The following is a 57,671-nucleotide window of genomic DNA, read 5'->3' on the forward strand; positions in this document are numbered from 1 at the left end:
TCCCGTAGGAGTCTGGGCCGTGTCTCAGTCCCAGTGTGGCCGATCACCCTCTCAGGTCGGCTACGCATCGTCGCCTTGGTGAGCCATTACCTCACCAACTAGCTAATGCGCCGCGGGTCCATCTACAAGTGACAGATTGCTCCGTCTTTCCCGTTTCGATCATGCGATCAAAACGCGTATCCGGTATTAGCATCCGTTTCCGAATGTTATCCCAGGCTTGTAGGCAGGTTACCCACGTGTTACTCACCCGTCCGCCGCTGAGTTTGAAAGAAGCAAGCTTCTTCCAAACTCCGCTCGACTTGCATGTATTAGGCACGCCGCCAGCGTTCGTCCTGAGCCAGGATCAAACTCTCCATTAAGGTGTTTGACTTGCTCAATTTGTTTCGCTTGTTATTAACAATTTCACGGGGTGAAATTGTTAATGGCAGTTCTTACTCGTTGTTCAGTTTTCAAAGATCAAAGAAGTTTTTCGATGAGCTTGTGCTCGGAAATTCTTCAAGGAAGGTATGCAATGAACTTGCGTTCATGTTATCTTCGTGTTAGAAATTCAAGTGAGTTTCTCATTACATTATGTAAGTTTGAAGCTCGTCTTGTTTTCTTCGTGTGTCTCGCAATCTCTCGCGGCGACAAGAAATAATATACCATAGAACGTAAAGCTATTGCAAGCTTTTTGTCGATAATTATTATAGTTTTTTGTCGAATAAATAAAAACCTCAACATCTAGTTGTTGTTCATTAAACAACGCTAGATGTTGAGGTTTTTTCTATTTTAATACTTCTAATATATATAGATTTCTTTTAACTGTTAAGTTCACAATATCATTATTAATAGATACCCACGGTCTTGTTGGATAGTCTCTTTCGAAAAATACAATCTCGCCAATCCGATTATCACTTAGTTTTACTTTTGTTCCTGTATTGAACTTTGCGACCTTCTCAATAAAGATACGAACATATACAGGATCTAATTTACCAAATGCATCACTTTGGATTTGGTCCATAACTAAGTATGGCGAGATTGGCTCACGATATGCTTTGTTAAGCGTCATAGCATGATATATATCAGCTACTGCAACGATTTTAGAATATGGATGTAACTGCGCCCCATCAAAACCATTCGGATATCCAGAACCATCCACACGCTCATGATGCTGCAAGGCAGCTAACTTAACTCCCTCATTCAATGCTGTAATGTTACGAAGAAGTTGATAGCCAATAATCGTATGCTTCTTCATATCATCCTTTTCAGAATTAGTTAGCTTACCTGACTTAGATAGAATACTTATATCAATTTTTACATTACCGATATCTATCAAAAGGCCAGCTAATGCAATTTGCATCCAATCCTTTTGTGGAAATCCTACCCATTGAGCCAATAAATATGAGGTTAGTGAAGTTAATACGCTTTTGTGCATCATATAATCAATATTGTTACTATATGCTGGTGCAAATGTAATCAGATTATATTCGCGAATATGCTCAAAGATATTACCTAATTGGTTGCGAATATCCATAAGCGGAATTGGCTGATTGGCTAAGATGAGATGTGGAACATTACGGAGCATCTCGACCATTCTATCGTACTCTTTAATAAATGGACTTACTGGAGCTATAACTTTAGCTCCAGCTTTGCCCTCGACTACGTCTTTCTTCTTAACTGGTTCCTCAGCCGTATTCACTGAAATCTGAACTTTACTAACCATAAAGGCTGCTAAAATATCCAAATCTCGTTCTGAGATTACTCTATCTTTAACAAATAAAGTACTTCCTAGTGGAGTGAGGACATCTTCGATCAATTTATCACCCGTCTTAAGCTGATTAATTTTGATAGATGCCATGGGTCCTCTTCCTTTCTAGTTATAGATCTGTATTATGATTGGGTATCTGTAGATTCATCTGAAACTTCCGCTGTTGTGTCCGAATCTTCACTATTAATACCAGTCTCATCATTTTCATCAAATTCTTCATCTTCTGTCTTATCTACACGAGCTACCGTTGCTACTGTATCCTCGTCACGTGTATTAATAAGCTTAACGCCCATTGTATCACGCTTCATAGACTTGATACCGTCCATACTTGTACGAATAAGCGTACCAGAAGCTGTAATGATCATTAGATCCTCTGAATCGTCGACTACCTTCAATGCGACAACTAAACCACGTTCATCCGTTTGATTAATTGTTTTAATACCGATACCACCACGATTTTGCGGACGGTATTCACTTTCAGGTGTACGTTTACCATATCCATTAGAAGTAACAACAAGAATTTCACGATCTGGAACAATAATATCCATATCAATAACTTTATCTTCTTTTACTAATTGAATACCTTTAACACCTGTTGCCGAACGTCCCATAGAACGAACATCTTTTTCATGGAAGCGGATTGACATACCATAACTTGTTCCTAGCATTACATTCTGATTGCCATCCGTAAGCTTAACTCCTATTAGATCATCGTCTTCACGAAGAGATATAGCTATCAATCCAACTTTACGAATATTTACATAATCGCTCAGCGGCGTTTTCTTAACAACACCAAGTCTCGTTGCAAAGAATAGATATTGCTCATCGTTGAATTCAACTACTGGAATAACAGCATTAATAGTTTCACCTTGTTCAATCTGAATAAGATTAATAATTGGTGTTCCTCTAGCTGTACGGCTTAGATCTGGGATCTCATAAGCTTTCATCTTATAAACTTTACCTTTGTTCGTGAAGAACAGTAAGTAATGATGCGAATTGGTTACGAATAAATGCTCTACGAAGTCATTTTCTTTCGTATCCATCCCAACAACACCACGACCACCACGCTTCTGACTACGATATGTAGTTACCGGTAAACGTTTAATATAGCCTGAATGAGTAATTGAAATAAGCACATCTTCTCTAGGAATTAAGTCTTCATCCAATATTTCCTCATCACTAGCTGTAATTTCAGTGCGTCTTTCATCACCGAAGCGAGTTTTAATTTCTTCTAACTCTTCATAAATGATATCTAACACTAGCTGTTCGTCAGCTAAAATAGCTTTAAACTCAGCAATTTTGCGTTGAAGTTCTTCGTATTCAGCTTCAATCTTGTCACGCTCTAGTCCTGTTAGACGCTGTAAGCGCATATCCAAAATTGCTTGCGCTTGTTCAATCGTTAAGGAGAATCTAGAGATTAAGCCTTCACGTGCCTCATCGGCCGTTTGAGAAGCTCTAATTAATTTGATAACTTCGTCTAAATTATCTAATGCTATGCGTAAACCTTCTAGTATATGAGCTCTAGCTTCAGCTTTTTTCAATTCGAATTGTGTACGGCGACGAATAACTTCGATTTGATGCTGTAAGTAATGATAAAGCATATCATGAAGATTTAATGTCTTAGGTTCACCGTTAACAAGAGCAAGCATATTAAAACCAAAGTTAGATTGTAACTGAGTATGCTTGTACAAGTTATTAAGTGTTACGCTCGGATTAACATCACGACGAAGCTCAATAACGATTCTCATACCATTACGATCTGATTCATCTCGTAAATCCGTAATTCCTTCTATCTTTTTCTCACGAACAAGTTCAGCAATTTTTTCAATTAGACGAGCTTTGTTCACTTGATAAGGTATCTCATTAACAATAATACGAGATTTACCATTGTTTTCTTCTATTTCAGCACGAGCTCGCATCGTAACAGATCCACGACCTGTTAGATAAGCTTGACGTATACCTGCGCGCCCCATAACAAACCCTGCGGTAGGGAAGTCAGGGCCTTTAATATATTCCATCAAATCAAGCGGTGTTAATTCAGGATTACGAATAAGCGCTTGAGCACCATTAATAACTTCTATAAGGTTATGAGGTGGAATATTCGTTGCCATACCTACTGCGATACCAGTTACCCCATTTACAAGCAAGTTAGGGAATCTTGCTGGAAGTACGACAGGTTCTCTTTCTTCACCATCATAGTTATCTATGAAATCAACGGTATCCTTATTAAGATCACGCAATAGTTCCATTGCTATTTTTGATAATCTAGCCTCTGTATAACGCATGGCTGCAGCCATATCTCCATCGACAGATCCAAAGTTACCATGGCCTTCAACGAGCATATAACGCATGGAGAAGTCCTGTGCCATACGAACCATTGATTCATATACAGCTGTATCACCATGAGGGTGATACTTACCGATTACTTCACCAACGATTCTAGCTGATTTTTTGAAAGGTTTATCAGGCGACATGCCTAGATCTGCCATCGCATATAAAATACGGCGATGAACGGGCTTAAGTCCATCTCTTACATCAGGCAATGCGCGGCTTACGATAATGCTCATTGCATAATCTAAAAATGATTCACGCATCTCCGTACCAATATCACGATTCACAATTGACGATCTTTGTTCCTCAGCCATGCTTTACCTCCTTGACGTCATATAAATCTTATTCATATAATCCCCAATATTCAACGATAGCAAACAGGAAGATCGAAATTGAATGACGTTCATAATCTATAAGTATCCTGCCGGATAACAATAGTTTTAATTGAAATAACAAACTTTATTATACCATTTATTGTGGTGAGTGTCTTGATGGAAATCTATTGTATTGCACAAAAAAGATGCTATTCAGATTAACTCTATAATTTGAATAACATCTTTGAATGTTAGAAATCTAAATTGTTTACGTATTTCGCATTTTCTTCTATAAATTCTCTACGAGGCTCGACATGATCACCCATCAGTGTATCAAATATTGCATCTGCTTCCATTGCATCTTTAATTGTAACTTGAAGCATTGCTCGACTTTCTGGATCCATCGTCGTTTCCCATAATTGAATGGCATCCATCTCACCAAGACCTTTATAACGTTGAATGTTGATTTTTACACCTTCACCGAATTCTTCTAAAATAACATCTCTTTCTTGCTCGGTTAATGCGTAACGTACAGTTTTACCACGTTCGATCTTGAATAGAGGGGGTTGTGCAATATAGATAAATCCTGCTTCAACAACTTGACGCAAATAGCGATAGAAAAATGTTAATAGCAATGTACGTATATGTGCACCATCGACATCGGCATCCGTCATAATGATCACTTTATGATATCTAGCCTTTTCAATATCGAAATCATCGCCAATGCCAGCACCCAAAGCTGTAATCATTGCTCTGATCTCAGCATTTCCTAGAATACGATCAAGACGAGCCTTTTCTACGTTCAAAATTTTACCTCGCAATGGCAAAATAGCTTGGAAGTGACGATCACGACCTTGTTTGGCAGAACCACCTGCAGAGTCACCCTCTACGATATACAATTCACTAATTGAAGCATCCTTTGAAGAACAATCGGCTAGTTTACCAGGTAATGAACCAACTTCTAGTACGCTTTTACGTCTAGTTAATTCTCTAGCTTTACGAGCTGCTTCTCTAGCTCTTGCTGCTTGTAAACCTTTTTCAATAACTTTTTTCGCTACACTCGGATATTCATTCAAAAAATCTTGGAGCTTCTCAGAGAATAGAGATTCTACAATACCACGAACTTCACTATTACCTAGTTTCGTTTTTGTTTGACCTTCAAACTGAGGTTCCGGAATTTTAACAGAAATAATCGCTATTAATCCTTCACGAACATCGTCTCCAGTGAAGTTAGTATCATTCTCTTTTAACATATTATTTTTACGAGCGTAATCGTTAACGATTCTTGTTAGAGCTGACTTAAAGCCAGACTCATGAGTACCGCCCTCATGCGTATTAATATTGTTAGCAAAGGAATAGATATATTCAGAGTAGCTGGCATTGTATTGCAATGAAACTTCAACATGAATATTATCGCGATTACCTTCAACATAAATTGGTTCTTCATGAATAACTTCACGATGGCGACTTAAATATTTAACAAACTCTATAATACCGCCCTCATAGTAAAATTCTTCCTCTTGGTCATTACGTTCATCTTTAAGCACCAAACGAATACCTTTATTCAAAAATGCTAGCTCACGAATACGAGTTTGTAGTACTTCATATTCGAACTCAACCGTTTCTGTAAATATTTCACGGTCTGGTCTAAACGTAACCGTCGTACCCGTCTCATCTGTGTCACCAACAACTTTAATATCATATTGCGCGGCACCACGCTTATATTCTTGTTGATAGATATGTCCGTCACGCTTTACTTGAACCTTCACATGCTCAGATAGGGCATTTACAACGGAAATACCAACACCATGCAGACCACCAGAAACTTTGTAGCCTTCTCCGCCAAATTTACCACCCGCATGGAGTACCGTCATAACGACCTCAAGCGTAGACTTTTGGAGTTTAGTATTCATACCAACGGGAATACCACGCCCATTATCATTTACGGTAATACTATTATCAGCGTGGATGATAACTTCAATTTGCGTACAGTAACCTGCTAATGCTTCATCGATACTGTTATCAACGGCTTCCCACACTAGATGATGTAAACCTTTTCCGCTTGTAGAACCAATATACATACCAGGACGCTTACGAACTGCTTCTAGCCCCTCTAATACTTGTATCTGGCTCTCGTCATACGAATTTTGTTCCAAAGACATGTACGTTCACTGCTCCTCTCAACTGCTAATGCATCTTAAATCTATTGTTTTTCTATATTATAACGCTGCAAAATGGTGAGCTCTTTTCTTCAAAGTAGACGATGAAATCGGAGAATAAATAACTTTATTCGATGTGACAACGATGCTTTTCGCTTCTTCTTCACCAATGACTTCGACTTCCTTACGATTACGAGCACCCATCACAAACTGCTTAGAAAGCTTGGATGAACTTTCGATCGTAATATCGAAAATAGCTACTACTTCAGATGTTCTCACAATTTTTTCTCCACCTACATGAATATACATGGATGGCTTTCACCTCATTCACGGAGATAAACTCACTTTGCCTTCTTGCACATAATAAATACCCGCATCTTGCAGCTTCTCCATATCAATACTCTCAAGTCCAGTAGTTGTTATGAATGTTTGCACTTTGCTTTGGAAGGTTTCTATTAGCTGTGTTTGCCGATTACGATCGAGTTCAGACAACACATCATCCAAAAGTAATATCGGGTATTCACCGATTTCCTCATGGATAAGTTCGAGTTCTGCAAGCTTTATAGATAACGCAGTTGTCCGCTGCTGTCCTTGTGAACCGAATGTTTGAGCTTCTTTGTCGTTAATATAAAATCCGATATCATCGCGATGAGGTCCAACTAAGGTTACACCTCTCCGAAATTCCTGTTCTTTGACCTGTGTTAACTTTACCATAAATTGATCAAATAACATAGTTTCATCTCCGGAAGCATCGCAATCAAACGAAGGACGATATTCTAACAGAAGCTCTTCTTTGTCATTCGTAATTTCTGCATGAATTTGCTGTGCATAAATTTGTAGCTTATTAATAAAGTGTTGCCTTTTAATCATAATTTTAACACCTAACTGTGCTAGCTGTATGTTCCACACTTCCAGCATAGTCAGATCAGAACGGGCATTACCATTTTTCAATATATTATTACGCTGCTGTAGCACTTTATGATATTGCTGAAGCCAATACAGATAGCCAGGCTGTACTTGACCGATTTCCATATCGAGAAATCGTCTCCGTACCCCTGGCGTTCCCTTCACTATTTCAAGATCTTCAGGTGCAAACATCACAACATTCAAAGCGCCAACATAATCACTTAGTTTCCGTTGTTCAAGCCCATTCAACTTTGCCTTCTTGCCTTTATGACTGTAGCTTAATTCAAGCTTAACTGACCCGTATTTTTTATCAACTTGACCGGTTATATGAGCTGACTCTTCATTCCAGCCAATCAGTTCTTTGTCCTTCGTTGTACGATGTGATTTAGACAAGGCAAGCACGAATATTGCTTCTAGTAAATTCGTTTTCCCTTGTGCATTGGGCCCAAGAAACACATTTACCATATGCGGTGTTGCCAAATCTAAAGATTCATAATTACGATAATTTTGTAACTTAATACTGTTTAGTAGCACCTTTTAACCTCCTGGACTACCTTATCCCTATGAACCTACTATAACAAATTTACCGTGTCCTTCAACCTCTACTTTATCCCCAACGTAAATTTTACGTCCTCTGCGTTGATCCACTTCACCATTTATCAACACTTTTGTCTCAAGTAAGAAAAATTTAGCTTGTCCACCTGTGGATATACAATCAGACAGCTTCAAAAATGGTCCTAAGGCAATATATTCTGTGGATATCTGTACTTCTGTCATCTTATTCACTCCTTAAACTTTTCATAACTTCTTGCTAAAGCTTCCTTGCAATGAAAAGTACTTCGTAAGCACATACTTTTCTTAGCCTGTTGTACGGTAAGGCAATATAACGTAAATGCTGTAATCATGATCGAGTGGACGAATAATGATTGGACGCATCGCACCAGTAAACCCGATCACAATCTTCTCACTATCAATAACTTTTAATACATCCAGCATATATTTTGAGTTAAAGGCAATACGTAATGCTTCGCCTTTATAATCAATAGCCTCAATTTGTTCAATAACACGTCCTAGTTCAGTTGAACTTGAAGAAACCTCTATCATACCATTATCAATTGTCGTTAGCCGAACAATATTTGTTTTTTCTTCGCGTGACATTAGATATGCACGATCCATCGCATCCGCTAAGTTTTTTGTATTCAATACGATTTCAGTTTCAAAAACAGATGGAATGATTTTGGATGTATCAGGATATATACCATCCAAAATACGAGTATAGAACATAATATGATCTAACTTGAATAACACTTGGTTATCTGCAACGACAATATCAATATTAGTATTGTTATCAGGAATAAGCTTAGAAAGCTCATTTAATGTTTTTGCAGCGATAACGATGTTGCCGAATTTATAATCTTCACCAGCATTAACCGTTGTTTTACGACTAGCTAGACGATGACGATCTGTTGCAATAAATTTCAATTCTCCTTGGAATAAATTCCATAGAACCCCTGTAAGAATAGGTGTTTGTTCACTTGTTGAAGCAGCGAGAACCGTTTGTCTAATCATTGACTTAATTAGATCACCGGGCACCTGTAATACATAGTTTTGTTCGATATTCGGTAGAACTGGGAAATCTTCAGGATCAAGACCAACCATTTGAATTTCAGTTGAACCAGATCTAATCAACGTTTGATATTGATTAGATACCTCGATAGATACTTGCTCTGAAGGTAGCTTTTTGACGATTTCTACGACAAACTTTGCAGGTAATACGACACTACCTGGTTTTTCAATTTCAGCGATAATTTGTCCGTTTTGTTCTACGGGGATATAACTTTGAATAGAAATATCAGTATCACTTGCTGTTAATGTGACCGCTTGATGTGTAACGTCGATTTTAATACCACCTAGAATGGGTATGGTTGGTCTTGCTGCAATTGCTTTTGCTACGTTTTGAATGGCTTGATTTAATTCAGTTTTGGCAATGGTTAATTTCATTTGAAAAGTCCTCATTTCGGCGTTTTATATAGATGATATTTATTTAAAATATTAGTAGTAGTAGCAGTAGGGGCACTGAATATGTGGATAACCCCTTGTAATGCGGATAAAACAAGCCTATCCACATGTGCATATCTTGTGCATAGGCTTGTTCAGTTGTTCACAGTTAATTTTTGATTTTTTCAGTAAGGTTTTGAATAATTTTATATAGCTCTTGATCAACTTTTATAAGCTGTGTAATCTTCTCATGTGCATGGATAACTGTCGTATGATCTCGTCCTCCGAAAGCTTCTCCAATCTTAGGTAAAGAATAATCAGTTAGCTCACGAGAGAGGTACATCGCAATTTGTCTTGGAAATGCGATAGCCTTTGTTCTTTTACGAGCTTTGAAATCTTCCATCCGTAGACCGTAAAATTCGCCAACTTTAGCTTGAATATCGTTCATTGTAATCATCCTAGGACGAGAAGAAGGAATAATATCTTTCAAGGCCTCAGCTGCAAGATGCGATGTAATATCTGCATTAATTAGCGATGAATAAGCGACAACGCGAATGAGTGCACCTTCTAGTTCACGAATGTTCGTATCAATCTGATTAGCAATATAGTTCATTGCTTCATTCGGAATGTCTAGATTTTCAGCGCGTGCCTTTTTGCGAAGAATCGCAATGCGCGTTTCCAGATCTGGCGGTTGAATGTCGGTAATAAGTCCCCATTCAAAGCGCGAGCGCAGTCGTTCTTCCAAAGTTGGAATTTCTTTGGGCGGTCGGTCACTGGAAATAATAATTTGCTTACGTTCTTCATGCAATGCATTAAATGTATGGAAAAACTCCTCTTGAGTTTGTTCTTTTCCAGCAATAAATTGAATATCATCGATTAATAGAACGTCGATATTACGGTATTTTGTGCGGAAACTTTCACCTTGACTATCGCGAATCGCGTTAATGAATTCATTGGTGAATTTTTCTGAGGAAATGTAGAGCACCCGCGTATTGGGATTGTGTTCCATAATGTAATGACCGATCGCATGCATTAAATGGGTTTTGCCTAACCCTACGCCACCATATAAAAATAATGGATTGTAGGCTTTTGCTGGAGCTTCAGCTACTGCTAGTGAAGCTGCATGCGCAAAACGGTTGTTTGTCCCAATAACGAATGAATCGAATGTATATTTCGGATTTAACATATTAGGTAGTGTTTGTTCAGCCAAAACGATTGGTGTAGGCTGTCTAGATGGAAAAACAACGGATTGTTCTGCTGATTTAGGTTCACCAATTGAATATTTTATACTGATATTTTGTCCTAAATAGTCATAAAGAGTACTTTTTATTAAATTTGTATATTTGTTTTCTAACCATTCGGCAGCAAATGTTGTTGGTGCGATAATTTCTAGTAATGAATCATCAATAAAGTTAGCTTTAGTGGCCTTAAACCATGTGTCATAACTTGGTTTACTAAGCTTCGTTTGGATGATTGACAATACTTGCTGCCATAAATCTTGAGTATGGCTATCCACAGCTTGTCACTCCTTATCAATAAAAATGCGAATTTAGGAATAGATTGGGTTTATGTCGAAATTGACATTATAAAAGAGAAAGTTGTCCACAATATGCAGAATTTCTACAATAGGAGTTATTAAGAATGGAATATGTTGTACACAATATTATCCACAGGCTGTTAATAACATTGATTAACTTTTAAACAATCCACAACGAAAACATATCTATCATAGCAAAAGATGTGCGGTATTTCAACGAATTTAAGTAAATTATCCACAATGTCAATAGGTTGTGTATAAAACTTATCTACAACACAAGATATTGTTTGTAACATGTGTAAAGTTCGACAGTTATCGCAAAACGCTAAATTTAGTATCCACAGGTTGTTAAAAACATTAAATAGATTACACTACTTAGTTATCCACAATAGTAACGAAAGCTATTCACTAGAAAATCAGAATAGGAAACGGTTACCTGTCGTCATTTTATTGACTTTTATGTCGTGACATGGTTTAATAGTAAAAGCGTATTTTTTGATAACTATTGGACGTATATCTTCTAGGAGATCACTACGTTTGAATAAGAATCTCATAGGAGGTGCAGCATAATGGGTCCTACATTTAAACCGAATGTAAGCAAACGTGCTAAAGTACATGGTTTCCGTAAACGTATGAGCAGTAAAAATGGTCGTAAAATTTTGGCTACTCGTCGTCAAAGAGGAAGAAAAGTGCTAAGCGCATAATTCAAAAGACCACAATTAGGTGGTCTTTTTTTTATGCTTTTGTATGCTGAATTGCAGAAAAATTGGAAATACTGATATTGGAATTTAGAGAAACGGTGGCGATGGAAGATGCGCAGAAAGTTGCGTCTACGTAATCGTGAGGATTTCGGTCGCGTATATCGTGGAGGAAAATCATTTGCTAATGGTCAATTCGTTGTATATTGGTCGCGGCAGCCTATAGCAGAACCATTCCGGCTAGGGATATCTGCAAGTAAGAAAATAGGTAATGCTGTTATTCGTAATCGCATGAGGCGTATTATTAAGGAAATTGTTCGTCATAGGGAGCAAGAAATTGCTCAAAATGTTGATTTCATTATAATAGTAAGAAAGCCAGCCGTTAGCATGTCCTATTCCGAGCTTGATCGGTCAATCCACCATGTGCTACGTAAAGGTGGATTGCTTAAAAACAGCAAGCCTAATTCCCCAAAACGTACTACGATATCAAAGAAAAGTTGAAGCTTTCTTCATTTGGACATAAACTTGCCCAATATTGCATTTCCATTATAGTTAACTCGTATTTATTTGTGGAATAAATTATGGTATAGTCTAATTTGAGGTAAATGTACTAGCTCTCAGAGAGGAGATTTCATCTTGTTTCGTAACAATCGGAAATGGATTTTAATTGTAGGTTTATTGCTTTCGATAAGCTTACTATCAGGTTGTATGCCTGAGGTTGATAATACGAAAACTACTGAGGACTTGGTTCACGGTAATTTTTGGGAGAAGAATGTTGTTTATTACTTCGCTTTAACCTTGGATGCTTTCGCAAAATGGTTTGGCGGTAGTTATGTGCTTGCAATTTTGTTACTTACTATTATTGTGCGTACAATAATTTTACCATTAACATTAAAGCAGTATCGTAGCTCCAAAGCAATGCAGGCGTTACAGCCACAATTAGCGGAATTAAAAACTAAGTACAAAGACAATCCTCAAAAGCAACAAGAGGAAATGATGAAATTGTACCAAATTAACGGAGTTAATCCATTGGCGGGTTGTTTGCCGCTGATCGTGCAAATGCCAATCTTTATTGCTTTGTATAATTCGATCTATTGGAATCCGGAACTTCGTGAGACGGCATTGTTTGGTTTGTCTTTGAATGAGCCAAGCCCATGGTACTTCTTGCCGCTATTAGCAGCATTAACAACATTTATTCAAACGAAGATGATGCAAAAAACACAGCAACAGCAAATGCCAGGCATGTCTATTTTGCTAGCTGTCTTCCCGGTTATGATTTTCGTAATGTCATTGTCTTTCCCAATGGCACTACCATTATATTGGGTATTCAGTAACTGTTATACAATTGTTCAAAATTACTTCTTATATGTACTTCCAGCCCGTAAGGGGAATGACAAGAACGGGAATGGTAAGAAGGAGGTTCTTGCGAAATGACAAAAATTCTTGCATCAGGCAAGACGATAGACGATGCGGTGAAAAACGGTTTAGCGCAAATGCAAGTTACAGAAGATCGTGTGAAAGTTGTTATCGTTGAACAACCTTCAAGAGGCTTTTTAGGATTGATTGGTTCAAAGGAAGCTAAAGTCGAGCTTGAATTAATTCCAGATTCTAAAGAAGAAGCGGAAATCTTTATTCGAGATGTTGCGAAAGCGATGGGACTTGATGTTCAATTGACTTGGCAACAATCGAAAGATGGAAAACTACTTTCTATTGCTTGTGATGGGGACGTCGGTATGATAATCGGAAAACGTGGACAAACGTTGGATGCATTGCAATATCTGGTCACTATTGTAGCGAATCGTTATTCGGATAACCACATTAGAATCGTTTTAGATGCACAGAATTTTCGAGAAGGTCGTCGCAAGAGACTAGAAAGTCTTTCTGATCGATTGGCAGGTACTGTTATTCGTACGAGAAAAGAAATTGTTCTCGAACCAATGGTATCGCATGAACGAAAAATTATTCATTCACATCTTCAAGGCCATGCGAAAGTTAGAACTTTCAGCAAAGGGGACGAGCCAAATCGTCGCATTGTCATCGCTTTGAAATGATCTGCTCGTAAGTATATAGGTAAGATAGAATAGAGGTGCAGCAATGACTCCAAGAGGTCATTGCTGTTTTCCGTTTATGAGAGGTGTAACTAATGATTGAACAAGATACTATTGCAGCAATTGCTACCGCTGTCGGAGAAGGCGGGATAGCTATTATTCGTGTAAGTGGACCACAAGCAATTGCAGGCGTAAATCATATATTTTCATCAAAGCAACCATTAACTGAGGCACAGTCACATACGATTCATTATGGACATATTGTCGATCCCGCAACAGGTGAGCAGGAAGAGGAAGTGTTAATCTCAATAATGAGAGGTCCTCGTTCATTCACAGCTGAGGACGTTGTTGAGATTAATGCCCATGGCGGTGTTATCGCAGTTGCGCGTGTAATGGATTTGCTACTGCAACAAGAAGATATTCGTATCGCCGAACCAGGTGAATTTACTAAGCGTGCTTTTCTTAACGGTCGGATCGATTTGATGCAGGCTGAAGCGGTCATTGATCTAATCCGTTCGAAATCAGATCGTGCATTTGCAGTTGCTCGTAAGCAAGCCGAAGGCGTACTTTCGCACAAGATCAAAGATTTGCGTCAAAATGTAATAGAATTGTTGGCGCATATTGAAGTAAACATCGATTATCCAGAGCATGATGTCGAAGCGATGACAAGTAACTATATAAGAGAACAATGTGAGAAAACGATCGTTGATATTGATAAATTATTAAAGACAGCTAGTGAAGGTAAAATATTACGTGAAGGTATACTTACAGCGATTGTTGGTAGACCCAATGTTGGGAAATCTTCACTTATGAATACATTGACGCAAGAAAATCGAGCAATTGTAACCGATATTCCCGGCACAACGCGCGATGTTATCGAACAATATGTTACACTTAATGGGATTCCATTGCGCTTATTAGATACAGCAGGCATTCGTGAGACGAATGATGTCGTTGAGAAGATCGGAGTAGAGCGTTCACGCGATGCAATTGTTGAGGCAGATCTGATTCTGTTCATGCTGAGCGGTAACGAACCGTTGCAGGCGGAAGACAAGGAGTTGCTATCTTCATTAGCAGGACGTTCTGTTATCGTTATTGTGAATAAGACTGATTTGGAGCAACAATTACAATTGGATGAAGTTATGCCTTTCCTTCATAGTGGTTCTCTTGTTAAAATGTCTATGATAAAGCAAGAAGGATTAGATCAACTTGAAGCTGCCATCAGTGGCATGTTCTTTGAAGGCAAGCTTGAAGCGAATGATCTTACGTATGTTAGTAACGTTCGTCATATTTCCTTATTGAAGAAATCGAGGCAGTCCATGCAGGATGCGATTGAAGCAACGTATATGGGAATACCGATTGATGTGATTCAAATAGATGCACGATTAGCATGGGAAGCTTTAGGTGAAATCTTAGGTGATGAAGCCGGAGACTCCTTAATTGATCAAATTTTTTCCCAATTCTGTTTAGGTAAGTAAGGAGGTTGAAATAGTGGGTTATCAAGCGAAAGAATATGATGTTATTGTCGTTGGAGCTGGTCATGCAGGTTGTGAGTCGGCACTTGCTTCAGCGCGTATGGGTTGTAATACGTTATTGCTAACGATTAATTTGGATATGGTGGCGTTCATGCCATGCAATCCATCAATTGGAGGACCTGCTAAAGGGCATGTTGTTCGTGAAATAGATGCTCTTGGTGGTGAAATGGGCCGAAATATCGACAAAACATATATTCAACTTAGAATGCTTAATACTGGTAAAGGTCCTGCTGTTCATGCCTTGCGTGCACAGCTTGACAAGTTTTTATATCAGCATGAGATGAAAAAAACAATAGAAACAACACCAAACCTGACGTTACGTCAAGGTATGGTTGAGGATTTAATGATCGAGGATGGCGTATGTGTAGGGGTTATTTCGCAAACAGGTGCCCAGTATCGCGCTCAGACGGTTATTATTACGACGGGTACGTATTTGCGTGGCAAAATCATTATGGGCGAACTGATGTATGAAAGTGGACCTAACAATCAACAGCCGTCCGTCAAGCTTGCTCATTCTTTAAAGGAGAATGGTTTAGAATTAATTCGCTTTAAAACGGGTACACCTCCACGTGTAAATGGTGAAACGATTGATTTTTCTAAAACAGTCATTCAACCTGGGGATGATAATCCCAAGTTCTTTTCCCATGAAACGACAGAATCTAATATTGAACAGCTTCCTTGTTGGTTAACGTACACATCTGAGGAAACCCATAAAATTATTAATGATAATATTCATCGTGCCCCTATGTATTCGGGTGCAATAGAAGGAGCAGGACCAACGTATTGCCCTTCTATCGAAGATAAAATTGTGCGTTTTGCAGATAAACCTAAACACCAAATTTTCTTAGAGCCAGAAGGTCGTAATACACACGAATATTATATTCAAGGACTTTCAACGAGTATGCCTGAAGAGATTCAATTGCAAATGGTTCGTTCTGTACCAGGGCTTGAAAATGCACAGGTGATGCGTAACGGTTATGCTATTGAATATGATGCGGTTGTACCAACTCAATTATGGCCAACGCTTGAAACGAAGAAAATTGCTAATTTATTTACAGCGGGTCAAATTAATGGTACTTCTGGCTATGAAGAAGCAGCTGCGCAAGGAATCGTTGCAGGTATTAATGCGGCTCGTAGAGTACAAGGTAAGGAAGCTATCGTTATCCAACGTTCACAAGGATATATCGGTGTAATGCTGGATGACCTTGTTACAAAAGGAACGAATGAACCTTACCGATTATTAACTTCGCGCGCAGAATATCGTCTACTGCTAAGACACGACAATGCAGACCTACGCTTAACGCCGCTTGGTCATGAAATTGGATTAATCAGTGATGAGCGTTATGCGAAATTTATTAGTAAGAAAGAAATGGTTGAGAAAGAAATTGAGCGGTTATCTGAGACCAAAATAAAACCAAGTGATGTAAAGGATGTTTTGGATGAAGCGGGATCAGCGGAGTTAATTCACGGGGGTAGTATTATTCTCCTACTTCGTCGTCCGGAAATATTGTATAGTCATCTAGAAAAAATATCACCTTCACCGTATGAACTGACGGAGGAAATGAAGGAGCAAGTTGAAATTCAAATTAAATATGCTGGATATATTGATAAGCAGCTTCATCAAGTTGAGCGTATGGCCAAAATGGAGCGTAAACTCATTCCAGATACCATTGTATATCGAGAAATTAATGGTATTTCGAATGAAGCGAAAGCGAATCTTGAAAAGATACGTCCATTATCCATTGGGCAAGCTACGCGAATTGGTGGGGTAACACCAGCAGATATTTCAGTGATGCTTATTTACTTGGAGCATTATAACCGAGTAACAGCAGCGAAAGGATCATAATGGATCAGACAATACAATGGTTTACAGAGCAATTACAATCTCACCAGATTTCATTGAATGAGCAACAACTCACTCAGCTAGAACGATATTATGAGCTATTAGTGGAATGGAATGAGAAGATGAACTTAACAGGCATTACGGAACGTGATGCTGTATACGAGAAGCATTTTTATGATTCGATTTCACTTGCTTTCTATGTAGATATGAATAGCAAACGTAATATTGCGGATATTGGTTCGGGCGCTGGGTTTCCAAGTATTCCCTTAAAAATTGTATTTCCACATCTGCAAGTATTAATAGTAGATTCATTGAATAAGCGAATTGGCTTCCTGAAACATCTTGTGGAGCAGTTGGGGCTGCAAGATGTTCAATGTGTTCATGGCCGTGCGGAGGATATTGCGAGACTGCCACAATATCGTGATTCGTATGAGTTAGTTACCGCTAGAGCTGTTGCTCGACTAGCTGTACTTAACGAGTTTTGCTTACCGTTCGTCGCAACAGGAGGCGTGTTTGCTAGTATGAAGGGTGCGAGCCTATCAGCAGAGCTTCAAGAGGCGAAATTGAGTCTTAGAGAACTAAAGGGCATATTGATTCAGGAGCATGAGCTACAGCTCCCTAACGAACGCTCAGAGCGTCATATCGTTTGCATTCAGAAGATGCATCCGACGCCACAGAAGTATCCACGTAAAGCGGGTACACCATTGAAGGAACCATTAATTTAATTGAATGTTTCACGTGAAACAATTCTAGTGTATTCATCGTTAGCACTTACAGTGTATAATAGCAACTAACAGCACAATCGTTAGTTGCTATTTTTATTTCATAGATAATTTGTAGAAATAGCAGGATTCTAGTGAGAGATAGTCGAATTATTCTATAATGAGTATGCGTTCAAAATATTATTGATTGAATTTTAATATGTGCGGGTTATTGACCTATTAGTATCTTCTATAGAGTTGTAAGATTACTATAGTTGGTTTTCATCACATGATTGGGTGGTTATAGTCAATATGAAAGATCAAATTTCGAAATTGTTCGGATTTAATGAACAGAAATCTAGCCATGAAGATGTAAAATTAATTCCGGTTACTGAAATTGTAAGCAGCCCTTTTCAACCAAGGACTATTTTTGATGATGAACGGATTGATGAGTTATGTCAAACGATTCGGACTCATGGTGTTATTCAACCGATTGTCGTGCGAGTTAGAAATGATAAGTACGAAATTATTGCTGGAGAACGTAGATGGAGAGCAGTCACGAAATTAGGTCAGGAATCGATTCCGGCAATTATTCGAGAATTCAATGATTCTCAAACGGCATCCATTGCTTTGATTGAAAATTTGCAACGTGAAAACTTGACCGCTATTGAAGAAGCGGTTGCATATCAGCGCTTGATTGAACTGCATACGTTAACGCAGGAAAGCTTAGCTCAACGGTTGGGTAAGAGTCAATCTACGATTGCAAATAAGCTACGATTGCTAGGATTGCCTGAAGTCGTGAAACAATCATTAATGGAGCGTCAAATTACTGAAAGACATGCTAGAGCATTGTTGTCACTTGATAGTGAAGAGCTGCAATTGAAGGTTCTTCAAGATATTAACAAAAATGAACTGAATGTAAAACAAACGGAACTACGCATTGCGTTTCTGAAAGAATTGACGAAACCGAAAAAAGCAAAACGGATTTCATTTACTAAAGATGTGCGTTTGGCACTTAATACGATTCGCCAATCGATTGAGATGGTATCAGGTTCTGGTCTTGAGATTAATACGAAGGAACAGGATCATGAAGATCATTATGAAATTATTATTAAAATTCCGAAAAATTCAAAATAAACTTGAAATATAATAAAGAAAACGCTGCCACCTCTCAATGGAGGTGGTAATGCTGTTTCTTCAATAGTATCACACATGAGGTGAGAGAAATGTCTAAAATTATCGCGATAGCAAATCAAAAGGGTGGAGTAGGGAAAACGACGACTTCAGTCAACTTATCAGCTTGTCTTGCATCGCTTGGTAAAAAAGTGTTGTTGATTGATATTGATCCGCAAGGGAATACAACGAGTGGTCTAGGTATTAACAAAGGTGACGTTGCTAACTGTATATACGATGTGCTAATTAATGAAGTAAACCCGAAGGAAACGATTCTTGCAACAGCTGTTCCTGGTCTTGATATTATACCTGCAACGATTCAGCTTGCTGGTGCTGAAATTGAACTTGTTCCTACAATTTCGCGCGAACAACGATTGAAAAAAGCTATTACGGCAGTTAAAGATCAATATGATTATGTGATGATTGATTGCCCGCCTTCGCTTGGTATTTTAACCATAAATTCTTTAACGGCTGCTGATTCTGTGCTTATTCCTATTCAATGTGAATATTATGCACTGGAAGGATTAAGCCAGTTGTTAAATACCGTTCGTCTAGTTCAGAAACATTTGAATACATCATTACAAATTGAAGGTGTATTGTTAACGATGCTAGATGCAAGGACGAATCTTGGACTTCAAGTTATAGAAGAAGTGAAAAAGTATTTTCAACAGAAGGTTTATCAAACTATTATTCCAAGAAATGTGCGTTTAAGTGAAGCTCCATCGCATGGACAAGCGATTATTTCGTATGATCCCAAGTCCAAAGGTGCTGAGGTTTATCTTGAATTGGCTAAGGAAGTGATATCTTATGAAAAAGTCTCTAGGTAAAGGGCTAGATGCATTGTTTCAACCTGTTGAAAGTGAAGAGGTGCTTCGTCTTAACCTTACAGATATAAGACCGAATCCGTATCAGCCTCGGAAAACATTTGATGATGAAACGATAAAAGAACTTGCTGAATCGATAAAAGAACAAGGTGTCATACAACCGATTATTGTTCGTCGTGTATTACGTGGATTTGAAATTGTAGCAGGTGAACGACGTTTTCGTGCTTCGCAGTTATGCGGAAATGATAAAATACCGGCTGTAGTTCGCGACTTGGATGATGCTAAAGTAATGGAGATTGCTTTGATTGAAAATCTACAGCGTGAAGATCTGAATGCTATTGAAACAGCGGTAGCATACGAGGCGTTAATGGATAAATTTAAATTAACGCAAGAAGAGCTATCATTGAAGGTTGGTAAATCCCGTTCTCATATCGCGAACTTTGTGCGTTTGCTAGCATTACCTGAAAGTATAAAGGATTATGTTTCACGTGGAACAATGTCAATGGGACATGCAAGAGCAATTGTAGGTGTGAAGGATCAGAACATCCAACTAGACTTAGCTGAGCAAGTAGTGGAGAGTAATTGGAGTGTTCGTGAACTAGAAGATGCAATAAGTGGAATGAATGATAAAAAAACGATTCCTGCTAAAAAAGAAAAAGTTAAGAAGAAGGATCCGTTCATTATTAGTATTGAGGCAGAATTACGTGAAAAGTTCCAAACAGGCGTGAAAATTAAGCAAGCTAAAAACAAAGGTAAAATTGAACTAGAGTACTATAGTAAGCAAGATTTGGAGCGTATATTGGAAATGCTACAAATCCAATAATTAACGGTGAATAGGGTCGTATAAGATGGCATATCTAAGTTGTAATCTTTTGTATAAAGGATTAAACTTAGATATGCCATTATTATGTTTACTGGAGGGATACGGATTGTCAGAGCAACAACAATATATGTATTTTGACCATGCAGCAACATCTTGGCCAAAGCCTGAAGCAGTCATCCAAGCTGTAACACATGCTTTAGTTCATGATAGTGCAAATCCAGGTCGTGGAAGTCATGCGATGGCAGTACGTGCTAGCCGAGTACTGTTTAACGGGAGAAAACAACTTGCAAAGTTGTTTGGCATTAAAAATCCGAATGATATTGCGTTTACTTATAATACGACGATGGCGCTAAATATGGCTATTAAAGGTTTTGTAAAAAGCGGTGACCATGTCATCGCAACATCTGTAGAGCATAATTCAGTAAGAAGACCACTCTATGAATTAGAAGAAAATCATGATGTAGAAGTTACATATATCGATGCGGATGAAGAGGGTCATATCGATATGACCCATTTGAAACAAAGCTTCAAAGAAAATACGACATTGATTGTCGTTAATCATAGCTCGAACTTGCTTGGTACAATAATGCCATTAGAGGAAATTAGTGAAATTGCCCATAAGCAAGGAGCAAAAGTTTTAGTTGATGGCGCACAAAGTGCAGGGATAATCCCCATCGATGTAGAGGTTATGGGGATTGATATGTTAGCATTTCCTGGCCATAAGGGGTTATTAGGTCCACAAGGGACAGGTGGGCTTTATATCGCGCCTGACATCGATTTGCAACCGCTTCTGCATGGTGGAACGGGTAGTCAATCAGAGGCTGCTTATCAGCCGCTAGTGCGTCCTGATCGGTATGAAGCTGGTACGCAAAACACTGCGGGTATAGCTGGGCTAACAGAAGGTGTTAAGCATGTTCTTGCGATAGGAGTAGAGCAAATCTATGCACAAGAATGGGAGCTAGCACAGCAATTGTTAAAGGGATTACAGGAGATTGAAGGCGTACAGTGCTTAGGTCCACAACTTGGTGAGCCACGAACGGCAATTGTTGCATTTAATATCCCACATATTGACCCTTCAGAGTTGTCATTCATTCTAGATCAACATTATAATATCGCTGTTCGTGCAGGTTTTCATTGTACGCCAACTGCACATCAAGTTGCAGGTACAACTGAACGAGGAGCAGTACGAGCGAGTATCGGATATGGTACAACGAAGGAACAGGTAGACGTGTTTATCGGTGCCATTGCAGAAATAATAGCACAATACGGCTAGAGGTAGTTCAAAAAGCGGGCTTTGATAACGATGGGGATGCTGACGTAGGTTATTCGGCATCGCATTTGAAACGAACTTGGAAAGTACGGTTCGCGTGTACCAAACACGTACACTTGCGCTTCCGCCTTTCTCAAGTAGCGTCTCAACTGCTCGGCTTGCGAAAGCCCACTTTTTGAACTTTTATTTGAAGCTTCGGGCATTTGGCCGCTTGTGTACTCGTACCGTACACGTTACTGGGTGTTGTTTCATTGTTAGGAACTGACAAGCGAGTGTTATGAACTTTTATTGGAGGCTTCGGGCAGATGCTCGCTTGTGTACTTGTACCGTACACGTTGCTGGGGGTTGTTTCATTGTTGGGAACTGACAAGCGAACTTGCACATTTAGAAATATAGAACATGCATATATGAAGCATAGGGGAGCGAAATGTAGTGGATTGGTTGACGGAGAATGTTGGGTTAATTGTAATTGTTCTTATAGCTATGGTACTTATCCAATGGATAATGATGCTGAATCTTGGTGGTAAGCTGAAAAAACTAAGAAAGTCATATGTTAATGTGATGGAAGGCGCAGGCGTAGAAAATCTTGAGGGCGTTATTACGTCATTGAAGGAAGAACAAAAACTACAAAATGCTGAACTAGAGCAAGCAGCACATCGTATTGCCAATGTTGAGGCTAGAATTCCACAACAAAAGAGTAATATAGCGATTAAGCGTTACAATGCATTTTCTAATACAGGTAGTGATTTGAGTTTTTCTGTAGCTATTACGAATGATCAGAAAGACGGAATAGTGTTAACAAGTATTCATAGTCGTGATGGCGCCTATATTTATGGCAAGCCAGTGGAGAAGGGGACTTCTCAATACTCATTAACACCTGAAGAACAAGAAGTTATTAATACAGCAAAATAATTTACAAGTTGAACTCAGACAAATTAAATTGTTGTTCAACTTCGGAACTATTGCGAGAACGTTTTGCAATAGAATGATATAAACATTGTGCAATAATGTCTGCCATCGACATAACAAGATGAAGTCGAGTATTTTGCAACACGAAATACTCCATAAATCCACCAACATTCACTACACCGGTAATATGCATATTACCAACAGGCGGTAGCTCTTTATTAACACCTGCGCCGGGCCTGACTGGACCTAGATTTACTTGAATAAAGCCTACACTTGATGCTTGACCTAGGCAGGCATCAATTCCGATAATGAAGGGATTACGGTAGCTTTTTTGAATCGTATCCATCGTTTGCGTGAGGTTAAGTGCATGCACAGGTTCAGCTATTGAGCCATACACCTGCATAAGTGTAGATCGATATTTAGCTAGATGGGTGCCGACTAAAGGACCCAAACAATCACCCGTTGAACGATCCGTTCCAATACATACAATTACAATCTCTTGCCCGGGGGATGCGTATTGTAATAGAGTAAGCAACTCTTGTTGCAGTGCACTACGCACTAAAGGGGACTTATGCGATATTTTTACTGCTGAGTGATTAGACATTGTTTCTTGTAAGTTTCCTTTCTTGAAACAAATTATATAATACTAGTATGTAGAGAAAATAAAGGATTTATACTTGTAGTAGAGAATCATGAAAGGGGATTATCGGCATCATGGTAGAAAGTAATCTATTATTAATCGCTTTTGATTCTACACAGCAAGCATTACGGGCGGAAATGTTACTAGAATACGCAGATATTGAAATCGATATTTGCCCCACACCGAAGGAAATTACGGCCGGTTGCGCACTTTCTATTCATTTTCCGTTAGAAGATCTGAATACAGTTCAGCAAATTATTATGCAAGAAAATGTAGAAGTTAGAGGTATATTTGAAAAGGCTGAGCATGATTACAGATTGATTGATTAATATTCGTCGGCGAATAATGGTAACTACTTGCATTATATTATGTGAATTGCGAAACAATGTGCAGAAAATCTAACACATATGCAAATTGTAAATTGAATAGAGGGAGGGATTGTAATGGAGCGAAAGCAATTTGAACTTGGGGATATCGTTCTAATGAAAAAAGTACATCCCTGTGGATCAAGTGAAATGGAAGTTATCCGCATGGGGATGGATATCCGGATGAAATGCGTAGGATGTGGACATAGCATTCTGATCCCTCGTGCTAAATTCGAGAAAAATATGCGCAAAGTTGTAAGACAGGGTAAGACAGAGTAAGGTTAAAGTTATGGATTATAAAACAAATGTTATGCGAATATTAGATTAACGGAAAATACAATATAACCATTACACCTATGCCGATACAGATGCTATAAGTGGAATAGAGGTAGCAATAATATTGGGTGAGAATCCAGCACTATCATTAACTTAAGCTGTATCGCGCACACAAGGAATTATTCCATCATTAGATGGGAAAAAGACCCTACCACTAAGATAATCTTAGCAATAGGGTCTTTCTTAGCGTGACGGCTAATGATAGTGATGTTACACTTCATCTTCTGTAAGAAAAGATACATATTACGCTAGTAAGAACGAGCTCAGCATAAGCCAAGCGGTTATTCCACTAATTGTAATGACCATTATTGCGTGGGCAATAATGTAATCCTTCCCTTGCTACATTTAGCGAGTTGAAAAGCTTTTATCCTTTGCACCTATTAAGTCCAATGGAATCACACCTCTCTTCACCGTCAATAATAATATGTACATAATGATTGTCTAATATACATGAAAAATTAAAATGTTATTCATGCTTCTGAAAATGAACGTTAAAAAGCTTGCCTGTCAGCATCATGATCACTGGCAAGCTTTTTTAACATCCTATAGATAATCTTGTATTTGTCTATAATATTTGTTATACTAGGCAGATGCGAGTACACACTCGCTCCTTGCTCCATTTATGGGGCCGTCAGTCCAAAGGGAGGTGAAATAAATGCGCAAATATGAAGTGATGTACATCATTCGTCCGGATGTTGAACAAGAAGCTGTCCAAGCTCTTGTTGAAAAGTTTAATGGAGTTATCTCCAACGGTGGTGAGGTTACAAAATCCGATGTTATCGGAAAGCGTCGCCTTGCGTATGAAATCAACAAACTTCGTGAAGGTCATTTCGTACTAGTACAATTTACAGCTACTGCTGAAATTGTTAACGAGCTTGATCGTGTAATGAAGATTGCGGATGAAGTTATCCGTACGTTGATCGTAAGAGATGTAGCTTAAGAAGTCTCAAGGTTTCGATTGGGAGGTCGTAAAAAATGTTGAACCGTGTGATATTGATCGGAAGATTAACGAAGGATCCAGAGCTACGCTATACCCCAGCAGGTGTTGCTGTTACTCAATTTACGATTGCTGTTGATAGACCGTTTTCTTCTGCTGGCGGAGAGCGTGAAGCGGATTTTATTCCAGTGGTAACGTGGCGCCAATTAGCGGAAACTTGCGCAAACTATTTGCGTAAAGGTCGTTTAACTGCAGTTGAAGGACGCATTCAAGTGCGGAATTACGAGAACAATGAGGGCAAGCGTGTGTATGTTACAGAAGTAATTGCAGACAATGTTCGCTTCTTGGAATCCAATCGTGATAGTAGTCCTCGTGAAGAGGGCTCTAGCAGTAATAATGGTGGCGGATATAACGCAGATGGCGGAGCTCCGACTAATCGTCCTGCTCAAGCCCCACGCAGTACCAATGTTGATCCATTCAAGGATGACGGACGCCCTATTGATATTTCTGAAGACGACTTACCGTTTTGATGCACTGACAATTTTGAATTTATGTTACAAGTCACTTTAACCCTTGCTGATGCAAGGGTTCTTTTTTTGTCTATTGATGGATAAGGGGATGGAAAAATCAATGATTATATGTATATAAGAGAAATTTAATTACATTAAATAATAATTTATAGAGGATTTTTATGACTGATCAATGTGAAAAACTGTGGAGATAAGTTTATTGAAGGATAAAATATTTGGTAATGGATGTGCGAATGTGAAGGATATGAAACTACGCTATGGGTAATATGCTCCTCGCTAACAGTTACCCACAAGTTGATAACTGTTAGCGCATAAACAATTATATCCACTGTGGACAAGTATGAACCGATGAATATAAAAGTTATTAACAGATTGTTCATTGTGGATAGAAAAATGCTCCACTAAAGTAGTTCAGCTTAATTTACTCCAACGATTTACTCATAACGAAGTTAGTCATTGAAACTTGCTGGCGCTCGACTTGCTGCATTTGTTCAACGTGAAATCCGTGATGCTCAAAAAACGGTTTAGCCGTAATACTTGCTTCTGTATAGATGGAGGATAGCTGCAATTGATTGGCACCATGTTCTAATTGTGTCAGTAGTGCAGTAGCAATTCCTTGGCGTTGATAATCTTTATGAACAAATAGCCGATCGAGATAACCATCATCGCTCATATCAGAAAAACCTACGATAATGCCATCTTTCATTGCTACATAAGTAATATGTTGTTGTAAGCTTTGCTGCCAACTGTCTGCTTTATTGGCACGTTCCTCTGGTGGAGCCCACGCTTGTAACTGCTTAGCTGAATAATGCGCTGCATTAATATGGTGAACCGTATTATAAAATAGTGCAATAATTTCTTCTATTTGTGAGGCTTCATATCGCTCGATTCGTAACATCGTTTGTTCTCCTTCCTTTTGTAGCATGTGATATACCGTTTGATAATGAAAATACCCTATCCCAATGTAATTAAAAGACGATTAATCTTTGTCAGCTACATCGATGATAGGGTATTTATAATTTATACAAATAGTGATTATTCCAAGCTACATTTGAACTATTTCTAAAAAGACGATTAATCTTTACGTTTCTTAGCAATGGCTACCGTACAACGAGAAATGCAGATTAGACGGTCTTGTTCATCCGTTATCTTAATTTCCCATACTGCGGAGCTGCGACCTTTATGAAGTGGTATACCGATAGCAGTAACGATCCCTTGCCCTACACTTCGTAAATGATTCGCATTAATTTCCATGCCCATCGCAACTTCATTTTCTTGATCAATGCTAGCCCAAGCACCAATACTAGCTACCGTTTCTGCCAGAACGACAGATGCACCACCATGCAATAAGCCAAAAGGTTGTTTTGTTTTTTCGTTAACGGGCATCGTACATATGACTTTATCAGCTGAAAGCTCTAATGTTTCAATCCCTAACGCTTCAATAATTGTACCTTTAATATCCATCATCGCGATATTCCTCCGTACATGACTTGTAGAGGATCATTAGTTAGAACTGATGCACGACATAGCCAAGTAATATACTAAACGTTAATAATAAGCCGAACAATGTATTGAATTGTGCAGTCGATTTCATAGCAGGCATCATCTCAAAGGCAACTGTTTTCCCTTGGAATTGTTTGACGGCTTGAATCGCTTTCGGTGCACTAGCAAATACTATTATTGCCCAAGGCGTAACATGTCCAGTGAAGACAAGCACAACAATCCAAGCGAAGGCAATAATAAATGTAGCAGCCAGTAGCTTAATCGCATTAGGACGACCGAGTAGAATAGCGATTGTTTTACGTCCAAATTCTTTGTCACCATCAAGGTCACGAATATTGTTGGATAAATTGATCGCGCCAATTAAGAAGCCAACACTGATCGAGACGAAGAAATGCGACCAGGACAGATGACCTGTCTGAATGAAATACGTAATCATAATAATGACGGGTCCCATTAATAAGCCAGAGAACAGTTCACCAAATGGAGTAGAGGAAATAGGCAGCGGGCCTGCTGTGTAGAAGTAACCGACAAGCATACATACCGCTCCAATTGCAGCAATCCACCAAGAGCTAGACATACAAATATATACACCAATTAGTATGGCCACAAAGTAGAACAAAAAGGCAAGGTTGCGAACGAATTTCGGTGCTACACCATCACGGACAATGGTTCCACCAATACCGACAGAATCCTTTGTATCGAGCCCACGAATGAAATCGTAATATTCATTGAACATATTCGTTGCCGCTTGAATGAGCAGTGAGGCAATTAGCATCAATATAAACAATAAGACATTCATATTATTATCAAAAAGTGCCATGGCAGTACCAGTAAATACAGGAACAAAAGATGCTGTTAATGTATGAGGTCGCATGAGCCTCCACCAAACATTTTGTGTGGTTGTGTGTAATTCTGTTTGCATCATACCGCATCCTTACTATTATAATATAAGTAACATAATAAAGTTCAACTATAAGTGTAGGATAACTAGAGAAAAGTGTCAACGCTAGAAACTTGGTAGAAAGTTGACGTTATTCTAGTAGGAGTGTATTCTTGAAACAGATAAATCGGTAAGGTAATGACAAGGGTGAATAACGTGAATTTGAATAATAAAATGGTTATATTAATGAAAGAAGGCAAACGACAAGCCCGTCTTTCTGGAAATAATGTGTTGGTAAGCTCCGTTTCTGAGATTGAAAAGATGGATTTACCAGCCTTTTTTTCATACGATGAACACAAATATAAAGGTAATCGATTTTTATGGTCTGAACCAGGTAGAACGTTAACATTTGTCGGCTTAGGTAGTGTGCTTACATTGACTGCAAGCAATGCTACAACACGCTATGAAGAGATTAATGATGCTTGGACAGCAATTGCTACGGAAGCAATCATTGACCATAATATTTCTGGATATGTAGGACCTATATTATTTGGTGGTTTTTCATTTGATCCTAATATTGCACAGACAGAGAAGTGGAGCGATTTTGCTCATACTAGCTTTGCTGTGCCGCAATTTATGGTTACGGAATATGAAGGCAAGACATGGCTCACTATGAATGCATGGATTTCACCTGATGAAGATGAGGTCGAGCAGGAACTATTAAGTATTGATGTTGTGAAATATGCATATGAAGCTGTAGAGCGAGAAGTGCTGTTATCCGTAATGAAGGAAGAAATTGCACCATCTGACTGGATGAGTGCAGTTGGAAATGCTGCTTCATCTATACGTAATGGGGAGTTAGAGAAGGTGGTACTCGCTAGGGCAATTACGCTAGAAGCGAAGGAACCATTCCATGCGGAAGAAGTCGTTAGAAGTTTATTAACGGATCAACTTGATACGTATGTATTTGCTATTGATAAGCAGTGCAGCTGTTTTGTCGGAGCAACACCGGAGCGACTAATTAAGCGCCAAGGTGATCAGTTCCAAACATTATCATTAGCAGGTTCCATCGCTCGCGGAGCAACGTTGTCTGAGGATGAACATCTAGGAAGCTTCTTAAGCCAAGATGTGAAAAATCTACATGAGCATGAGCTAGCTGTCCATATGATTAAGGATGCTATGCTAGAGCTATGTGAAGATGTTGAAGCGCCTAACGCACCAATTATTCGTAAGCTGAAAGATATTCAGCATCTTGCTACGCCTATTACTGGTCTGGCAAAGCCCGATGTTACATTGCTGCAAGCGGTGGAGGCATTACATCCGACACCAGCACTTGGTGGTATGCCAAGGCAAGCTGCTTTGGAAGCTATTCGGACCTTGGAGCATATGGATCGCGGCTGGTATGCAGCTCCAATTGGTTGGTTGAATACTGAGCTAGAAGGTGAATTTGCGGCAGCGATACGTTCCGCATTGTTAAAGGATCGCTGTGCATACTTATTTGCTGGCTGTGGCATCGTCGGAGATTCAGATCCGTTGAGCGAATATCATGAAACAGCATTGAAATTCAAGCCCATGCTAACCGCATTACAAGCTTCTGAGTAAGAAAGCCACTAACGGTACGGAATAAAGAAAAAAGTTACTCTAAAAGCTTAGGGGGATACGTGATGAGTTCGGACGGAGCAACATTATATCTCAGCGCATTTATAGATGAATTAGTAAGAGCGGGCTTGAAGCATATCGTTGTTAGTCCTGGCTCACGCTCGACACCTCTTGCGGTATTAGCCGCAGAACATGAACAGCTTCAAGTATGGATGAATATCGATGAACGTTCTGCAGCGTTTTTTGCGCTAGGTATAGCCAAGGCGAGGCAAGAAACGGTAGCGCTATTGTGTACGTCAGGAACGGCGGCGGCGAATTACTTCCCTGCGATTACAGAAGCTAACCTGTCACGAGTACCTTTAGTGGTAATTACAGCAGATCGACCACATGAGTTGCGTGATGTAGGCGCGCCACAGACGATTAATCAAATCGGACTGTACGGTGATCATGTGAAGTGGTTTTCTGAGATGCCGATTCCCGAGCAAGGTGAACTTATGCTGAAGCATGCACGTATTTCCGCAGCGCGTGCGGTGATGACGGCATGTAGCACGCCAAGTGGACCCGTCCACTTGAACTTCCCATTGCGTGAGCCATTGCTGCCTAATCTTGAGCATCCTGAGCTATTTGGCGGGGGGAGAGCAGGGAAGCGACCGTATACTGTTCACGAGGCAGGGGTGATGACTGCTTCAGCTGCACAAATGAATAGCTTGGCTAAACAGCTATTCGATGTGGACAACGGTATTATTGTATGTGGCGCTCATGATGAGCCTACACTAATAGAAGCAATAACAGCTTTAGCTAGACAATTGGATTACCCTATTTTAGCTGATCCACTGTCACAGCTAAGAAGCGGCGCTCATGATCAAAGCTTCGTTATAGATAGCTATGACTCGTTTCTTAGAGATGAAGCAGTTGCGAAATCGGTTGAGCCAGCAGTAATTATTCGTTTTGGAGCAATGCCGGTATCAAAGCCGCTGCTGCAATATATGAATCGTCATCAGCATAGTAGAATGATTGTTGTCGATGAAGCGGGATGGCGTGATCCGACATTGCTAATGTCGGATCGCTTTACTGTGCATCCTGTCTTATTCTGTAGGCAGCTGTGCGAAGCTATGGAGCAACTACAGCTTGGTGAAGCCATAGGACAGGAAAAGCAATACGAGGGTATTGAACGGCTTAGGCAGTTGACTAAGTGGGCATCGCAATGGCTGGAGCTGAATGAAGCAACCAGAGCGCTACTACAGCAGGAAGCATACGGTGAACATGGTGGTCAGCTGTTCGAAGGACGAGTTGTAACGGAACTACAGGCTTTAATGAGTAGCAATAGTACGCTGTTTGTTGGTAATTCGATGCCGATTCGTGATGTAGATAGTTTCTTCTGCAACAAGGAAGACGCTATTCGTATTCTCGCTAACCGCGGAGCAAATGGAATTGATGGCCTAGTATCAACAGCAATCGGTATTAGCGCTGTAAGTGAGCGGACGGTATTGTTAATCGGTGATTTATCGTTCTATCATGATATGAATGGGTTATTAGCAGCTAAGCTTCATCAGCTTAATATAACGATTGTTATTGTTAATAATGATGGTGGGGGTATTTTTTCCTTCTTACCACAAGCGAAGCTACCGAATCATTTTGAAGTATTGTTCGGGACACCAACTGGACTTGATTATGAGCATGCGATTAAGATGTATGGTGGTCAATTCCACCGTATTCAGAGCTGGCAGCAATTCCATGAAGCTTTTGAGCATGCCGAGCAGCATGGTGGATTACAAGTTATCGAAGTTCCAACGGACCGCGAACTTAATGTGGAGCTTCATCGTCAAATATGGCCTAAGCTGTCCGCTAAGTTAGCGAAGTTATTATAATATGTGCGTGTTCAAAAAGCAGGCTTTCAGAATCGATGTCTACTTCGTTATCAAAGACTGCTTTTTGAACAACCTTAATAAGGAGCTCAATAGGATGAAGTACATCATCAATGGGGTATCTTACTATGTAGAAGTTCATGGAGAAGCTCATCCAGAAGCTCATGGAAAACGACAAGCATTGTTGTTATTACATGGCTTCTCAGGCAATCATGAGCAATGGGCTCCGTTCATTGACAGCTGGAGTGCAGAGCATCAGCTCGTTATCGTTGATCTATTAGGTCATGGTGAGAGTGATGCCCCCATTGCGTTCACTCGTTATAGCTCAGAGCAAACGGTCAATGACTTAGTGGAGCTGCTTGATCAGCTGCATATTGAATCAGCAATTGTGTTAGGATATTCTATGGGTGGTAGAATTGCATTATCGATGGCGCAGCTTGTTCCTTCTAAAGTGAGTGGCTTAATTCTAGAAAGTACTTCTCCAGGAATCGCGACATTAGAAGAACGACAAGCTAGAATTGCGAGTGATGAGGCTTTAGCTACCAAGCTTGAACAGCATGGCATCGATTGGTTTGCAGATTATTGGGCAGAGCTACCGCTATTTACTAGTCTGAAAATGCTACCGTTAGTAGAGCGAGAAGCGATTGATCAGCAGCGTCGCAATAATACGCCGCTAGGTTTAGCCAATAGCTTGCGAGGCATTGGTACTGGTGCTCAGCCATCATGGTGGGAGCAATTGGATAATATTACTGGGCCGACATTATTCATTGTTGGTGAAGCAGATACAAAGTTTCGAGCGATTGCGGAGCAGATGATGCTACGGATGAGTAACTCGGAAAGGCAATTAGAGATTGTTTCCGAAGCTGGTCACAATGTACATATGGAACAACCTCATAAATTTGATACAATAGTAAAGAGATACTTAACGATGAGTGCAGGTTCAAAGAGCGATCTATTTGAATAACCACAATGAGAAAAGGGATGGTGTAACAGATGTCAGTAGTAGCATGGGAAAAATATGGTAATTTTGAAGACGTTTTATATGAAACATATGATGGTATAGCGAAAATCACAATTAATCGTCCAGAAGTTCGTAATGCTTTCCGTCCTAAGACGGTTATGGAGCTTATTAATGCATTTGCGATTGCTCGTGATGATGCGAACATTGGTGTTATCGTTCTAACAGGTGCTGGTGATTTAGCTTTCTGTTCAGGCGGTGATCAGAAGGTTCGTGGTCATGGTGGTTATGTCGGCGAAGATCAAATTCCTCGTCTTAACGTTCTTGATCTACAACGCTTGATTCGTACGATTCCTAAGCCAGTTATTGCAATGGTGGCAGGATATGCTATTGGTGGTGGACATGTTCTACATATTGTATGTGACTTAACGATTGCAGCAGACAACGCACGCTTTGGACAAACAGGTCCGATGGTTGGTAGCTTCGATGGTGGTTATGGTGCAGGCTATCTAGCTCGCATTGTTGGTCAGAAGAAGGCTAGAGAAATTTGGTATCTATGCCGTCAATATGATGCTCAAGAAGCATTGGATATGGGTCTAGTGAATACCGTTGTACCACTTGCAGATCTAGAAGCAGAAACAGTGAAATGGTGCCAAGAGATTTTATCCAAGTCGCCAATGGCGCTACGTTTCTTAAAAGCTTCTTTCAATGCAGAGACAGATGGACTAGCAGGAATTCAACAGCTTGCTGGAGATGCAACGCTGCTATACTATACAACAGAAGAAGCAAAAGAAGGTCGCGACTCCTTCAAAGAGAAAAGAGATCCGGACTTCAAGCAGTTCCCACGTTTCCCATAAGACGTATACAAGGAGGGCAAAGTGATGCATATGCCTCATTGGCTTGATAAGCGAGCCTCTCTTACGCCTAATCGGATAGCGATTGAATATGGCAACGAGCAGATTACGTTCTTGCAATTGCGCGATCAGTCTCTCGTGACAGCTAACAGAATAAGATCATTACCAACAAAGCAAGGCTACAGAGTAGCCTTGCTTTGTTCTAATGATAGCTATACTGTGGAGCTTATTCATGCTATTCAATATGTTGGCGGCATTGTTGTGCCGCTTAATAGTAGGCTTACGGCACATGAACTACGCTATCAGCTGCAAGATGCGAAGTGTAACGTACTCATTTATCATCCACAATTCCAGCAGCTTGTTGAACTTATAACTAGTGAATATGACAGTATACGCTGTATATCTACGACGGATTTGCAACAAGTTGAGCTGGCGACGGATGCACCTCTGATCACTTATATCGATCAAGAAGAGACGCATACGATTATGTATACTTCAGGAACAACAGGTTCTCCGAAAGGTGTCATTCAAAGCTACAGTAATCATTGGAACTCTGCCGTTGGCTCGATGCTCAATCTAGGGCTTTCTGAACATGATAAATGGCTTGTATGTGTCCCATTGTTCCATATTAGCGGTTTATCGATCGTCATTCGCAGTGTCATTTACGGTATTCCAATGGTCATTCATGAAAAATTTGAGCCTGCTGCTGCCAATGCTGCAATTATCGAGCAAGGTGTAACGATAATGTCGGTTGTCAGTACTACGCTATCGAGGATGATCGGGCAGCTCGGTGACGTTCGTTATCCTGAACATTTTCGTTGTATGTTATTAGGCGGGGGACCTGCTCCACTTTCGTTACTTGAGCAATGTGTGGCAAAGGGGATACCAGTCTTTCAAACATATGGCATGACGGAAACATGTTCGCAGATTGTGACGCTGCAGCCTGAATATATGCTGTCGAAGCTAGGTTCCGCCGGAAAGCCACTTTTCCAAGCAGAGTTGAACATTATGGCTGATGGTCATGAGGCGCAAGCTTTGGAAGCGGGAGAGATTATTGTTCGTGGTCCTAATGTGACTGCTGGTTATTTGAATGGTGTAGGTGCAGATAGCTTTGCTAATGGTTGGCTCTATACAGGAGATATCGGCTATGTGGATGAAGAGGGCTTCCTTTATGTACTCGATCGTCGCAAAGATATGTTCGTATCTGGCGGGGAAAATATATATCCTGCCGAGATTGAAGCGGCACTTATAAGTCATGAGACTGTACACGAAGCAGGTGTTACGAGTATCGCTCATGAGCATTGGGGACAAGTACCTGTTGCATTTGTCGTCTTAGAGTCTAATACTAATTCAGTGATTGCGGTAGAGGAGCTGCAGCAGCATTGTGCCGAGCGATTAGCAAAGTATAAGCTGCCTAAGCAGATACATATTGTGACACAATTACCGCGTAATGCTTCTAATAAATTACTTCGTCGTGACTTATTGCAATTGCTACCTTTCAAGCAAAGAATGTAATTAGAGGTTTGAAAAGCAGAGTGGCGAGAAAGAAACTGCGCTAGACGGAAGGAGGTTGCTTATGATAACGATTCAATCGATTACATTATATCGGATTAGTATGTCATTGAAGGACCCCTTCGTTACAGCTAACGGTGCTTATCTCGATCGTGAGACGATTGTTATAGAAGTTACAGATAGCCAAGGGAATGTCGGCTGGGGCGAATGTGTAGCATTCGCTACGCCTTGGTACACTGAGGAAACGGTGCATGGCGCTTGGCATATATTGCGAGATTTTCTTATTCCAACGTTACTTGGAGCTAGTGTGTCGCATCCGAAGGAGCTACCAATGCTACTGGCTAATGTGAAACGCAATGGGATGGCGAAGGCTGGATTAGAGATGGCGATCTGGGATTTGTATGGTCAGATTGTTGGGAAACCGTTATATGAACTTATCGGTGGTATAAGGAAAGAGCTGAAAGTCGGTGTGGCTATCGGCTTACAATCTTCTTTAGACGATTATTATCGCTTAATTGAGCAATATACTGCGGATGGTTATGAACGAATGAAAATAAAGATTAAGCCTGGTCAGGATATTGATCTTGTTACAGCTATACGATCTCGTTATTCCAATCTTCCACTAATGGTCGATGCTAATTCGGCGTATGATCTGGGTGATATTGCTCATTTACAGCAACTGGATGATTATGATCTGATGATGATCGAACAACCGCTTGCGAGCGACGATATTGTTGATCATGCGAAGCTACAGGCTCAGCTGACTACGCCGATATGTCTTGATGAAAGTATTATTACATATGATGATGCGCGAAAAGCGATTGAGCTTGGTAGCTGCAAAATCATTAATGTGAAGCTAGGTCGTGTTGGCGGAATGACGGAAGCGATGCGCATCCATGATTTATGTCAACAGCATGACATTGCAGTATGGTGCGGGGGAATGCTTGAGTCAGGCATCGGACGTGCTCATAATATGGCGCTCGCTTCGTTAAGCCAATTTACGATTCCAGGAGATATTTCGGCATCGGCAAGATACTGGCATCAAGATATTATTGTACCGGCGGTTAAGATTGAGCAGGGTGTCGTAGTACTGCCTGCAGGAGCAGGGATTGGGTTTGAAGTTGATCGCGAATATATCGAGCAACTAACGCTAGAGCGATTGGAATTCAATCATTCACGATAATTGGCTCATTTATAATATAAATTCCATTAATTTTGTGCAAACAACGTGGAAATTTATTTGATTTTTAAAGTGTTATGAGTTATTCTATTGTAAGTGACTTTAACAGGGTACCTAGATGTACCTATCGAAAAATAGAGATAAAATTCAAAATTAACCTTAGTCAGTTCGGACTATGTCAGTGATCTGAATTGCCATTAAATTTATAACAGAAGGGAAGGGTTCGAATGAGCTTCAGAAAAGAAAGCGGAGAAGATCGTGGAGAGCGTAAGTTCTCTCGTAAAGGCGGCCGCAACAAGCGTCGTAAAGTTTGTTTCTTCACAGTAAACAAAGTTACGCACATCGACTACAAAGATACTGATTTGCTTAAAAAGTTTATCAGCGAGCGTGGTAAAATTCTACCTCGTCGTGTAACTGGTACAAGCGCGAAGTATCAACGTGTTCTGACAATCGCTATTAAGCGTTCTCGTCAAATCGCATTACTACCATACACTACTGAATAGTAGGTTACGGATAAAGGGCTTCCCCACAAGGGAAGTCCTTTTTAGGTATTAATCGCTTGTGATCACGATGACTATGCTAACGTAGCTTAGTCGGCGTCGAATATGCCTCCCCATCGAAAGCCTGGCATAAGCTTCCGATGTATGTTTCTTGCAGAAACATTGTAGGTGCTCACGTACACAAAACGTACGCTGTGCTACTCGTTTTCGCTGTGGGTCATCTTCTTGGTGCTGACAACCGATTAAGGTATTTCAAGAAGCCTTGCTTGTGATCACGCTGCATCGTGTTATAGCTTAGCCTACGCCGACTATGCCATTCATTGCTGGTGTACGAATAACGTACACTTCGCTTGTAGTTTTATTAGTATCAAACTTATATTGACAGCTTAATCTTGTGGATTTATAGTGAGTAGGTTGCTGTCTTGATGATAGAATGGACAAGTTTAAGTTAGGCAACAAAGGGAGAGAACTACATTGCTTAATAAGTTACGGTCAATATGGTTATTCAATGTTAGAGGAGATGTGCTTGCAGGGGTGACGGTCGCATTAGCGTTAATTCCTGAAGCTATTGCGTTCTCGATCATTGCTGGTGTTGATCCTATGGTTGGGATTCATGCTTCGTTTTGTATTGCGGTACTCATATCAATTTTTGGCGGAAGACCGGGGATGATATCTGCTGCAACAGGTGCGATGTCTATTTTGATGGTAACACTTGTAGCGCAGTATGGGATTGAATATTTGTATGCTACGACGATCCTTACAGGATTAATTCAATATGCTATTGGTGCATTAAAGCTAGGAAAATGGATTTCGTTCATTCCACAATCGGTATTATCTGGATTTCTTAATGCATTAGGTATTATGGTGTTTATGAGCCAGCTACAGCATTTTGTAGATGAGACATGGGTAGTTTATATGATTGGTGCTGTTACATTGTTAATTGTATATGGCTTACCTTATATTACTAAAGCAATTCCGTCTACTTTAGTAGCGATTGTTGTGATGACTATAGCTGTAATAGTGATCGGTCTAGATGTAAGAACGGTAGGAGATATGGGTGTTATTAATAGTAGCCTGCCATTGTTCCATTGGCCAAATGTCCCTATTTCATGGGAAACCTTAAAAATTATTGCCCCAGTAGCGTTAACTATGGCTATTGTAGGCTTACTTGAATCATTGATAACGGCGACGGTCCTCGATGAACATACGAAGACGAAGAGTGATAAGAACAAGGAAGTTCGCGGTCAAGGGATTGCCAATACGATTACGGGTATGTTCGGCGGGATGGCTGGTTGTGCGATGATTGGCCAATCATTAATAAATGTACGTTCAGGTGGACGAGGTAGACTTTCAACGATGGTTGCAGGCGGAGTATTGTTATTACTTATCGTTGTATTACGCGATGTAGTGGTGAAAATTCCGATGCCTGCGCTAGCCGGCGTGATGATTATGGTTGCGATTAGCACATTTGAATGGCAATCGATTAAGCAGATTCCGAAGGCGCCAATTGGTGATACGATGACGATGATCGTAACGGTTGTTGTCATATTAATTACTCATAATCTTGCACAGGGTGTATTGGTAGGGGTATTGTTGAGTGCAGTTATTTTCGCAATTCAATCTAGTAAGCTTCATATTACGACTGCTACGGACGAAGAACGAGGCTTACTAACCTATTATATAAATGGTCCACTATTTTTCGCAACGTCTACGGCGTTTGATCATTCGATCGAAGCCGTTGCAGGATATAAGCGGATTATTATTGACGGTAGCAACTCGAAATTATGGGATCAATCAGCAATCTTATCACTGACCAAGGTAGTGAATCGACTTCAAGAAGATGGTTATGAAGTTGAATTGGTGCTCTGGGATAAGGAAAGCTCACAGCTTGTCAAGAAATCAGGCATGACTGAAACATTAAGCGCATAATATTAAAGGCTTATGCCGTTATGATCTCAAATAAGAGACTATAGCCGCATAAGCCTTATTTATTAACCAATCAATATATTATCCTCTGGGTAGCCAAGACGAGATTGCTGTTTGCGTTTAGCTAGTGCGTAAGCAAGCGTTAACGGTCCGAGTCGCCCGATGAACATTGTGAAGCTAATAATAATTTTACCAAGTGTCGAAAGATCTTTGGTCAGTCCCATAGATAAGCCAGTAGTACTGAACGCAGAAGTAGCTTCGAATAAAACTTCTAAGAAATGATCCTCTAGCATGTCCTCTGTAATCGTCAATACAAGTGCGATGATGAGTACACATGCCAGTGAGCTCATAACAACGGCAAGCGCACGTAGCACAGTTTCTTGAGGGATTCTACGCTTAAAGGCGTGAATCTGCCCGCCACCTCGGAATGTTGTAATGGTAGCTAGTATAAGCACAACAACGGTATTAATTTTCACACCACCACCAGTACCGCCAGAAGCCGCACCAATGAACATGTAGATAATAAGTAGAAATTGTGATGCCGTAAGCATATGGGTAATTTCAAGTGTGTTGAATCCTACACTTCGCGGTACGAGACTTTGAAACAAAGAAGCTTGAATTCGTTCTCCCCAGTTCAACGTGCCGAATGTAGCGGGATTCATCGATTCAAGTAGTAATAAGATTGAGAAACCAACGATAGTAATGATCAGCGAAGACGAAAGAACTATTTTGGTATGTAACGAAAACTTACTCCACTTCCGTTTTTTGAATAGTTCTACAATAACGATATAGCCTAATCCTCCGGCTACGAATAATGCAATAATGACAAAATTGACAACAGGATCACCAACATAAGCAACTAATCCTTCTGGCCAAAGTGCGAACCCTGCGTTGTTGAAGGCGGAGACGGAGTGGAATAACGCATAGAAAAATGCCGTTTTCCAGCCCATAGAAGCTTCCCAGTGAAATGTCAGAATGAGCGTAGCAATCGATTCAAAAGTAAACACAATAATAAATATATAAATGCTTAAGCGAACAAGGCCTTGTGAGGTTGTTGACTGAGTTGTTTGTTGAATGAGAAGTCGTTCCTTCAATCCAATCCGCTTGCCCAAAAGAATCGCAATAATAACGCTGATTGTCATGAATCCGAGTCCTCCGACTTGAATTAACAGCATAAGGATACTTTGTCCAACAATAGAGAAGTCAGTACCAGCGTCGAGCACACTAAGCCCGTTCACACAAACTGCCGAAACTGCTGTGAAAAAGGCATTAATGAAACCAATAGAATGTCCATTATGCGATGACACAGGCATCATCAATAGCAAGGTACCTATAGTAATAAGCATCAAGAAAGCTAATACGATAAATTGTGGCGGACTAGGCTGATAACGTAATATCCTAACTTTATTGGAAAGTTTACTCTGCTTTTGTTGAGATGGGGAGTTAGCGTTTTCGATCATAATGTGTCTCCAACTGTCTGATTTGCTCGAGAGAGCCGATCAGTAATAACAAATTTCCAGCTTCGATCTTATCTTCAGCACTTGGGGCAACATTCATTCGTTTATTTGTTTTGATTGCAAGAATGGTACAGCCGAAGCGGGCACGAATATTAAGCTTTTGCAAAGACAATCCATGCATGGCAGGTGATGCTAGCATTTCGACGATATTGTATTCCTCAGAAAGCTCAATATAATCAATAATGCTATTCGAACTAAGTTGATTCGCTAATCTCATGGCCATATCTCGTTCTGGATAAATGATTTGGTCTGCACCAATTTTGCGCAATACATTTCCATGCATTTCATCCCGTGCTTTGGCGATAACGGTTGGTATTTTCAATTCTTTAAGTAATAAAGTGGTTAGAATGCTTGATTGTAGGTCATCACCAATGGCGACAATCGCATGGGTGAAATTACTCGCACCTAATTCCTTAAGTACGGCTTCATCTGTACAGTCAGCTTGAATCGCGTGTGTTGCATAAGGTGCGACATCCTGCACTAATTCGGCATCTCTATCAACGGCTAATACTTCATGTCCATTAGCAACTAATGTTCGTGCTAGACTACTACCAAAACGACCTAAACCTACAATAAGAAATTGCTTTTTCATAAACATATCACTTCCTAATTTTTATAACTAAGATGAATCATAGTTCATCTACTCCAGAAAATGCAATAAAATTCTAGTAGCATGATTATGGTGACAATTATTAAAGTTTGATGTTTGTATCTAAGTTACAATTTACCGAATGAAGACGGTCATGTAGATCAATACTACAGGGAATGATTTATGATATAATGATGTTTAGTGTAACTTACAAACAATGATTCTACGTATTGAGGTGAATGGTTTGAAAACAGGTATAAAACCGATACTATGGAGCTTAATGGCACTTGCGATGTCTTTGTTCATCATAGTACCGGGTCTTAATGTATTAACACTATTGTTTAGCTTGGTTCCTTTTACGCTTCTTTATACGCAATTGGACAAAAAGTCATTTGTTGTACATGTTATTGTAATTCTTGTCGTTGGATCTGTCATTATAGATCCATTTATTTTTCTAAGTACAAGTATATTAGCATTAATTCCGAGCATTTACATGGGCCATATGTACAGAGGCGGAACACCTTCATTAAAGATTATCCCGAAAATGACGGGGATAATGCTAGTTCTTCTTATGCTGGAACTATTGGTGATTGAAAATGTGATCGGTATTTCTATGTTAAACGATATTCGCACTACATTGATTGCATCGATGAATAATTTAACTGCGTTACCGCTGAATTGGAACGCTGAAGTATCAGAAGGTTTTGTGAAAATGTTTCTAGATATGATTCCTTTTGTCATGCTACTTATTTCGTTCGGCATTGTCATATGCTCTCATTATGTTGCTCGTAAATTAGCGACGATGGAGGGTATCGTTGTGCCTGCATTTCCAGCAGCTAGAGATTGGCGCTTACCCCGTTCAATATTATTTCTTTACTTGCTTGTCTATATTGTGCAGATGATGGTAAATCCGCTAGATACATCATTTCTAACGGTAGCACTTGCAAGTCTTGTGCCAACATTAAGTTTCCTATTTTCTATTCAAGCGGTTGGTTTTTTCTTCTATCTCGCACATAATCGAAATTGGCCAAAAATCATTCCGGTTTTAATAGCAATTCCTGTTATCCTACTTCCATTTTTCAGTATTTTAGGGATATTGGACGCGGCTTTTCCACTTAGAAAGTATTTTTCTAAGCAAACCTAAGCACGGGAGCGATTATGAATATGCCGAATTTTTTAACGAGACGTTGGCACGGTCTTCATAGTATTATATCCATCGTTATTATGCTCATATTAACAGCGATGCTAACTATTTTTTCTTGGATAGCAGGAGCGGTTGGACTTTTGTTAAGTATAGGTGTAGCAATTTATTTATTGATTGCTGAGCGTGCGTTTCGTCAGGATTTCAAATCGTACATTCAGACTTTATCCTATCGCCTGAAGAAGGGCGGAACGGATGTTATTCAGGAATTACCTTTTGGAATTATTATATTTAATGAAGAAAACATAGTAGAGTGGCATAATCCTTTTATTGCCCAGATTCTGAATCAAGAATCGTTAATTGGTGAATCGCTAACGAAGTTATTTCCATCTATCTCGCAAGCGAAAGATCGAGAAGGGCATATTGAAGTTATGTTGCACCAGCATATGTATCGGCTAACTTTCCGTGAGAAGGATCGGATCGTCTACGTGGTAGATATTACGGAAACATGGGCGTTACATAAAAAGTATGATGAGGAGCGTCTATCACTAGGTATCGTTATGGTTGATAATTTAGAAGAAGTGACACAAGGGCTAGACGATAACCAACGTGCAGTACTTCTCTCAAAAGTGACTGGTGAAATTACCGATTGGGCGCAGAAATATGAAGTGTATTTGAAACGACTAACTTCGGATCGCTTCCTACTTATTACCGATCAGCGGACACTTCGCATTCTTGAACAAACACGCTTTGATATTCTTGACGATGTACGTGAGTTGACAAGTGATCAGAAAATACCAGTGACGCTTAGTATTGGATTTGCTGCTGGTGCGGATCATGTTCTAGAGTTAGGACAATGGTCACATCGTAGCTTAGATATCGCATTAGGTCGTGGTGGCGACCAAGTAACGGTTAAGTTTGGCACACGTCAGACGTTCTATGGTGGTAAAACGAATGCAGTCGAGAAGCGTACTCGTGTACGGGCGCGTGTAGTAGCACACACATTACGGGATCTTATTAAAGAAAGCTATAATGTGGTTATTATGGGCCATCGTATGCCTGATATGGATGCCATCGGTGCTGCAGTTGGTATATTGAAAGCTGCACGAATGCTAGGCAAGGAAGCTTATATTGTATTGGAAGGAAATAATCCATCTATCGATCGTATGATGGAGCTTTTGCGCGAGGATGAGAAAATTGCTAAGCGATTCATTACACCTGAGCAAGCGATAAGTCTGATGACGCCAGCGACTTTAGCTGTTGTTGTAGATACGCATAAGGCATCTATGGTAGCTGAACCGAAGTTATTAAGTATGACCGAGCGATTAGTAGTTATCGACCATCATCGACGTAGTGAGGAGTTTCTCAGTCATGCTACATTGATGTATTTAGAGCCTTATGCATCGTCGACATGTGAATTAGTTACGGAACTGTTACAATATATTCATGATCGAATTTCTTTAGATGTGCGGGAAGCAACTTCATTATTAGCGGGCATTACCGTTGATACGAAAAGCTTCTCATTAAGAACGGGTGCTAGAACATTTGAAGCAGCATCATTTTTACGTCGTAATGGCGCAGATTCATCGATGATTCAACGTATGCTGCAAGAGGATTTGAATGGGTATCTGAACAAATCTGATATTATTAAGCATGCAACGATCATCTATGAACATATTGCATTAGCTGTTGTGGAAAAAGGCCAAGTGAAATCGCAATTATTAATTGCTCAATCGGCAGATACATTGCTGAATATGTCTAATATTTATGCTTCATTCGTTGTTTCAGAACGACAGGATGGTTTAATTTCCGTAAGTGCCCGTTCATTTGGACAAATCAATGTTCAGGTTGTGATGGAGCGTATGGGCGGCGGTGGACATCTAACCAATGCTGCAGCACAGTTAGAAGGAACGGTAGATGAAGTGGCTATTAAGCTGAAAAATGTACTCAAACAAATTGAGGAAGAAGAGGGGTTATTCGAATGAAAGTGATTTTTCTACAGGATGTTAAAGGTCAAGGTAAAAAAGGTGAAGTTAAAGATGTGTCTGAAGGATATGTACGTAATTTCTTATTGCCGAAAAATTTAGTTAAGATTGCGTCAGCCGGTAATGTGAAAACATTAGATATGCAGCATGCTTCTGAAGTAAAGCGCAAAGAGCAAGAGAAACAAGATGCGATTGCATTAGGCAAAAAAATTGAAGAATTAACGATTCAAGTAAAAGCAAAAGCTGGTGAAGGCGGTAAATTATTCGGTGCCATCACAACAAAACAAATTGCTGATGCTGTTGCAGCACTTGGCATCAAAATCGATAAACGCAAAATGGAATTGGATGAGCCAATTCGTTCCCTTGGCGTAACGCAAGTACCTGTTAAGTTACACCTGGATGTGAAAGCGACAATGAAAGTACAAATCGTCGAAGAATAGTTAGAGGTAGTTCAAAACATCCACTTGTGATCACGATGACTATGCTAACGTAACGTAGTCGACGGCGAATATGCCTCCCCATCGAAAGCCTGTGTGTGCTCGTGTACCAATAACGTACACTGTGCTACTCGTTTTCGCTGTGGGTCATCTTCTTGGTGCTGACAAGCGAACGTTTTGAACCTTTATTTGAAGTTCGGTCAAAAGACATCGTGGCTTCACTTTGTTGCATAGACATTTTCGTTATGCTTCGAAGGTGTGGGTTTGCTTACATACACTTTGTGTACGTTGTGTTTTATGCTCCGTTGCATAGAAATCGTCATAGCTTGGCTATGATGTCTTTTGAAAGATAAATTGAACCACCTTAACATGAAAGTTCAAAAAAAGGGCTTTCAGAACCGAGAAGATGGAGCGCTACTTGAGAAAGGCGGAAGCGCAAGTGTACGTTATTGGTACACGCGAACCGTACTTTCCAAGTTCGCTTCATATTCGACGTCGAGTAACCTTCGAAGTCAATCATCGTTATCAAAGTCCGTTTTTTGAACTACCTCTAAAAGAAAGGATGTGGGCTGGTGAATTCAGAACCATTATTCGACCGCGTGCCGCCGCAAAATATGGAGGCTGAACAGGCTGTTATTGGCGCAGCATTGTTACAGCCAGAAGCTTTAATTACAGCGATGGAACGTGTAAAGAGTGAAGATTTCTATAATAGTGCCCATCAACTGATCTTTGAAGCTATGTTGGATCTCGGTGAGGACAGTCAACCGATTGATCTCGTGACGTTAACAGCGCATTTACAGGATAAGGGCACGTTAGAGGAAATAGGCGGAGTAAGTTATTTGGCGAAGCTTGCCCATTCCGTACCTACAGCTGCGAACGTAGAATATTATGCGCAAATCGTTGAAGAAAAGTCGATGTTACGTCGCTTAATTCGGACAGCAACAAATATTGTTTCTGATGGCTATGCGAATGCAGAAGATATAACGAGTATGCTTAGTGATGCAGAGAAAAAAATTATGGAAATTTCCAATCGTCGTTCAAGTAGCGGATTTATTTCGATTCGAGATGTATTGATGGAAGTTTTCGAAAAAGTAGAATTTCTCTATGCAAACCGCGGAGGAACTTCTGGTATTCCGTCGGGCTTCATTGATCTAGATCGGATGACTGCAGGTTTTCAGCGTAGTGACTTAATTATCGTTGCTGCTCGACCTTCTGTAGGTAAGACGGCATTTGCCTTAAATATTGCGCAAAACGTTGGTGTACGTGCCAAAGAGACGGTAGCAATCTTCAGTCTGGAGATGTCAGCTGCTCAGCTTGTACAGCGTATGATTTGTGCGGAGGCCAATGTCGATGCGACACGTATGCGTACAGGTAATTTAGAGCCAGATGATTGGGAGAAGCTGACGATGGCGATCGGCGCTTTATCTGAAGCGGAAATTTATATTGATGATACTCCAGGTATTACTGTAGCGGAAATTCGCGCCAAATGTCGTCGTTTGAAGAAGGAAAATGGTTTGGGTATGATTGTGATCGACTATTTGCAGCTAATCTCAGGTCGTGGGAAAGCTGGAGAAAATCGTCAGCAGGAAGTATCTGAAATATCACGTACATTGAAGCAAATTGCTCGTGAGTTGGAAGTTCCTGTTATCGCACTGTCGCAGCTTAGTCGTGGCGTTGAACAACGTCAAGATAAACGTCCAATGATGTCCGATCTACGTGAGTCAGGATCAATTGAGCAAGATGCCGACATTGTATCCTTCCTATATCGCGATGATTACTATGATAAAGAGTCAGAGAAGAAAGATATTATCGAAATTATTATTGCAAAGCAGCGTAATGGTCCCGTTGGGACGGTGGAGCTCGTATTCCTCAAAAACTTCAATAAATTCGTAAATATAGATAGAACTCATCAAGATCCGTCGAAAGCGTCATAAATCACGAACGATTACATGTACTATCATGTAATCGTTCGTTTTTTATTTGACTTTTTTTAGGACAATTGATAAAATATTAATGCGGTTACTTAAAGTGAAAATTCAAAAAGTAGACTTTTTGAGCAACCGCTTGAATATCATCTTTTGTTGTGACAAAAATTATCGATGTAGAATCATCGAGTGGGGGTAGAGCTATGTCAACAGTTGTTGTTGTCGGTACGCAGTGGGGAGATGAAGGGAAAGGTAAAATTACCGATTTTCTTGCGGAGGGTGCGGACGTAGTAGCGCGTTATCAAGGTGGTAACAATGCCGGACATACGATTCTTATTGATAATAAAAAATATAAGTTAACGATGGTTCCTTCTGGTATTTTCAATGCCAATAAAACATGTGTTATTGGCAATGGTATGGTCATTAATCCTGAAGCATTAATTACTGAAATTAATTATATTCAAGAGAATGGCTTCTCTACAGAAAACCTTGTAATTAGTGATCGTGCGCATGTTATTATGCCTTATCATATTATTCTTGATGGTCTTGAAGAAGATCGCAAAGGTGATCAAAAAATAGGTACAACTCGTAAAGGAATCGGCCCTTGCTATATGGATAAAGCTTCTCGCAGCGGTATTCGTATCGCAGATCTTATGGATGCAGAAGAGTTCTCTGCTCGTGTCCGTGCGATTGTTATTGAGAAAAACCAATTAATCGAGCAAGTTTACGGTTCTGCAGGTGTTGACGCTGAGCAAATCATTAAAGAGTATCTTGCATATGCGGAAGTACTTCGTCCATATGTTACAGATACGTCTGTTGTTTTGAATGATGCTATCGATGCTGATCAAAAGGTGTTATTTGAAGGTGCTCAAGGTGTAATGCTTGATATCGACCAGGGTACTTACCCATATGTTACTTCTTCAAACCCGTCAGCAGGTGGTGTTTGTATCGGTTCTGGCGTAGGCCCATCACGTATTCAACAAGTTATTGGTGTAGCAAAAGCTTACACTACTCGTGTCGGCGACGGTCCTTTCCCTACTGAGCAAGATAATGAAATCGGTCAACGGATTCGAGATATAGGCCATGAATACGGTACGGTTACTGGCCGTCCTCGTCGTGTAGGCTGGTTCGATACCGTTGTTATCCGTCACGCGCGCCGTGTCAGTGGTATTACGGGGCTTTCCCTTAACTCATTAGACGTTCTTTCTGGCCTTGATACCGTTAAGATCTGTACAGGGTACAAATATCGCGGTGAGATCATTCACCACTACCCCGCAAGCTTGAAAGCAGTAAGTGAATGTGAAGCGGTATATGAAGAGCTACCAGGCTGGTCAGAGGATATTACGAGCGTAAAACGTCTTGAAGATCTACCGACCAACACATTGAACTATGTCAATCGTATTGCTGAACTAACAGGAATTCCAATTGCGATCTTCTCTGTGGGGCGGAATAGAGAACAGACGAACCAAGTACTCCCAATCTACCAGTGATCCGCTTGTGATCACGATGACTATGCTAACGTAGCATAGTCGGCGGCGAATATGCCCCCCATCGAAAGCCTGTGTGTGCTCACGTACACATAACGTACGCTGTGCTACTCGTTTTCGCTGTGAGTCATCTTCTTGGTGCTGACAAGCGAATCGTCGAGGATGCCCTCTTCGTGGGTAGGCGAGATGTGGTTGCTAGAATGTTCAGAGACGGTACTTATGATCACTTCGTGATACTCATAAGTGAAGCCTGTGATTGAATGCTCGATGATGATACTTGTGATCACGTTATGATGCTCACAAGTGAAATGATAAAAATACTAAATAATGACTCTCCTATGAGCGATTCTCGCTTGTAGGAGAGTTTTTTTGTTCCCTTGGCACATAATTTATGTAGTTCATTCTACTTAAAGTGGTAGCGGAAAGAACTAAATCCGAGGCCAACGGCGATCGTAACAGTAATTGGTTCTTGGAGCGATCTTGATCGGAACACATTTAGGAAATAAGTAGTTTCTATAAGAATGAGTCCCGCTCTTTCTGTCCATAATGATAGAGACTATGAAATGTGGTGGGAGTGAGATGGATGATTTTGAAGATTTTGATGTGGGCGGGTAAAGCGATAGCAACGGTGTTAATTGTTTGTATGCTCTCAGTATGGACGACGGGGTATATTATCACTAGTTATGTGGAATCTATTTTGAAGCAATATGAAATTCCGATAGAGATTCCACCAATGGCGATGTCTGGTGTTTGGGGCAGGTTGTGGGGAAGTGAAATAGATACATTAAGTGGTAGTGGTGAAGCCATTACGGACCTTCCTATCGCCACAGAGCAGCCAGAGACTGATGAGGGACAAATACCGAGTGATCTTAATACTGCAACTGACGAGGCTGCTCAAGAAGTATTAGCCCCTATTGAAGTGGACGATACCGAAATTGCGATGACACCAGAGGAAATTTCAACAGCCAAAGATACCGTTTCGCTAGAGGATAAGGATAGAATGCTAGAGTTGTTGACGACCCAATTACCACCAGATTCTTGGCAAACATTCTCAACTTATCTAGAGGATGGACTAACCGATCAAGAGTTAATCGACATTCAACAAATGATGGCGCAGCACCTTAATGACGCGGAATATGAGGAATTAATGATAATTCTTAAGAAATAAGTCGATATTGAAAATTATCTGAATAAAAATACACTTGTGGGATTGCAATTAATTTTCAAATTTTTTTTCCGATTTTTTCAACCAAGCCTCGCTTTCTATATGGTATTAAATGTAGATAAAGGTTGTCGATAATTCATCGACAACCTTTATTATCCATAATAAAATTAACTTCAACTATAGCGTAGCAAATATAAAATAATTACCTAGAACGATTAAAAAAATAGTGATTAACAAAGAAATAATAATTTTTTTTTTTTGAAGCTTACCATTATTAGTTCTTTTTTTTCGGTGATATAAGAAGGACATTACAATGACTGCTATAGTTAGTAATATCAATGTGTAAGGCAACATAAAAGCTGGCATAAAACCCCTCCTTCATAAGTTTTTGAGTCTTGATACTATTGTGGCTCGATATCAAAAACAAGAACCCACGTCATGTCCATGTGTACACCAGTGTCATTTGAATTGTTTGCATAAACTCTAGATGCAACTAAACCAAAATATGCTGTTGTAAGACCAGGAGGAATAGCAGGAAGTCCGCCGAAATAGGCTGCTATTATTGTTACTCCGCCACCTACAGCAGTTATACTTGTAAGATCTGCAGCGAATCTATCGGCATCACAGCTATTCAAAGAAACGCTATAACCCCACCAATGAGTATCAGGCGATGTGGTTACTCCGTTACAACTAGCCGCAATTAAGTAATTTGAGGTTGAATTATTGCGAGAATCTTGAAGGATATTAATATTTTGAATGCTTAAATCGGGATATGCAACTAGTTCATTTCTTTCGATTTGTTTATTTATTTCATTAAGAAAATTTTGTTGTCCATTAATTAATTCAGAATTGACTCCATTCTCGTTTGCTTCTTTAAGGTTAATTTCAAAGAAACCGTTCTCATTAACAGAGATGTACTTTTCTAAACTAAGAATATCATCTTGTGTAAAGCTTGCAGGTTGTGATAGCTTCATAGAAGGATTTTCTTGTGCGAATGTAGCAGGAATTAAACTAAACAGTAAAACAAGTGCGAGTGCGAATGATGCTAATTTTCTCAATACAATCACCTCTTCTTAGTATTTTATTACAAATTAATGATAACCCATTTCCTTTTTTTGTAAATATGTATTTGAAACTATTTACAAATTTACATATTGTTAAAAATAAATCCATATAGTTGTATAACGAATGTAATCAGATTAAGCAGGGTGTAGGGAAGTTATAAGATATTATATGTAAGCCCGTATTGGTATATTATAAACTTCCTTATTAGATATAACGAAAGTAAGTTATTCTAGTAAAGCAAACACTTTTGATTAGTTCTCATGAGGTAGCAAAAATCAAGTATTGACGGAATCGTTCTACTTATTCTCCATTGCGTATATTAAGTGATACAATCGGTGCTAAAGTGGTTTGGTATCAATCAACTAATACTGCTACGTTTAAGTAAGTAGGAAATGAAAAGCGAAGTGTTCTAGGATTTCCCTAGAGCTTCGCTTTTTTTGATGCCCTCATGTTGCCCGCTCTTTGTACACTAATGTATGAAATGATATACCAAGTTATTATACGGTTTTTTCACAAAACCAATATATCAACATAACAGCAAATATTATGAAACATTATAAGTCTCTCATTTAATTCTTAAGAAATATTAATGTGATTAAAAAACTCCAAAGGTTGCTCAATTTGTAAATCCTATGTTAAAGTTAAAGGCGGATGATCCTATCAGGAGCGTTTGTCTTTTTTCTGTGGGGATACTTTAATAAGAGCAAAAGTGCTAAAAGGAGAATATCATGACCGGATTCGGGGACATGAGTCGTTTGAAAGAATCAGTTACGAAATTAGTAGATAAGCTAGTTAGTAAGATTCGTCCAGTAGACTCTCAAGCAGTAAAAGCTGAACCAGATGAACAGACCGATGCATTGATACCATCAACACCACTTTGGCGTAAAAAATCCACCCAACTTATAGGTGGAGCCATAATTCTACTAACAACTGCAGGCGTTATCGGCGTTCAACAATATAATGAATATAGGACTAATAATACATTTGAGATTTTTCATGTTTATCAAAATGGAACGATAATCGGTTCAGTAGATACTAAGAATGAAGTGGAAAAGTTAATAAGTGATGAACAATTAGAATTAGCTAATAATAATCCAGGTATTAATATGGTGCTAGAGACAGGCGAACTTACATATGAAAGTGAAACAGCTTTTAAGTTGTACGCTGATACAGATGCAACACTAAGTGCGCTTGAACAATCCTTTACATCACATGCAGTCGGAGTAGCTGTCGTAGTTGACGGTAAAACATTAGGTATCGTTAAGGATGAAGCAACTGCTACTAATATTTTAAGTAGACTACAAAGTGAATATGCGCCTGCACTAGCAAGTGCAGAATCAAAGAGTCAAACGATCGAATCATTATCTTATAATGCAGTTGATGCAAAGACAGATGAGCCAGCTACAGTAAGCTCAGATGAACCTTCTACAGTCGTTACAGAAATTGGTTTCGTAGAAGATGTTAATGTAGAGAATACTGTTACAGAGCCAACTTCTATTATGGATGAAGATGCTTTATATTCTACCATTGTTGATGGCAGTACGAAGCCAACGAAATATGTTGTGCAGAAGGGCGATTGTGTAGGTTGTATCGCTCATAAACTTGGTATTTCTGAGCAAGTCATCTATGAGAATAACCCTTCCATTGTAGGCGACAAAATTACTGCCGGAGATGAGCTAGACTTAACGGTTCGTATGCCGGAAATAACAGTAAAATCTACGGAAAAATCAATAGAGATAGAAGAAATTGCTATTCCTATTGAATATGTTAAAAACAATGAAATTCGTGAAGGCGAAAATAAAACGATTCAAGAAGGATCGGTAGGTTCGCAAAAGTTAACGTATAGTATTTACAAAGAGAATGGATACATTCTTACTGAAGAATTAATATCTAAGGAAGTTATTGTCGAAGCAGTTCCTACTATTATTGAAAAAGGTACGATGATTATAGCTGGTGTTGGCTCTGGTCAATTTGCATATCCAGTATCTAATTCTCGACTTTCTAGTAAATATGGTTCCCGTTGGGGTAGAAGTCATAAAGGAATTGATCTTACAGGTAATAAAAGCATAAAAGCAGCGGATGCTGGAGTAGTTGAATTTGTTGGATCGAAAAGTGGTTATGGAAATACTATTATTATTGACCATCAAAACGGATATAAAACATTGTACGGTCATCTTAAGTCCTTTGATGTAAGTAAAGGAGATAAGTTGAGTCAGGGTGACAAGATCGGTATTATGGGTAATACTGGTCGCTCTACAGGCGTACATCTTCACTTCGAAATTTTGAAAGATGGTAGCAACGTGAATCCACTTAGCTATTTATAATTTTTTATATATTGAAGGACGAGTACAAAAGTATCTATACTTTTGTGCTCGTTTTTTGTTATGTTGACAGCTATTCAAAAATTATTAGAAAACTATACTGCAATCATTGAGTACAAGCGGTAAGGCTATGGTAAAATAGTATATATAAGAAGGATAAATGAGGCGGTGTTTGCGCATGTACGGAAAAATATTAGTAGTAGATGATGAGCAGCCGATTGCAGATATTTTGAAATTTAGCTTAGAAAAAGAAGGATATGAAGTCATTTGCGCATTCGATGGTGAAGAAGCCATTCGTCTTGCCTTTGAAGAGCAACCAGATCTGATGCTGCTAGATCTGATGCTTCCCATTAAGGATGGAATGGATGTGTGCCGCGAAGTAAGAGCAAAGCTGCATATGCCGATTATTATGCTAACCGCGAAGGATACGGAAATTGATAAAGTGCTTGGGTTAGAGCTAGGTGCCGATGATTACGTAACAAAGCCCTTTAGTACACGTGAATTACTTGCACGGGTAAAGGCACATCTGCGAAGACAGAAGAAGTCAACGATGCTTGCACAGGAGTTATTGGCTGAAGACGGTCATGATCAGGGTAGCTTTGAACAACAAGGATTTAGTTTGTTTAATCTATTTATTGATACCGATATGTACGCTTTATATAAGGATGGAGAGCCGATAGAGCTAACCCATCGTGAATTTGAGCTTGTTCATTATTTGGCTAAGCATTGCGGGAAAGTGATGACACGCGAACATTTATTACAGGCAGTATGGGGATTTGAATATTTCGGAGATGTACGTACCGTCGATGTAACGATTCGTCGATTGCGTGAAAAAATCGAGAATGACCCCAGTCGTCCAGAATACATTTTAACTCGTCGTGGACTAGGTTATATGATGCGTAATCCTAAATTCGGGAGTTTATAATGAAGCTGAAACAGTACTTTCAAACGATTCAAGTAAAGCTTGTTATTATTTATTTATTACTTATTCTCGTAGCGATGCAATTGATTGGCGTGTACTTTATAAGTGCAGTAAAGACATCGTTAGTGAATAACTTTACGAATAATTTGAAGGAACAAGCTGATATTCTTGCAAAGTTTGCAGCTCCGAGTCTATCGCCTAGTATAGATAATGATACGGATTCATCGGATAATACTTCGGAGGATTTGAATCTTGTTGTCCGTAATTTGTTCAGTATTAGTGGGGCAGAAGTGCAAGTGCTTGACGCGAATGGTAAAATCGTTGCGACATCGCTGCAGCTTCATCAATCGTACATTGGGCAGAAAAATAAGTCGTTAGCGGTCAGCCGTGCCCTGCAAAATATTTCTGATAATGAAGAAGAATACATTGAGGAAGATGGCTCGCGTAAGAAGATGATCGCAGTGCCTGTTACTCATAACGATAAAATAGTTGGAGCAGTACATATTGTTGCTTCAATGACAGAAGTGTACGGTACGATGAATCGTGTAAATCAAATCTTTTTCTCGGGTACTATTATTGCGCTCGGTTTGACAGGTGTGCTCGGTGTAGTGCTTGCGCATACGATTACGCATCCGATCCAAGGATTAACGCGCCAGGCTGAGCTTGTAGCAGAAGGGCATTTCGATATGAAAGCACCCGTACTTGGTAATGATGAGATCGCTCGTCTTAGTATGGCATTCAATGAGATGACGATTCGGTTAAAGGAAGCATTATCATCGAACGAGGAAGAGAATGAAAAGCTAATATCCGTTCTTTCCAATATGAGTGATGGCGTATTGGCAGTGGATGAGAATAAACAGGTCATTATATGGAATAAACGCGCATTGGAATTATTAGAGCTCGGTACATTGCAGGATAAAGGATTACCAGAAGTATTAGAATTGAGTAAGGAGCAAGAGCAGTCTCTACAACAAGGACGTATGCAAAGCTTTATCATTCGAAGAGATAGTCCTGACTACGATACATCAACGGAAGAAGATAGTATTTTGAAAGTGACATTATCGCCAATTCATCGGCGGGATCGTGGGATTACTGGCGCAATTGCGGTACTACAAGATGTTACCGAACAAGAGAAGCTTGAATTATCTCGCCGTCAATTTGTAGCCAATGTATCTCACGAGCTACGAACACCACTAACAACGATTAAAAGCTACGCAGAAGCGTTGAATGATGGAGCGTTAGAAGAACGTGAGCTGTCTGAACGATTTGTTGGTGTAATTAGTAATGAGACAGAGCGTATGATCCGTCTTGTTAGTGATCTATTGCATTTGTCACGACTAGATTCGAATCAAGCGCCACTTCGTCGTCAACAAACGAATATTCAAGATATGTTAGATGAAGTAGCAGATCGCTTCTCGTTCCAATTACGTCAGAAGCGGATTACGGTAACGGTTAGAGTAGGAAAAGGTGTTCGTAACATATGGCTTGATCGCGATCAAATCGATCAAGTGCTCGATAATTTAATTTCCAATGCGGTGAAATACACGCTCGATGGTGGCAAGATTACATTAATTGCTATGAAATCAAGAGAGAATGCATCCCTTGATATTAGTGTTCAAGATTCAGGGATTGGAATTCCTGCGAAGGATCTAACGAAAATTTTTGATCGTTTCTATCGTGTCGATAAGGCGAGATCCCGTAATATGGGCGGTACGGGCTTAGGATTATCAATTGCCCGGGAAATTGTGAAGAAGCATGGAGGCAAAATAGCGCTTGAATCTGAATTAAATGTAGGATCAAAGGTTACATTTAGTTTGCCCTTGCTACAGGAAGGAGGGAAATCCAAATGATGGAGCGATTTAAGTCCGCTTTATTAGTGTTTCTAGTTGTTTTAAGCTTACTTCAGACGTATTTCCTTGCGTATCGAATGCCATGGCTTGGTACGACCACGAGAAGTGATCAAGATTATGTAAATACGGAGTTAATCGGTAAGATAAGTAATGTAGAGAGTGTGATATATCCGGAGGAATTAATACTTCATCTTGGTGAGGACAAGCATACGATTGTTTATCCCAATACACAATTCTACGATCTGATCGTTCGTCAACGTCTTGCTAATCGTGAATTAAAAGGTCTGCAATTGGTTGCTAACAAGGCAATGGATTGGACGCAGCTGAAGCGAGATCATCAAGGTATTGAGCTATCATTTCGCAATGGTATTTCCTTTGATCTATTGAAGAAGCTATTGAAGATTGAGACAGATGGGGTTCATGCGGCAACGCAAATTGATCGTATTTACATTTATGCAATTAAAGAATCGGAAGAGGTACATGCCTTTTTCTTTGAGAAAAATGGATCAACTGTGTATGAAGCGGTGCGAGTCGATCTAACGGTGAAGGATCTTCAAGATTATGTAGGGTTTGGCGAGTACTTGCCACGTTACGAATATCTTAATGAGCATTTATATGTTGCGATTGATCCGATTCAAGCTACAGAATATAGTTTTGGCTATGATGTTATTACGCCAGAGCAGATGCAGCGTAGTCTTTTCTTTGATTCTAGTACAACTAGAGCGATTGTGAATCGTTCAGGCTCACAAATTTATACCGATGGAAAGCGCGGTCTGAAGGTTGAGCAAAATGGATTATGGATTAGTTATTCCAATTCGACGGCATCACAGACGAATACAGCTCCAGCGAGTGAAAATGTATACGTAGCCGTTGATTTTGTCAACCAGCATGGTGGATGGGATTCCAGTTATCAATTAGCAAATGTACCAGAGGCAGATGAGAAATATGTACGCTTCCGCAAATATATTGAGCAGTATCCTGTTATTGATATAAGTCCATTCAATTATGGATATATTCAATTGGGATTCCAGCAAGGTGTCGTTGTCGAGTATGAACGTACACTAATTTCATTGCCTAGCGTAGCAGAATCTAAAACGATTCGTTGGTTATTTGGAGGTACAGGGTTGAGGAGTCAACTGGAGTCCTATAGCAATAAAGATGAAGTCGTTGCGATTTTCCCAGCACTGACAGCAGTTCCACAAAGCGATAATCAAGTTAAATTTATTCCTGTGTGGGCAGTACAACTGCAGGATGCAACAGAGGAAGTATTAATGGACGCGATGCTGCCGGGCATTGATCCGGACATTCTAGATCGTGCGAAGAAAGAGCTGTGAGCGTGGTGGTAATGAATATTGCTGATGCTTCTGGGGGAATTCGTTTCAAGATAAGAGAGAGCTAGTAGCTCGAACGGATCGTCTGTAACGTCAATTTTGACGTTACAGCGGCACTGTTGTTCAAAAAGATCGTCTGTAGCATCAATTTTGGTGTTACAGCAGCACTATTGCTCGATAAGATTGTCTGTAGCGTCAATTTTGGTGTTACAGCAGTACTATTACTCGAAAAGATCATCTGTAGCATCAATTTTGGTGTTACAGCAGCACTATTGCTCGAAAAGATTGTCTGTAGCGTCAATTTTGACGTTACAGCAGTACTATTACTCGAAAAGATCGTCTGTAGCATCAATTTTGGTGTTACAGCAGCACTATTGCTCGATAAGATCGTCTGTAGCGTCAATTTTGGTGTTACAGCAGTACTATTACTCGAAAAGATCATCTGTAGCGTCAATTTTGGTGTTACAGCAGCACTATTGCTCGATAAGATCGTCTGTAGCGTCAATTTTGGTGTTACAGCAGTACTATTACTCGAAAAGATCATCTGTAGCATCAATTTTGACGTTACAGCAGTACTATTACTCGAAAAGATCATCTGTAGCATCAATTTTGACGTTACAGCAGTACTATTGCTCGAAAAGATCGTCTGTAGCATCAATTTTGGTGTTACAGCAGCACTATTGCTCGATAAGATCGTCTGTAGCGTCAATTTTGGTGTTATAGCAGTACTATTACTCGAAAAGATCATCTGTAGCATCAATTTTGGTGTTACAGCAGCACTATTGCTCGAAAAGATTGTCTGTAGCGTCAATTTTGACGTTACAGCAGTACTATTACTCGAAAAGATCATCTGTAGCATCAATTTTGACGTTACAGCAGTACTATTACTCGAAAAGATCGTCTGTAGCATCAATTTTGGTGTTACAGCAGCACTATTGCTCGAAAAGATCATCTGTAGCATCAATTTTGGTGTTACAGCAGCACTATTGCTCGATAAGATCGTCTGTAGCGTCAATTTTGGTGTTACAGCAGTACTATTACTCGAAAAGATCATCTGTAGCATCAATTTTGGTGTTACAGCAGCACTATTGCTCGAAAAGATCATCTGTAGCGTCAATTTTGACGTTACAGGAGTACTATTGCTCGAAAAGATCATCTGTAGCGTCAATTTTAGCATTACAACAGTACTATTGCTCGAATAGATTGGACATAGTGCCTCTTTTCTTTGTAGGTTGGTGTATGTGACCTAAGTAGTAATAACATTTAAAAGTTTGGTATATGCTTACGAGGTAACTTTTCGTTTACAAGAGGTTACTCAGGGAGTTACAAAAAGTTTGGTATATGCTTACGAAGTAACTTTTCGTATTCGAGAAGTGATTCTAAGGAGCTAACGAAAAGTTTGGCTTATGCTTTCGAAGTAACTTTTCGTTTGCAGAAAGTTATTCAAGTTAGTAACGAAAAGTTTTAGGAGGTGAACATTCGTGGACTGGAGTCGGGCTAAGAGTGCGTTGATTTTCTCTTTTCTGATGCTTAAT

Annotated in this window: 52 protein-coding genes and 1 rRNA gene (1 of these 53 running past the window's edge); 37 read left to right on the forward strand and 16 right to left on the reverse strand. The window is 39.7% G+C overall.

Translation table 11 applies throughout. The annotated features are described in order from the left end of the window. From AC1TPB_RS06775 to dnaA, 9 genes are all read right to left on the reverse strand, one after another. Positions 1-359: ribosomal RNA gene (locus tag AC1TPB_RS06775) — 16S ribosomal RNA — on the reverse strand; the annotation flags it as partial. Between the two features lie 404 nt (positions 360-763). Beyond that, positions 764-1,837: an HD-GYP domain-containing protein gene (locus AC1TPB_RS06780; RefSeq protein WP_482075800.1), complete on the reverse strand. Its 1,074-nt coding sequence runs from the start codon at positions 1,835-1,837 to the stop codon at positions 764-766. A gap of 32 nt (positions 1,838-1,869) precedes the next feature. Continuing rightward, positions 1,870-4,392, reverse strand: a complete 2,523-nt coding sequence (gyrA, locus tag AC1TPB_RS06785) for a DNA gyrase subunit A (RefSeq protein ID WP_482075801.1) — start codon at positions 4,390-4,392, stop codon at positions 1,870-1,872. 251 nt (positions 4,393-4,643) lie between these two features. Beyond that, positions 4,644-6,554, reverse strand: coding sequence for a DNA topoisomerase (ATP-hydrolyzing) subunit B (gyrB, locus tag AC1TPB_RS06790; RefSeq protein WP_482075802.1), 1,911 nt, complete (start codon positions 6,552-6,554; stop codon positions 4,644-4,646). Between the two features lie 57 nt (positions 6,555-6,611). Beyond that, positions 6,612-6,860, reverse strand: a complete 249-nt coding sequence (gene remB / locus AC1TPB_RS06795; protein ID WP_482063966.1) for an extracellular matrix regulator RemB — start codon at positions 6,858-6,860, stop codon at positions 6,612-6,614. Positions 6,861-6,878: 18 nt separating this feature from the next. Next, complete coding sequence (gene recF, locus AC1TPB_RS06800; RefSeq protein ID WP_482075803.1) at positions 6,879-7,991, reverse strand: DNA replication/repair protein RecF; 1,113 nt, start codon at positions 7,989-7,991, stop codon at positions 6,879-6,881. Between the two features lie 27 nt (positions 7,992-8,018). Further along, positions 8,019-8,234 carry a S4 domain-containing protein YaaA gene (gene yaaA, locus AC1TPB_RS06805; RefSeq protein WP_482075804.1) on the reverse strand — a complete coding sequence of 72 codons (216 nt, stop codon included), beginning with the start codon at positions 8,232-8,234 and terminating at the stop codon, positions 8,019-8,021. 81 nt (positions 8,235-8,315) lie between these two features. Then, positions 8,316-9,458 (reverse strand): DNA polymerase III subunit beta, encoded by a 1,143-nt coding sequence (gene dnaN / locus AC1TPB_RS06810; protein WP_482075805.1) that lies wholly within the window; start codon positions 9,456-9,458, stop codon positions 8,316-8,318. A gap of 166 nt (positions 9,459-9,624) precedes the next feature. Next, entirely contained in the window at positions 9,625-10,971 is a 1,347-nt protein-coding gene (gene dnaA, locus AC1TPB_RS06815) for a chromosomal replication initiator protein DnaA (protein ID WP_482075806.1), read from the reverse strand. Positions 10,972-11,561: 590 nt separating this feature from the next. Here dnaA and rpmH point away from each other — a divergent pair. The 12 genes from rpmH to AC1TPB_RS06875 all read left to right on the forward strand — a co-directional run bounded on the left by rpmH (position 11,562) and on the right by AC1TPB_RS06875 (position 22,819). Then, a complete protein-coding gene (rpmH, locus tag AC1TPB_RS06820; RefSeq protein WP_482063961.1) occupies positions 11,562-11,696 on the forward strand; it encodes a 50S ribosomal protein L34 in 135 nt (44 codons plus the stop codon). A gap of 108 nt (positions 11,697-11,804) precedes the next feature. Beyond that, the gene (gene rnpA, locus AC1TPB_RS06825) at positions 11,805-12,191 is read left to right on the forward strand and encodes a ribonuclease P protein component (RefSeq protein WP_482075807.1); all 387 of its coding nucleotides are present in this window, start codon (positions 11,805-11,807) and stop codon (positions 12,189-12,191) included. A 132-nt stretch (positions 12,192-12,323) separates the two neighbouring features. Further along, positions 12,324-13,124, forward strand: a complete 801-nt coding sequence (locus AC1TPB_RS06830) for a YidC/Oxa1 family membrane protein insertase (protein WP_482063988.1) — start codon at positions 12,324-12,326, stop codon at positions 13,122-13,124. Further along, positions 13,121-13,741, forward strand: coding sequence for an RNA-binding cell elongation regulator Jag/EloR (jag, locus tag AC1TPB_RS06835; RefSeq protein ID WP_482075808.1), 621 nt, complete (start codon positions 13,121-13,123; stop codon positions 13,739-13,741). Before AC1TPB_RS06830 ends, jag begins: the two co-directional genes overlap by 4 nt. A gap of 95 nt (positions 13,742-13,836) precedes the next feature. Continuing rightward, the gene (mnmE, locus tag AC1TPB_RS06840) at positions 13,837-15,216 is read left to right on the forward strand and encodes a tRNA uridine-5-carboxymethylaminomethyl(34) synthesis GTPase MnmE (RefSeq protein WP_482076069.1); all 1,380 of its coding nucleotides are present in this window, start codon (positions 13,837-13,839) and stop codon (positions 15,214-15,216) included. Between the two features lie 13 nt (positions 15,217-15,229). Beyond that, the gene (gene mnmG / locus AC1TPB_RS06845) at positions 15,230-17,119 is read left to right on the forward strand and encodes a tRNA uridine-5-carboxymethylaminomethyl(34) synthesis enzyme MnmG (RefSeq protein ID WP_482075809.1); all 1,890 of its coding nucleotides are present in this window, start codon (positions 15,230-15,232) and stop codon (positions 17,117-17,119) included. Then, complete coding sequence (gene rsmG / locus AC1TPB_RS06850) at positions 17,119-17,841, forward strand: 16S rRNA (guanine(527)-N(7))-methyltransferase RsmG (protein WP_482075810.1); 723 nt, start codon at positions 17,119-17,121, stop codon at positions 17,839-17,841. Before mnmG ends, rsmG begins: the two co-directional genes overlap by 1 nt. A 288-nt stretch (positions 17,842-18,129) precedes the next feature. Beyond that, positions 18,130-18,954: a nucleoid occlusion protein gene (gene noc / locus AC1TPB_RS06855; protein WP_482075811.1), complete on the forward strand. Its 825-nt coding sequence runs from the start codon at positions 18,130-18,132 to the stop codon at positions 18,952-18,954. Positions 18,955-19,043: 89 nt separating this feature from the next. After that, positions 19,044-19,817: a ParA family protein gene (locus tag AC1TPB_RS06860; RefSeq protein WP_482075812.1), complete on the forward strand. Its 774-nt coding sequence runs from the start codon at positions 19,044-19,046 to the stop codon at positions 19,815-19,817. Continuing rightward, positions 19,798-20,637: a ParB/RepB/Spo0J family partition protein gene (locus AC1TPB_RS06865; RefSeq protein WP_482075813.1), complete on the forward strand. Its 840-nt coding sequence runs from the start codon at positions 19,798-19,800 to the stop codon at positions 20,635-20,637. Before AC1TPB_RS06860 ends, AC1TPB_RS06865 begins: the two co-directional genes overlap by 20 nt. 127 nt (positions 20,638-20,764) lie before the next feature. Beyond that, entirely contained in the window at positions 20,765-21,910 is a 1,146-nt protein-coding gene (locus AC1TPB_RS06870) for an aminotransferase class V-fold PLP-dependent enzyme (RefSeq protein ID WP_482076070.1), read from the forward strand. 429 nt (positions 21,911-22,339) lie between these two features. Further along, complete coding sequence (locus tag AC1TPB_RS06875) at positions 22,340-22,819, forward strand: DUF4446 family protein (RefSeq protein WP_482063953.1); 480 nt, start codon at positions 22,340-22,342, stop codon at positions 22,817-22,819. A 1-nt stretch (position 22,820) separates the two neighbouring features. Here AC1TPB_RS06875 and yyaC read toward each other — a convergent pair whose 3' ends face one another. Next, positions 22,821-23,420 carry a spore protease YyaC gene (yyaC, locus tag AC1TPB_RS06880; protein WP_482075814.1) on the reverse strand — a complete coding sequence of 200 codons (600 nt, stop codon included), beginning with the start codon at positions 23,418-23,420 and terminating at the stop codon, positions 22,821-22,823. A gap of 110 nt (positions 23,421-23,530) precedes the next feature. On the opposite strand from yyaC, the gene AC1TPB_RS06885 reads away from it, so the two are divergent. The 4 genes from AC1TPB_RS06885 to ssb all read left to right on the forward strand — a co-directional run bounded on the left by AC1TPB_RS06885 (position 23,531) and on the right by ssb (position 25,624). Further along, positions 23,531-23,785, forward strand: coding sequence for a putative Se/S carrier protein (locus AC1TPB_RS06885; protein WP_482063951.1), 255 nt, complete (start codon positions 23,531-23,533; stop codon positions 23,783-23,785). A 114-nt stretch (positions 23,786-23,899) separates the two neighbouring features. Continuing rightward, positions 23,900-24,100 carry a DUF951 domain-containing protein gene (locus AC1TPB_RS06890; protein WP_482063950.1) on the forward strand — a complete coding sequence of 67 codons (201 nt, stop codon included), beginning with the start codon at positions 23,900-23,902 and terminating at the stop codon, positions 24,098-24,100. A gap of 712 nt (positions 24,101-24,812) precedes the next feature. After that, the gene (gene rpsF / locus AC1TPB_RS06895) at positions 24,813-25,097 is read left to right on the forward strand and encodes a 30S ribosomal protein S6 (protein ID WP_482063948.1); all 285 of its coding nucleotides are present in this window, start codon (positions 24,813-24,815) and stop codon (positions 25,095-25,097) included. A 35-nt stretch (positions 25,098-25,132) separates the two neighbouring features. After that, positions 25,133-25,624, forward strand: coding sequence for a single-stranded DNA-binding protein (gene ssb / locus AC1TPB_RS06900; protein ID WP_482063947.1), 492 nt, complete (start codon positions 25,133-25,135; stop codon positions 25,622-25,624). A gap of 421 nt (positions 25,625-26,045) precedes the next feature. Here the strand turns inward: ssb and AC1TPB_RS06905 are convergent, their stop codons facing one another. From AC1TPB_RS06905 to AC1TPB_RS06915, 3 genes are all read right to left on the reverse strand, one after another. Further along, complete coding sequence (locus AC1TPB_RS06905) at positions 26,046-26,522, reverse strand: GNAT family N-acetyltransferase (RefSeq protein WP_482075815.1); 477 nt, start codon at positions 26,520-26,522, stop codon at positions 26,046-26,048. A gap of 176 nt (positions 26,523-26,698) precedes the next feature. Beyond that, positions 26,699-27,088: a hotdog fold thioesterase gene (locus tag AC1TPB_RS06910; protein WP_482063985.1), complete on the reverse strand. Its 390-nt coding sequence runs from the start codon at positions 27,086-27,088 to the stop codon at positions 26,699-26,701. A 43-nt stretch (positions 27,089-27,131) separates the two neighbouring features. Then, positions 27,132-28,049: a 1,4-dihydroxy-2-naphthoate polyprenyltransferase gene (locus tag AC1TPB_RS06915; protein WP_482076071.1), complete on the reverse strand. Its 918-nt coding sequence runs from the start codon at positions 28,047-28,049 to the stop codon at positions 27,132-27,134. A 174-nt stretch (positions 28,050-28,223) separates the two neighbouring features. Here AC1TPB_RS06915 and AC1TPB_RS06920 point away from each other — a divergent pair, with 174 nt between their 5' ends. The 8 genes from AC1TPB_RS06920 to AC1TPB_RS06955 all read left to right on the forward strand — a co-directional run bounded on the left by AC1TPB_RS06920 (position 28,224) and on the right by AC1TPB_RS06955 (position 38,404). Then, positions 28,224-29,609 (forward strand): isochorismate synthase, encoded by a 1,386-nt coding sequence (locus tag AC1TPB_RS06920; protein ID WP_482075816.1) that lies wholly within the window; start codon positions 28,224-28,226, stop codon positions 29,607-29,609. 62 nt (positions 29,610-29,671) lie between these two features. Further along, entirely contained in the window at positions 29,672-31,474 is a 1,803-nt protein-coding gene (gene menD / locus AC1TPB_RS06925; RefSeq protein ID WP_482075817.1) for a 2-succinyl-5-enolpyruvyl-6-hydroxy-3-cyclohexene-1-carboxylic-acid synthase, read from the forward strand. A 94-nt stretch (positions 31,475-31,568) separates the two neighbouring features. Then, positions 31,569-32,435: a 2-succinyl-6-hydroxy-2,4-cyclohexadiene-1-carboxylate synthase gene (gene menH, locus AC1TPB_RS06930; RefSeq protein ID WP_482075818.1), complete on the forward strand. Its 867-nt coding sequence runs from the start codon at positions 31,569-31,571 to the stop codon at positions 32,433-32,435. 29 nt (positions 32,436-32,464) lie between these two features. Next, positions 32,465-33,286: a 1,4-dihydroxy-2-naphthoyl-CoA synthase gene (menB, locus tag AC1TPB_RS06935; RefSeq protein WP_482075819.1), complete on the forward strand. Its 822-nt coding sequence runs from the start codon at positions 32,465-32,467 to the stop codon at positions 33,284-33,286. Between the two features lie 24 nt (positions 33,287-33,310). Then, positions 33,311-34,798 (forward strand): o-succinylbenzoate--CoA ligase, encoded by a 1,488-nt coding sequence (locus AC1TPB_RS06940; RefSeq protein ID WP_482075820.1) that lies wholly within the window; start codon positions 33,311-33,313, stop codon positions 34,796-34,798. 61 nt (positions 34,799-34,859) lie between these two features. Next, a complete protein-coding gene (gene menC / locus AC1TPB_RS06945) occupies positions 34,860-35,978 on the forward strand; it encodes an o-succinylbenzoate synthase (protein ID WP_482075821.1) in 1,119 nt (372 codons plus the stop codon). A gap of 224 nt (positions 35,979-36,202) precedes the next feature. Then, positions 36,203-36,478, forward strand: a complete 276-nt coding sequence (gene rpsR, locus AC1TPB_RS06950) for a 30S ribosomal protein S18 (RefSeq protein WP_482075822.1) — start codon at positions 36,203-36,205, stop codon at positions 36,476-36,478. 471 nt (positions 36,479-36,949) lie between these two features. Beyond that, entirely contained in the window at positions 36,950-38,404 is a 1,455-nt protein-coding gene (locus AC1TPB_RS06955) for a SulP family inorganic anion transporter (RefSeq protein ID WP_482075823.1), read from the forward strand. Positions 38,405-38,466: 62 nt separating this feature from the next. On the opposite strand, the gene AC1TPB_RS06960 is transcribed toward AC1TPB_RS06955, so the two are convergent. Both AC1TPB_RS06960 and AC1TPB_RS06965 read right to left on the reverse strand, forming a co-directional pair. Further along, a complete protein-coding gene (locus AC1TPB_RS06960) occupies positions 38,467-39,861 on the reverse strand; it encodes a TrkH family potassium uptake protein (RefSeq protein ID WP_482063937.1) in 1,395 nt (464 codons plus the stop codon). Next, a complete protein-coding gene (locus AC1TPB_RS06965; protein WP_482075824.1) occupies positions 39,845-40,510 on the reverse strand; it encodes a potassium channel family protein in 666 nt (221 codons plus the stop codon). The genes AC1TPB_RS06960 and AC1TPB_RS06965 overlap by 17 nt, the downstream gene beginning before the upstream one ends. A 214-nt stretch (positions 40,511-40,724) precedes the next feature. Between AC1TPB_RS06965 and AC1TPB_RS06970 the strand changes: the two genes are divergently transcribed. The 7 genes from AC1TPB_RS06970 to AC1TPB_RS07000 all read left to right on the forward strand — a co-directional run bounded on the left by AC1TPB_RS06970 (position 40,725) and on the right by AC1TPB_RS07000 (position 48,650). Continuing rightward, positions 40,725-41,651 carry a DUF2232 domain-containing protein gene (locus tag AC1TPB_RS06970; RefSeq protein WP_482075825.1) on the forward strand — a complete coding sequence of 309 codons (927 nt, stop codon included), beginning with the start codon at positions 40,725-40,727 and terminating at the stop codon, positions 41,649-41,651. 20 nt (positions 41,652-41,671) lie between these two features. Further along, on the forward strand, positions 41,672-43,633 hold the full coding sequence (locus AC1TPB_RS06975; protein WP_482075826.1) for a DHH family phosphoesterase: 1,962 nt from the start codon (positions 41,672-41,674) through the stop codon (positions 43,631-43,633). Then, entirely contained in the window at positions 43,630-44,073 is a 444-nt protein-coding gene (gene rplI, locus AC1TPB_RS06980) for a 50S ribosomal protein L9 (RefSeq protein ID WP_482063933.1), read from the forward strand. The genes AC1TPB_RS06975 and rplI overlap by 4 nt, the downstream gene beginning before the upstream one ends. 366 nt (positions 44,074-44,439) lie before the next feature. Further along, complete coding sequence (locus AC1TPB_RS06985; protein ID WP_482075827.1) at positions 44,440-44,613, forward strand: hypothetical protein; 174 nt, start codon at positions 44,440-44,442, stop codon at positions 44,611-44,613. Positions 44,614-44,642: 29 nt separating this feature from the next. Beyond that, positions 44,643-46,004 carry a replicative DNA helicase gene (gene dnaB, locus AC1TPB_RS06990; protein WP_482075828.1) on the forward strand — a complete coding sequence of 454 codons (1,362 nt, stop codon included), beginning with the start codon at positions 44,643-44,645 and terminating at the stop codon, positions 46,002-46,004. Between the two features lie 194 nt (positions 46,005-46,198). Next, positions 46,199-47,485 (forward strand): adenylosuccinate synthase, encoded by a 1,287-nt coding sequence (locus AC1TPB_RS06995; RefSeq protein WP_482075829.1) that lies wholly within the window; start codon positions 46,199-46,201, stop codon positions 47,483-47,485. 580 nt (positions 47,486-48,065) lie between these two features. After that, positions 48,066-48,650 (forward strand): hypothetical protein, encoded by a 585-nt coding sequence (locus tag AC1TPB_RS07000; RefSeq protein ID WP_482075830.1) that lies wholly within the window; start codon positions 48,066-48,068, stop codon positions 48,648-48,650. Between the two features lie 398 nt (positions 48,651-49,048). On the opposite strand, the gene AC1TPB_RS07005 is transcribed toward AC1TPB_RS07000, so the two are convergent. Further along, positions 49,049-49,705, reverse strand: coding sequence for a hypothetical protein (locus tag AC1TPB_RS07005; protein WP_482075831.1), 657 nt, complete (start codon positions 49,703-49,705; stop codon positions 49,049-49,051). 735 nt (positions 49,706-50,440) lie between these two features. Here AC1TPB_RS07005 and AC1TPB_RS07010 point away from each other — a divergent pair. From AC1TPB_RS07010 to yycI, 6 genes are all read left to right on the forward strand, one after another. Then, positions 50,441-52,036 (forward strand): peptidoglycan DD-metalloendopeptidase family protein, encoded by a 1,596-nt coding sequence (locus AC1TPB_RS07010; protein ID WP_482075832.1) that lies wholly within the window; start codon positions 50,441-50,443, stop codon positions 52,034-52,036. 175 nt (positions 52,037-52,211) lie between these two features. After that, complete coding sequence (gene yycF, locus AC1TPB_RS07015; RefSeq protein WP_482075833.1) at positions 52,212-52,958, forward strand: response regulator YycF; 747 nt, start codon at positions 52,212-52,214, stop codon at positions 52,956-52,958. Further along, entirely contained in the window at positions 52,958-54,805 is a 1,848-nt protein-coding gene (gene walK / locus AC1TPB_RS07020; protein WP_482075834.1) for a cell wall metabolism sensor histidine kinase WalK, read from the forward strand. Before yycF ends, walK begins: the two co-directional genes overlap by 1 nt. After that, positions 54,802-56,139, forward strand: coding sequence for a YycH family regulatory protein (locus AC1TPB_RS07025; protein WP_482075835.1), 1,338 nt, complete (start codon positions 54,802-54,804; stop codon positions 56,137-56,139). The genes walK and AC1TPB_RS07025 overlap by 4 nt, the downstream gene beginning before the upstream one ends. Positions 56,140-56,255: 116 nt before the next feature. Continuing rightward, positions 56,256-57,338, forward strand: a complete 1,083-nt coding sequence (locus AC1TPB_RS07030) for a hypothetical protein (protein ID WP_482075836.1) — start codon at positions 56,256-56,258, stop codon at positions 57,336-57,338. 279 nt (positions 57,339-57,617) lie between these two features. Further along, positions 57,618-57,671, forward strand: partial view of a two-component system regulatory protein YycI gene (gene yycI, locus AC1TPB_RS07035; protein WP_482063925.1) — the start only. The gene runs 684 nt beyond the window's last position; 54 of the gene's 738 nt are visible here — the first part of the coding sequence; its start codon is at positions 57,618-57,620; its stop codon lies off the right edge, out of view.

The sequence above is a fragment of the Paenibacillus sp. Y951 genome (assembly GCF_056786395.1).

Coding starts and splice junctions, on each gene's coding strand:
- AC1TPB_RS07010 (WP_482075832.1), top strand. CDS start 50,441: ATGACCGGATTCGGGGACATGAGTCGTTTGAAAGAATCAGTTACGAAA.
- AC1TPB_RS07000 (WP_482075830.1), top strand. CDS start 48,066: ATGATTTTGAAGATTTTGATGTGGGCGGGTAAAGCGATAGCAACGGTG.
- AC1TPB_RS06995 (WP_482075829.1), top strand. CDS start 46,199: ATGTCAACAGTTGTTGTTGTCGGTACGCAGTGGGGAGATGAAGGGAAA.
- menD (WP_482075817.1), top strand. CDS start 29,672: ATGAGTTCGGACGGAGCAACATTATATCTCAGCGCATTTATAGATGAA.
- menC (WP_482075821.1), top strand. CDS start 34,860: ATGATAACGATTCAATCGATTACATTATATCGGATTAGTATGTCATTG.
- AC1TPB_RS06860 (WP_482075812.1), top strand. CDS start 19,044: ATGTCTAAAATTATCGCGATAGCAAATCAAAAGGGTGGAGTAGGGAAA.
- gyrA (WP_482075801.1), bottom strand. CDS start 4,392: ATGGCTGAGGAACAAAGATCGTCAATTGTGAATCGTGATATTGGTACG.
- AC1TPB_RS06965 (WP_482075824.1), bottom strand. CDS start 40,510: ATGAAAAAGCAATTTCTTATTGTAGGTTTAGGTCGTTTTGGTAGTAGT.
- AC1TPB_RS06865 (WP_482075813.1), top strand. CDS start 19,798: ATGAAAAAGTCTCTAGGTAAAGGGCTAGATGCATTGTTTCAACCTGTT.
- yyaC (WP_482075814.1), bottom strand. CDS start 23,420: ATGTCTAATCACTCAGCAGTAAAAATATCGCATAAGTCCCCTTTAGTG.
- AC1TPB_RS07025 (WP_482075835.1), top strand. CDS start 54,802: ATGATGGAGCGATTTAAGTCCGCTTTATTAGTGTTTCTAGTTGTTTTA.
- AC1TPB_RS06890 (WP_482063950.1), top strand. CDS start 23,900: ATGGAGCGAAAGCAATTTGAACTTGGGGATATCGTTCTAATGAAAAAA.
- gyrB (WP_482075802.1), bottom strand. CDS start 6,554: ATGTCTTTGGAACAAAATTCGTATGACGAGAGCCAGATACAAGTATTA.
- menH (WP_482075818.1), top strand. CDS start 31,569: ATGAAGTACATCATCAATGGGGTATCTTACTATGTAGAAGTTCATGGA.
- ssb (WP_482063947.1), top strand. CDS start 25,133: ATGTTGAACCGTGTGATATTGATCGGAAGATTAACGAAGGATCCAGAG.
- rsmG (WP_482075810.1), top strand. CDS start 17,119: ATGGATCAGACAATACAATGGTTTACAGAGCAATTACAATCTCACCAG.
- remB (WP_482063966.1), bottom strand. CDS start 6,860: ATGTATATTCATGTAGGTGGAGAAAAAATTGTGAGAACATCTGAAGTA.
- walK (WP_482075834.1), top strand. CDS start 52,958: ATGAAGCTGAAACAGTACTTTCAAACGATTCAAGTAAAGCTTGTTATT.
- rpmH (WP_482063961.1), top strand. CDS start 11,562: ATGGGTCCTACATTTAAACCGAATGTAAGCAAACGTGCTAAAGTACAT.
- menB (WP_482075819.1), top strand. CDS start 32,465: ATGTCAGTAGTAGCATGGGAAAAATATGGTAATTTTGAAGACGTTTTA.
- noc (WP_482075811.1), top strand. CDS start 18,130: ATGAAAGATCAAATTTCGAAATTGTTCGGATTTAATGAACAGAAATCT.
- rpsF (WP_482063948.1), top strand. CDS start 24,813: ATGCGCAAATATGAAGTGATGTACATCATTCGTCCGGATGTTGAACAA.
- rplI (WP_482063933.1), top strand. CDS start 43,630: ATGAAAGTGATTTTTCTACAGGATGTTAAAGGTCAAGGTAAAAAAGGT.
- AC1TPB_RS06870 (WP_482076070.1), top strand. CDS start 20,765: ATGTATTTTGACCATGCAGCAACATCTTGGCCAAAGCCTGAAGCAGTC.
- dnaN (WP_482075805.1), bottom strand. CDS start 9,458: ATGAAATTAACCATTGCCAAAACTGAATTAAATCAAGCCATTCAAAAC.
- AC1TPB_RS06780 (WP_482075800.1), bottom strand. CDS start 1,837: ATGGCATCTATCAAAATTAATCAGCTTAAGACGGGTGATAAATTGATC.
- AC1TPB_RS06905 (WP_482075815.1), bottom strand. CDS start 26,522: ATGTTACGAATCGAGCGATATGAAGCCTCACAAATAGAAGAAATTATT.
- rpsR (WP_482075822.1), top strand. CDS start 36,203: ATGAGCTTCAGAAAAGAAAGCGGAGAAGATCGTGGAGAGCGTAAGTTC.
- yycF (WP_482075833.1), top strand. CDS start 52,212: ATGTACGGAAAAATATTAGTAGTAGATGATGAGCAGCCGATTGCAGAT.
- AC1TPB_RS06970 (WP_482075825.1), top strand. CDS start 40,725: ATGATTCTACGTATTGAGGTGAATGGTTTGAAAACAGGTATAAAACCG.
- AC1TPB_RS06975 (WP_482075826.1), top strand. CDS start 41,672: ATGCCGAATTTTTTAACGAGACGTTGGCACGGTCTTCATAGTATTATA.
- AC1TPB_RS06985 (WP_482075827.1), top strand. CDS start 44,440: ATGAAAGTTCAAAAAAAGGGCTTTCAGAACCGAGAAGATGGAGCGCTA.
- AC1TPB_RS06910 (WP_482063985.1), bottom strand. CDS start 27,088: ATGGATATTAAAGGTACAATTATTGAAGCGTTAGGGATTGAAACATTA.
- yaaA (WP_482075804.1), bottom strand. CDS start 8,234: ATGACAGAAGTACAGATATCCACAGAATATATTGCCTTAGGACCATTT.
- jag (WP_482075808.1), top strand. CDS start 13,121: ATGACAAAAATTCTTGCATCAGGCAAGACGATAGACGATGCGGTGAAA.
- AC1TPB_RS06940 (WP_482075820.1), top strand. CDS start 33,311: ATGCATATGCCTCATTGGCTTGATAAGCGAGCCTCTCTTACGCCTAAT.
- rnpA (WP_482075807.1), top strand. CDS start 11,805: ATGCGCAGAAAGTTGCGTCTACGTAATCGTGAGGATTTCGGTCGCGTA.
- AC1TPB_RS06885 (WP_482063951.1), top strand. CDS start 23,531: ATGGTAGAAAGTAATCTATTATTAATCGCTTTTGATTCTACACAGCAA.
- AC1TPB_RS06915 (WP_482076071.1), bottom strand. CDS start 28,049: ATGCAAACAGAATTACACACAACCACACAAAATGTTTGGTGGAGGCTC.
- AC1TPB_RS06960 (WP_482063937.1), bottom strand. CDS start 39,861: ATGATCGAAAACGCTAACTCCCCATCTCAACAAAAGCAGAGTAAACTT.